The organism is Leptolyngbya sp. ST-U4 (assembly GCF_039962215.1).
Taxonomy (GTDB): Bacteria; Cyanobacteriota; Cyanobacteriia; order Elainellales; family Elainellaceae; genus Leptolyngbya_A.
In genome coordinates this window covers 1-57671 of the sequence record NZ_JAMPKZ010000019.1, presented here as the reverse complement: position 1 = coordinate 57671, position 57671 = coordinate 1, and the positions used below count along the sequence as shown (strand labels likewise).

Sequence of the window (57671 nt, the reverse complement as noted above, 5' to 3'; positions counted from 1 at the left end):
TTCGCCAACGGCTATTTCTTTCTGGGCAATACCGATGCCGTGCTGCGCTTTCCATACCAGCAAGGACAAACTGCGCTCAACGGTCAGGGACAAAAAATCGCCGATTTACCTGCGGATGGCTATAACAACCACTGGACGCGTAATGTTGTCGCTTCGCCCGATGGTAATAAGCTCTTTGTGTCGATCGGCTCTGGGACTAACGTAGACGAAGAGCCTTTACCTCGCGCCTCAGTACAGATCATGAATCTTGACGGCTCCGATCGCCAGACCTTTGCTTCAGGACTGCGAAACCCAGTTGGACTCGACTTTCATCCCACCACAGGCGAACTTTACACCACGGTCAACGAACGCGACGGACTGGGCGATGACCTTGTGCCCGACTACTTGACCCACCTGGAAGCAGGCGATTTTTACGGCTGGCCCTATTCCTATCTTGCCCCTAATAAGCTCGACCCGCGCCGACTGGTGAACGATCGCCCCGCCAAACCCGACCTGATCGGCAGCACCAAAACGCCCGATGTTCTGTTTCAGGCGCATTCTGCCGCGCTGGGACTGCAAATCTATGACGGTGACACCTTCCCCAATCGCTACCAAAACGGTGCATTTGTCGCATTTCGCGGCTCCTGGAACCGCAACCAGGGCACAGGCTACAAAATTGTCTTTGTCCCGTTTGATGCCAGAACAAACCGTCCGGCAGGATACTACGAAGATTTCGTCACCGGGTTTCTGACTCAGCCGACCGTTCCCGCTACCTGGGGTCGTCCGGTAGGAGTGCTGGTGGTAGCGGATGGCAGTCTGCTGTTTACCGATGAAGCAAACGGACGCATTTATCGGGTGCAGTATCAGGGATAATCAATGCAATACAGCAAACCCAATCATGCAAACTAAAGGCTTTCACCACGTTGCCATTATTTGCTCAAACTACGATCGTTCCAAACATTTCTATACGCAAATTCTCGGCTTTCCAATTATTCAGGAAACCTACCGCGCCGCCCGCAATTCCTACAAGCTTGATCTGAAAGTCGGCGAAAGCGATGCGATCGAACTCTTTTCCTTTCCCGATCCGCCCGATCGCCCCAGCCGTCCCGAAGCCTGTGGGCTGCGCCATCTTTCTTTTGCAGTTGAAGATTTAGATCAAGCCGTGGCAGATTTGCGATCGAAAGGCGTAGAACTCGAGCCAATTCGAGTGGATGAACTAACCGGAAAACGGTTTACCTTTTTTCAAGATCCCGATCGACTGCCACTGGAAGTTTATGAGATATAAGCGTTCAATACCTTTTTGGCTTACGCCCTAACGCGACTATAAACAAGGTTCTTATTTCTGTTCAATCCTAGTTCGGTACTTTGGCGGCACTCGAACGTGGTGAGGATCAAGGAAATCAATTAGATCGATGAGCTTACTGTGAATTAATACAAGTCTCTCAGCTTCAACCTTTGACGCATTTCCCATCGTGTCAATATCGTCTCTCAGCTTCGCGAACCAGCCCGCAAACTCCGGATCGCTCATCTTTTTCACAAACGTTGCGTAACCAATGCAATCATATCCAATCGCTTCACTATTAGAACGAGGAACTGTCATGATTTCCCCAATCGCTCGCTGCTTACCGTTATGGAGTTGGAAAGTGCCTCCGGCTTTGTAATGTGCAAAGGCTTGATTGATATTGACCAGTAGTTCACTCAAGGGACGGTTCAGTTCTAGCTCACCCAAGTCCAAAAACTGAATTTCTCGGCGTAAAATTTCTACCCATCCAAGGTACTCCGCCACAACGTACAGGGTGTTGTTAATCGCATAGCTCTGTGAGGATGGCGATCGATGGTAGAAACGCTCCAAAAACCTGTTCTGATGAATGTTGTACAAGCGGCTCTGAAGATCAATCGCTGAGCGCAATAAGGGATCTCGGTACTTAGACATTAAAGCAGCCGTCTGAGCTTCACGCGATTCGGCTTCACGCTGCTTTGTAAGGCGGTCAGTTAATCGGGCAATACGAGTTTGACCGTAAATACTGATGACTGCGCTAATAACGGCAACAATTGCTGCAAGGATTGCAGTAATGACTTCAGGCTTCATCTAGCTTGCTGATATGCTTATTTTCTGAAATTTACTTGCTCTCGATATGAACAGATGGCTTTGAAACTACTACCACTACTTACAACTCAAGCGAGATAACGGCAAAGTTGAGCGGCTGCAGAGATCTTGAACTGAGCACCAAGGGCGAGCGTCCGCTCCAACGACTTGTTAGCCTGCAACTTCACCGATCGCCTCACTCTGCTTGGCTTTCCACAGTTTAGCTCGAAACCACGATCGCCCCAACTAACATCCTTTTGAACGATCGCACCCCTTGCCGATGACCTCAAAATCACGAACCCGAAGACTTCTGGGCGCTCGCACTACCATCGTTACTCTGGAAGTGCCGTAGCCATAGACATTCCTACAGCCAAGTCCGAAATCGCAAATTGGTATTAGATACCTCTGATTCGTCCAGCCAGATTTGCAATCACTGCAATTAATTCAGCAGGTTCAACTGGTTTGGCAACATGGGACTGGAAGCCTGCTAAAAGAGCAGCCCTGCGATCCTGAGTTCTGGCATACGCTGTCAGGGCTATAGCGGGAATTTTTCCTCCGTTTTCTGGTTCCAGTGCTCTGACTCGACGTAACAGAGCATAACCGTCTTCATCCGGCATCCCAATATCACTAATTAATATATCCATCGGCGTCGAAGATGCGGTTAGTGCTGAGATTGCATCGTCTGCTGAAACTGCAGCCATGACTTCTGCCCCACAAACTTCTAGCGTGTAGGTGAGTAAATCCCGAATATCCGCGTCGTCATCCACGATTAGTATCCTCAATCCATCTAGCCGAGGGGAGCAGTCAAACGGGACACTGCCTCCCACCGCTGGATGCACCCGTTCTGGTTCAATTGCTGTCAGTCCAACAGCCATCAGTGGTAGTTTCACTGTAAACGTTGATCCTTGTCCTTCTCCTGGGCTTTCAGCGTGCACCGTTCCGCCATGCAGCTCCACCAATTGGCGGACGATCGCTAAACCCAGCCCTAGCCCACCAAAGGAACGGGTGATGGAACTATCTGCCTGGCGAAAGCGCTCGAAGACGTAGGGGAGGAATTCGGCACTGATGCCTTGACCTGTATCCGCCACAACAATTTCAACATGAGAGTTAATTCGTTGTAGGCAAACCTGAACCCGCCCGTGTTTCGATGTGAACTTGATCGCATTGCTGAGCAGATTCCAGACAATTTGCTGTAGCCGCTCGGAGTCTCCTAAAACAGGACCTGCTGCTGGATCGAGCACCGATTGCAGTCGTATGTTTTTTGCATCAGCGGTAGGTCGCACCGTATCCATCGCTGCCTCAATCACCGGCAATAGCTCAACCGTTTGAACATCGAGGCGAATCTTTCCTGTAATAATGCGTGAGATATCCAGGAGATCATCAACCAACTGCGCCTGAGATCTAGCGTTGCGCCCGATCGTTTCCAGAGCGCGATTCATCGTTGCTTCGTCTACCCTCTTGGTCCGAAGGATCTGAGACCAGCCAAGGATGGCATTGAGGGGGGTCCGCAGTTCATGGGAAACGGTTGAGAGAAATTCATCCTTCAATCGATTAAGATTCTCAGCTTCTGCTCGTGCTTTCTCAGCCTCCGCTCGTGCTTTTTGTTCCTGCACCAGAAGTTGAGCCCGCTCTTCTTCCGCTCGTTTCCGTTGCCGGATCTCTTTTGCCAATTCATCGATCTTCTTGTTAAGTAGGATGAATCGGCTACTGGCAGATTCCCTACTTTTTAAGCGCAATAAAATTAATGCAGGCGATTCGGGTGACCACGGTCGGATGGCTGCCCCTTCAGAGCGACACAAGCAAGTTTCTCCATTGTTGGCACTCAAGGTTAATGATCCAAGCACCATTCCTCGACTGCTGGAGCAATTGCGTAGATACTGTCTGACTTGATCAGGAGGATTGGTTACCAGCTCAAAGAGCATTTTCCCTTGCAGTATCTGGTGGTGTAGCCCCAGCATCTTGGAGAATGACGGGTTGGCAGCCAGGATCTGACCGTTTACCGAAATTAGGAGCACGGGTTCTGGCAAAAGTCTGGCGAATTCGAGAAACTGTTCGGGAGTCACCCCTCATTCTCTCCCCTGAAGTATTCTCTTCCTTGACTTTCTTCTGCCTCTGGAGTGGGTTTCAAATAAACGACCACCTGGCATCCAGGCGCCCCCGTCGCTATCGTCTCTTGCAGTTCCACCTTGGCGTACCCTAAATTGTCCGCTGCAATGGAGCCAAAAACATTTGAGGTCATCATACACATAGCGGGGCGATCGATGACTTTTTCAGCAAACGGGCAAGCACGGTTCCCTAAGACAATCTTTTCATCCGTTTGTTCGATGATATAGAAGTCACCCTGGATTCGCCGCTTCAAATCCACGAAAACATCGGCTACTTGCTCTCGCGTTAGATGGGATACCTCTAGAGCCGCTTTATAGTCCTGGTCTATTTGCCTCCCCATGTTTTGCCCCACTACACTAATAAACCCTGAGGCTTCTTCTAACCCCACTACATCCTGTAAAGTACCTGCTAACTCTCGAATTAAGGTACGTAAAAACACATCCCGCTCCAAAGGAATTCTGAGATCCTTCACAGGTGTTTCGGACTTAAGAGAACTATTCATAGCAATATCTCGTGAATAAAGTTCAGCAAAAATTTACTCAAAACTATAATGCCATCGAGCAGATTGATCCATTACCTTAACTAATACCTTAACTAAAGATGGAGATCGCTGTCTCTATTGTATTGCTTTACACCCGAGCGATCGGCAACGCAAGCAGCTATCGCTATGTAGTTAGGCGCAGGGATATAGGGCGGATGGGTATCATCAGCCAGGAGAGTGATGTATACTGCAAGTGCTTCACCGGGTCTATGCCTTAACCCCCACAGAGCAACGCATCCAGGATCTGAGTCCAGATCGCGTAAGCTCGTTATACGTGTACGGGGGATAGATGATGCGTTACGCAAGGGTTTAGCGAAGCTATGGCAAAGGCCATACGCATTCTACATAGTCGGGCGATCGCGCTTGCTTAAATGATTGATGACCCGACGATTGCCAAACCGTTATCTGAGGTAATGCGAGTCCGACCATGTGAGACAGCGCTTGCCCCTCTGGAAGGAAACCATTGCGAATGTAACATTCACATTTCTCCCAGCAAGAGTGAACTGTCAACCTTAAGCAACTGTCCTATAGATAACCTTGCAGTAACTTGGCTTTGAACACCTACAGACAATTTTTTTGTGCTGCCTCAACCCACGAACAAAGCAGGCTAACGCTTGCAATCACCGGACACTAATGTCTTTTGCAACAAACCAACCAAACTGAATTGTTCCAGTGCATTGCGATTGTTATACAGTGATGCGACGCTCCCATTGATCTCTCGTGATTCGCCACTCTACCTCGCTCCAACCTTGTTCGGACATCCATGTAGAGCCCGCCGGACGGATGGCAACTACTTCCGCTCCGATCCACTCTGCCAACCGAGCAATCCGCACGTTTGCACTTACAGTAGAGCCAGAGATCACCTCTAGTCTTAGTTCCCAAAACCCGAAATCGAGCAGGGCGCGCCCAACCTCGATCGCGTAGGCATATCGTCCCCAATAGTCAGGTGCAAGTTCAATCCCCAATTCCATCTCACCTGCATCACACCCTCTTCCCCGCAGTCCGCAGCAGCCGATAAGCATGCAAGGTTCATGCCGTTGCACAATCGCAAGTTGGTAGTTAAGACGAGGATGCTCAGAAGCCCATGTGCAAAATGTCTTAAACAAACGTATTGAATTTTCGGAACTAGCTTGACCTGGTTCGTAGAAGATTTGACTGCGAGGATCAGCTTGATAGTCTAAGAATGAAGATCGATCTGACTCAACGAAATCACGCAGCAAAAATCTTTTGGTTACGATCTCCATATCAGCAAGCTTAATGTTCAAACTGTATAACGGCGAAGCTGAGCGGTGCCAGAGAGCCTAGGAGTTCAGTAGGCACTTTCATTTCATCCGCTCCAGCGCAGTGTTGGGGTACGCTGCTCACTGGAAATGTGCGATGTGTTTGCCGCATTTTTGACACTCATCATATCCTCGCCACTGTTCTAACTTACATCGGGGACAAATGAGATACTCCGGATCGGTACTTGGGAGTACGACTTCAACATCCTTTGTTTTTTCTATCACAATGGAACGGAATGCTAGAAATAGATAAACCCAAGTCAAACAGGCTAAAGCATTTAGCCACAGCCCTAAAGACATCATTTGCTGGGCTTCCGTAATCAAGATAAAGGACAAGGATAAAAACAATACTGTCCAGAAAATGCTTAACCCCTGTTTCTGAGAGTTCCAGGACAACAGGGGTGCAGAGCCTGGATACTGTCTGAGAATCAGAAAAAGGATGAAAACAATGAACGGAAGGGCAGGCAATGCTGTGACTTGACCTAACCCGATTACCATAGATTGTCCGTCTGTGTGGCTATCAAGCTGACTGACTGCTTCAAAATAAGGGTCGATCAGGTAAAACCAGTTCAACAGCCACAGACTAATTGGAAGAATGTAGAGTGGCAATGCAAACGGGGGAGTAATTACGAGGTTTCTCATTGCAGCATCTGAACCTATGTCCTAGCCATGAGAGCAATTTCTCACAACCAATACTAACTTCACATCAGGCATCTCACCGATCGCTGTCAGGTATAGCCCAAACCGACAACATCAGCAGCCCAACGATTGGGCTAACCGGACGACGATAACCTTTAGGACTTAACTATACAGCTTGCCTCCGTTCCGGTTCAGCGATTTGTTATGCGACTTGAGTATCACGGGTGGAAAGAATTTAGAGCTTCAAGGTTCGTACCCAATTGTGCCAGTAGGCTGCTACTTGCGAGGTTTGCTTTATCACGACATCCGGGGCTGAATCAGCTCACCAGAAAGTCAAAGCATAAAAGTCTACTGGCTCACCCTCTCCATAAGTATCGATCTCTTTTCCGCGATCCATATCACGAGCGCAGTAGCGCACACGATAAATTTCTTGCAGGAGCGGAACATCGCACACATATTCACCCCCCCATTCAGACAAAATCACCTTTTCTGAACTGGGGGCGAAGGAAACTTCCACAATCTCTTCCCAAGTATCATCAAGAGGTGGCGGAGCGTCCAGCACATCAAGGACAAAGCTAACATCGCCGGTGTGCAGACCTGTAAGGAGAAAAAGCATTCCTGGCGAAGCAGCTCCACACAGTCCGTTGTTTTGGCCGCAAAAGGAATCTTCTAAACCAACGCCCCTGCTTTCGAAAGGTTCGATGTAAGCTTGACCATAGTGGATGTGCAACCGCCCATCGAAGATTCGTACCATAAGCTTCTGGTAAATCTAAGGGTTCATCGAGGTAAGGCAGACGCCTAACTCTTAATTATGCCGAACTGATTCGGGCTATTTACCCTGTAGAGGCAATTAGGCTGAATCAATTCCGTCTAATCCCCCAACTCAGACATTAACCCGACAAATTTTCCGTATAATATTCCGATTTCGGCAGTTAACCCGAATTCTTCAGCGTTTCTTCCGTCGGTCTTCGCCTTGCATTCTGCCTAAGATCCCTGTAACGGAATTAGACGGAAGCTAAGATGAGCGGGCTATCTCTGATGCCTACTTACTAAAAGAGGGGATGTAAACTTATCCCTAAACAGAGGTGTATTCTTGGTTCACAACAGTTTGTTAAGAATGACAAAGCTCCACCCCGCATTAAACAGCAAAGGTGTGAGATTTAGGTCTTTTTTAGGTCTTTAGAAAAGGAAGTCTTCTGAAATGTTAGTGAGGCAGGGGTTCTAGAAGAAGAGAAACTGCCCGGAAAACGGTTTACCTTCTTCCAAGATCCCGATCGGCTTCCGTTCGAAGTTTACGAGGTTTGATGAGATCCTTTTCACAGGCTGTTCATCACCAGTTCTCCTGCCGGAACAGGCGGATCTGCCGCTTTTTCAGCCGTAATCAGCATCTTTTCGGGAGGCGCATTCAACGTGACTGCAGGAATTTGCCAGGCTGCATTCGTTTGGTTTGTCGGGTTGCTGTTAAACTCTCCGAAGAAGATGGGCTGGGATTTGCCCGGCTCGATCGCCCAGAGTCGATACACCCGATCCGCAGGCAATTGCGGCAAATTCTGCACCAGCACAATCACAACCTGCTGCCCCGGATTCACCACCAAACTGCCTGAAGCTTGAGTCGCATCCCCTGTTCCCTGAAGGCTAAAGAGCTGCAAATTCGGCTGCTTTAGCGTCGCAACCAGGGCTTTCGCAGTGGCATTTTCCTGGCGCAAGCGATAATTGTCGACCGTCAGTGCCCCAACCACCAGGGCAGCAACGGCTCCTCCTAAACCCACCCAGAAGCGGGGCTGACGAGAACGACGCGAAACCCGATTCGTCTTTGGCTCCGATCGCGCCTGCTGCAAAATCGCCTCGCGTAAATGGGGCGGCGGTTCCTGTTCGGGGAGTCCATAGGGCATGAGTGCCAGTACCTCTTGAAGCTGAGCCATTTCCTGACGTAAATCAGGATGGGTGTCCAGCAGTTGCCTGAGCACCTCCGCTTCTTCGGGACTGAGATCACCCAGAGCATAGCCTGCCAAAAGTTCCTGCCAGTTTTCGGGACGCGAAGATAAAGTCATTGCGGGAAATCGTAGAAGCAAATCACGGCGAGAATGAAAGAAATCAAAAACAAGAAATCAAAAACAGAAAAAATCAAAAACAAAAGAAATCAGATGAAAGAACAAAAGACAGAGCAGCGAATGCTAAAGATAATCCTGTAAAGTTCGGCGCAGTTTCAGCAAGCCCTGGCGCGATCGGCTCTTCACTGTTCCCAGCGGCACTTGCAGGCGATCGGCAATTTCAGACTGGCTCAGACCTTCATAATAGGCAATTTCTAAGACCCGTCGCTCACTGTCCGGCAACTGCGAGAGGGCTTCGCGCACCAGTTCCGATCGCTCCTGCACCGATACCATTTCTAAAGGAGAAGCCGAAACCGCTTCTGTCCGAGTCAACGCCTGCCATCGCTGCAAAAAACGAAACTTTGTACCCCGTGCCCGTAGCTTATCAATCGATCGCGATCGAGTCATTGTAGTGAGAAAGCTGCTCAGTGACCCGCGACTGGGATTGTAGGCACCCTGCCGCCACAGCGTGAGAAACACATCCTGAGTCACATCTTCTGCCTCTTCAGTATTTTCTAAAATTTTGAACGCCAATCCGTAGACCAGACGCGAATAGCGATCGTACAAAGTTCCCAAACATTCGACCTGACCCTGTTTAACCGCATTGAGCAGTTCTAGATCGGTCGGCGGTTCAGAAGCAGTTTTAGACACAGGGTTTGGCATTAGGGGCAGCGTGACGGCATCGGCAGCGCGAAAAACATGGGTCATATTTTTCCGCCATCAAATATATGATTCCTGAAATTAGATACGACGATCGAGGGGAATTGGATTGCGAGATTGATCTGGGATTAAGGCGACAGGCAGCTTTAATCTGGATGGGTGGATTGCCGAACGGCCGAATTCAAAAGGGCAGTGCGCGAATTGCCGTTAAAACATCCACCCGAACGCAAAAAAAATTGATTACCCCTCATCCAATTTCGATCGTCACCCGTATCTCTTTCAGATTTGATTTTGCTCAATCAATTTTATTCAAACTTCCATCCAAGCTTTCATGCAGTTTATTCACTGCGAGGAGTCATCATGCAAAACAATACATCGCACGAATCCGATCGCCGTTTTCGTTCCTTATCACGTCGAAATGTTCTGGTTAGCGGCACGATCGCAGGGTTTGCAGGCGCGCTGGGGCTGGCAACAGTGGGTTCCCGTTCAGGGCAAGCAATGCCGGGACAATCGATGATGCCCCAAAACTCGATGCCAGGTAATTCGATGATGTCGGAAACGATGCCGGGAATGATGAGCGATGCAGCTCATGACGCTGAGATTCTCAACGGCGCGCTCTACTACGAGCATCAGGCGATCTGGGGCTACACTGCGGCTGCCGGAAAACTGAGCAATACCGCAACAGGACAGGCAGTTCTGGCACTGGCAAAGCGCAACCAGGCAGACCACATGGCACACCGCGATACATTAATCAAAGTCATTCGCGATCTGGGCAGCACGCCTGTAACCGCAGAGCAGAGCTACGATTTGTCCTCCTACATCAATCGCCGGGAAGGAAATCTGGATTCTGATGTCAACATTGCCAAACTTGCGCTCGCGCTGGAAACTGACGCAGCGATCGCCTACGTAACCCAGAGTGCCAAGCTCAAAAATCCCGACCTCATTTCAGCTGGGGCTAGCATCGGCGCAACAGAATCTTCCCATGCAACAGCGATTCGAGCCGCATTTGTATCGTTGGGAATGGACATTGAAATTGTCCCATCATCGTTTGTGAATGCCGATAATCGCAGCAAGTGGATTTTAACCGTCTAATCCCCAGCACACCTAAACAAAGCTTTTTGGGGCAGGATGTTTCTTTTCTAACCGAAGAATCGCAAGAATATCACAAGCTATTCTTCTGCCCCTTTCTGATGCTCAAACCGTTCAACATCGGCAGGCGTATTGCAGTTAAACAGCATTTCTGGGTCAGAGGCAGGCAACTCATACACCTTCTGAGAATCCAGCCATCGTTGAAACGATCGCCCCCCCGATTGAATAAAATCATTCACGCTCGATAGACAGTCCCGCCGATAAAAGCCGCACATTGGCTCCCACCAACCTTTGCCATTTCGCACCAGTGCCGCTAGGGTATCTGAACTGAGGCGAGGCAACACCTCCATCCAGCTGGATAAACCTTCCGTGTTCAGTTGCGGCAGATCGCAAGCCAGCAGCAGCACCCACTCCGTTTTGACCTGCTCAAGGCCCTGGGCAAAGCCAACTAGTGGACCGTGCGGATAGACATCTTTCACCACCGCCACCTCCTGCACAAACTTCACTCGGTCGTCCAGAATCGAACGATAGCGATCGTTCCAGCCCGACACCACATACACCCACGGCGTACAGCTAAACGCAACCTCACAAACCCGCGTCAGCATCGGCTGTCCTTCGATCTCAACCAGTGCCTTATCAGTTCCCATCCGCAAACTTTGCCCGCCCGCTAACACAATCGCGCTCAACTGAGACATCGGATTAAACGCCGCGCTCGTAGACTGAAACAAATCATCTGTCATGGGACGGTCGCTGATTGGCATCACCTCAAACCCCGCAGCAGCTAACTTTAAGCAAATAACTCTAAGCAAATAGCCCTAAGCAAATCTCGATCGAGCGATACACTAGAAGCATACTGCTCTGATTGACATAGCATAGAACATGGTTGAAGTTCTCCAAATCTCCCAACTGGGAAATCCTGTTCTCCGTCAAATTGCACAGCCTGTCGAACATCTGCACAGCCTAGAGATGCAGACGCTAATCGATCGCCTGCTGGCAACCCTGGTTCAGTCGAATGGCGTTGGAATTGCCGCCCCGCAGGTTGCTGCCTCAGTCCAGCTACTCATTGTCGCTTCGCGTCCCAATCCGCGCTATCCCACCGCACCCCAGATGGAACCGACCGTCATGGTCAACCCCCGTCTACTGAGCCACAGCGAAGAGCAAATTAAGGACTGGGAAGGGTGCCTCAGTATTCCAGGCATTCGCGGACTCGTCCCCCGCTATCGCGAAATCGAAGTCGAATATTTCGATCGCCACGGCAACCCCCATCGCCAAATCTTCACCAACTTCCCCGCCCGCATCTTTCAGCACGAAGCCGATCACCTCATCGGCAAATTCTTCCTCGATCGCCTCGAATCTGTCCAGGACCTCATCACTGATCAGGAATACCTCACTCGCATCCTTCACCTCTAATCCTCTATCTCCTCAGCTTTCTATCTCCTCACTTCCCCATTCCCTCACAGCTTCCCTGTCAAAAAACTAACCGTCTTCCTCCAAGCATTCTCAGCCGCACTCGCGCTGTAAACCTCCGATCGCGTGTCATTAGAAAAAGCGTGACCCACATTCGGATAGGTGTGCGATTCGATCGAGCCGCCTGCTTGCTGGATTGCGGCTTCCAGCCTACGGATAGCAGCGGGAGGTATAAAATCATCCTAGCTGGCTTTCAGCCCTTGTCCCCTCTCCACTTCTCCCCATGAGTCAGACTGCCTCCGAATCTTCCACCCTCCATGAAAATTCGCCACCCAAAATGGAGAATGGAGTGCGCTTGAGCATCCTGGCTAAAAACCTTAATCTGGTAGGTTTACAGGGATTAGCAGTAATGCAAGATCGGGTAATTGTGCCAACCGTAGACGGTGAAATTGTGACCGTGAGCCCGATCGGGGAAGTGAATGTCCTCACCAATCTTCTCACTGCCCAAATTGGCGTGCCCTTCGGCATTTGCGCGATTACCCCGCCGGGAGAACAGCTTCACACCGATTCAGGTGTCGTTGTCACCGTGTCTGGTTTTGATCCGGTGCATTATCTGGTGCGCGTGAGTCCCGATGGACAGCATGAGACGATCGCCGATATGTCAGAAATTAGCGGAACCTACGGTGCGCCCTTCGGCGTGGCTACCTATAACAGTGGCTTTATCGTTGCCGGAACCACCGATGTGATTGCTGGCGATGGTGCGCTGTTTCAAGTAAGCCGTCAGGGACAAATTACAAACCTTGTCAGCTTAAAGCAGTTTGGTAACGCGCTCGATGTGGTGGTGCAGCAGGGGCAATTCATCACCCTGCATGAAAAAGGCGACTTGCTCAAGATTTCTCCCACGGGCGAAGTCGTAGTTCTGGTCAATCTGATCGAGGCGGGCTTCGGCATTCCGTTTAAACTGGCTGCTCAGGCTGAAAATTTGCTGGTCACGACCAATACCGGACACATCGTGCGCGTTGATCCTGAAGGCAAGCCGACTGCGATCGTCGAGCTATTTAAGCCCATCTACAGCACACCCTTAGGTATTGCCATCCAAGGAAATGATCTGATTGTCAGCACCACAAACGGGTCTTTGCTGCGCCTGCAAATCGATCAAGGTTAATTGCCTACCGTCGCTTTTGCAGCTTTTGCAACAGCCGTTTTGCCTTCAGTTGCAGAATTCTAGATTGAGTCAGTTCTTTGATCGCTTGTGCATCCACCGATCGCCCGTGAGAAGATTGATCAAAAAACTGATTAATTTCAGTGAGAATGAGCCGAAGACGACTGAGGATATTGTCGGTGCGGTATTCTGCCAGGAAAGTGTCGGGCAGCGCGAGGGGCTGGTTCTGCTGAGCGATCGCCAGAATCCGCTGAAGATCATAGTTGAGCGAATGGGCGGCAATCTTATAGCAGTTAAAGCCCGGGTCAAGATAATCTGACAGTCCGCCGTTGATGCTGGAAAAGACCTGACAGCCACAAGCCATCGCTTCGAGCGGCTGAAGCCCAAACCCTTCGCTAACGCCCTGCTGCGCCCAGTATTCAGCAGAGTCATACAGATAAACTTTGGCACGGTTAAATAATTGCGCTAGATCCTCCACATAATGATTCACTACATAGACATTGCAGTGTGATTGCAGAGCTGGAATAAGCTGCTGCATTAAATATTCTGAAGATTTACGCGCCTGTACCAAAACGTCGATGTCACGGTTCTGATTCAGATTCCGAAACTCATTCCCAATTTGATTTGGCAGGTAATACAGCAAAGCATGGGGCGATCGTTGTCCCCAATATCCTAAACTATTGCGGCTGACGGTGACGATCGGCACAGCTGAAGGCAAACGAAATCCGTATCCGGCACTGTGTGCGTGATAAATCGTGTGGTATCTCTGAAGGCGTTTTGCCAGTTTGGGCACATCAAATCCCCAACTCATCACAAAAATCACCTGGCTCAGATTAGTCTGACTCAGATTAGCCTGTTGCAGCACATCATCCAGAAATAGCGTTTCCTTCTCGCGCTGACGATAGGTCACCACCTCTGCATCACAAATCTGCTGCGCCAGAGACAAGGTTTTCAATTCTGCCCACAGCCCGCCACAGGCAAACTTGCCTCCTGTTCCTGGCAGCAGAAAGTACAGTTTTCGCACAGTTGCCCTCCTGACCGATGCCCAGCAAATCTCCTCACCGGATTATTGCCTTTGCCAGACCCTATCCTACCTGAAGTGACGACTCGGCGATCGGCTTCTGCCCGATTCAAAGTCCCCTAAAGTTGGGGGATTTAGAAGGCAATGCAGGATTACTGGGATTGCTCAGATCAGCTCCAAATTGGGGCGTTGTTGAATTGGAGTATGATTATCCCCCCCTAGCCCTAAAAAATGGGGAGAACTGATCCTCAAAGTCCCCCAGCATTGGGGGATTTAGGGGGCGATGCAGGGTCTCAAGTTGTGTCTTTATACTTCGTATTCAGCAACGCCTAGGATTCAACTGAACGATTCCTGAGCGAGCGCCGGAGTCTCTTTCTGCTGAGCCATCTCCACCAGGCGACGAATCCGATCTTCGGTAGCCGGGTGAGTGCGGAACAGTGATTGCAGACCTTTTGCCGAAATTGGATTGATAATCAGCAGCGGTGACATTGCCGGGTTGCCGTGCATAGGCAACTGTTTGCCGATTTCTTCTAACTTTTTCAAGGCACTCACCAGAGCCAGCGGATTGCCCGTAATCTCAGCCGAGCCTTGATCTGCGGCATACTCACGGGTACGAGAAATGGCAAGCTGAATCAGCGAAGCCGACAGCGGAGCCAGAATGATCAAAAACAGCAAGCCAAATGGATTGGTGCCGCGCCGCCCGCTGTAAGTCACCGGACCATAAAGCGCACCAAAGGTGAGGATGCGTCCCAAAAACGTGATTGCGCCCGCCAGCGTTCCGGCAACTGCTTGAGTCAGCGTGTCGCGGTTTTTGACGTGGGTGAGTTCGTGAGCAAGTACGCCTGCCAGTTCCTCACGGGAAAGCAGCTTCATAATGCCTTCAGTGACCGCAACGGCAGCATGATTCGGATCGCGCCCGGTCGCAAACGCATTCGGCGACTCGGTTGGGACGACAAACAGCTTCGGCATTGGAATTTCGGCACGATCGCTTAAACTCTGCACCAGATCATAGATTTCAGGAGCCTGCTCACGGGCGATCGGCTGAGCGCGATAGGCTGCCAGGGCTGCACGATCGGAGTAGTACCAGGAACTAATCGACATAAAAGCTGCAATGAAAAATCCGATGATGAGCCCTTGTTCATTGCCAATCAGGGCATAACTGACCAGAACAATCAAACCACTCAGCAAGCCCAGCAAAGCCGTTGTTTTAAGCTGGTTTATCCCACTCATGTTGTTATCCGCACCTAGAAACTTAAACTGCTCTTGAACATAGCGAATGGAGCGATCGTTTTAGGTCTATCGGACGATCGAAGTTGGGATATGGCTTGAGTATGAAATCCTGGCGCTGTTGAATAATGCGATGAATTCTCCTCTTAACCCTTCACCAGGGCGAAACCTTTCAACGAAACTATCAGATTTGAATCCTCAAATCACAGCTTTTCATCACTTTTCAGCATTGCAAACTTCCTCTTTCCTATCTTCGATTAGATAGGTCGAAATAGCTTCTGCAATTTATTCACTCGTTTAATACCAATTTAAATAGAGGACAAGGCAGATGATGTAGAGTGAGAAGAGCCGTTTCTCCCGACTACTCATGGTTGGCAAGACCAGCATTGAAGTGAAGGAAAGCCTGGATGAACTAGCCCAGCAGTTGCGCCAGGCGAAGACGCCGAATAGCAAGGAACGATTGCAAGTGCTTTACTGGCTCAAGCAGGAGAATGCACCCAGTATTAGTGCGATTGCCAAAGCCGTCGGGAAACATCGAAACACGCTGCAAACGTGGCTATCGCTGTACCAGCAAGGCGGAATCGAAGCGATGCTGGAAATCAAACAATCATCAGGCAGAGTGCGCAAGATACCGCAATGGGCAGAGGAAGCATTAGCCAAGCGGTTACAAGACTGTGACCACGGGTTCGCAAGCTACGGCATGGTGCAGCAGTGGTTGAGCGAGACCCTGGGCATTGAAGCCGAGTACCATGCGGTGTACCAGATGACGCGCTACCGCCTGGGAGCAAAGTTAAAAGTGCCGCGACCTGAGCACATTAAGCAGAACCACGACCAACGCGATGCGTTTAAAAAAACCTTGCCGACGACCTTGCCCTGCTGAAGCAGTACGACTGCTCGACTCGCCAAGAGCAGCGGGAGATCCGCTATTTTGCACAGGATGAGAGCCGGTTTGGACTCAAGACGTTACTGGGACGGTTGATTACTGCCTGCGGCGTTAAACCGATAGGGCAGTGGCAGTGGCAGTTCAAAGCCTTTTGGCTCTATGGTGCCGTTGAACCGGCAACGGGAGAATCCTTCTTTTTGCAATTTTCTCATGTGGATACCGTTTGCTATCAAAGGTTTTTAGATGAGTTTTCCAAAGCGTATCCGAATAGTCTGAACATTCTCCAACTGGATAACGGTCGCTTCCACACTGGTCAAGATTTAGCGGTGCCAGAGAATGTCATTTTGTTGTTTCAACCTCCTTACTGCCCAGAGCTAAATCCAATTGAGCGATTATGGCAACATCTCAAAGTCGATCTCAAGTGGGCTTCCTTTAAGACACTCGATCAACTGCAAGCCAGGGTTGATCAACTCCTCACCCAGTTAACACCCCATATGATTGCTTCCATCACTGGCTATTCTTTCATCCTTGATGCTCTATCTGCCCTGAGCACCGTTTAAATTGGTATAACAAAGCGTTCTCGTTGCTCAGATAAAGACACGAACAGGGCTTCTGTCCTCAAGTTGAGTACCCTGTTCTGATAGTTTCTTAAACTTTCCTTATCGCCTATCGGGTGTAAAGAATCCGCGCATTTAATCCAAAATCGCGAAAATAGCGCGTCCATCGCCTGGCTGCGCCCCGATCGACAAAGGGACCGACCCGCACATGAGGACCGCGTGACGAAGTCGAAGTTTGCACCATTTGGGCAATGCCAAAACCATCACCGAGGCGCATTACCTGATTGCTAATTGCTGTCAGATTATCCGATTTTCCCGGAATCACCACATAGAACGATCGTCGATTTCTCGTGTCGCCTGGAGCTGAATCAGGGGGCAGCAGTGTCTCAGTGGGTGCAGCAGACGGCGCAGGATTCACAAACTGTTCGGGCGCAGACGGCTGACCAAACTCGACTTCCCGCGGTACTGGTGTAACGGGCAGCAAATCGGGCGGAGGAAGCATCGGCGCAGTCACCTGAGGGGCAGCAGGTGGGGCAGACGGGCTGGGAAAAGAGGCAGGGGTCGGCAGCGCAGGCGCAGTCACTTGAGGAGTAGCCATTCTTGATGGAGCAGTCCCCACTGTAGCCCCTCCGCCTCCTGGGAGTGTGACCACCTGTGCCCCAATTCCGCGTCCTGCCAACGCTACAACCTGCTGCTGTGCCCCGCTGATATCGCTAAAAATTCCTGCCTGGATCATGCGGCGACCCTGATAGTGCTGCACAAAAGCTCCTGGCTCGATCGATCGCACCTGATCTAGCATCATTGAGCTGTCGCCATTGATAATGACTGCATATTGCTGGGCGGCAGGAATCGCAGGTGAAGCTGCGCTGGGGACGAAACTTGGCTGAGCGGGAGAAGTACCCTGCCTAAAAGACGGCGGTGGCGGCGGCAGTCCGTTCACAACCTGCTGAGCTAAAAGCAGACGATCGCCCGGTTCCACAGGCTCTGCCAAAACCACCGAACTCGAACAAATCAAGCTGCTGATCACTCCTATACCAATCCAGGGTATTGACGCTGCACTGCTCATAACGGGTTTGCTCAACTAGCACAGATTGGCAGCAAGTCTAGCACAACATCTGGCGTACCAATCAACTTTTAAGGCATTTTTACCGCTAAATCGATTTTCCTTGGAAAGTGACTGCTATCTGACTCAGGACTTTTTGACTTAGAACTTTTTGGCTGAGTGACGATCGTAGAAGAAAAACCCCACAATGGTAAAAGCATCCCTTGCCCCTTTAACCCCTGCCAACGCGATAACAGCAACAGAATCGCTGAAAGCATGAACCCGAATCCAAATGTTAGTCTAGAGGTTGATGAATTTTCTCAGCTTCCTGCCTCAGGGTGCTTGCCCACTGTACTCTTTGTTTTTCTTTTCATTGCAGACTCATGAATAAAGTCGCTGTTGGTCTTTCTGGAGGAGTCGATAGTTCAGTTGCGGCTGCCACGCTTCATCGCCAGGGCTATGAAGTGGTTGGAGTGACGCTATGGCTGATGAAAGGAAAGGGGCAATGCTGCTCTGAAGGCATGGTCGATGCAGCACGGCTATGTGAAGAGCTGAATATTCCCTATCACGTTGTCGATAGCCGGGAAGCGTTTGAAAAGAATATTGTTGATTACTTAGTGAGCGGCTACGGAGCTGGAATCACTCCGCTGCCCTGTTCTCAATGCAACAAAGCGGTCAAGTTTGGTCCAATGCTGGACTATGCTCAGACCGAGTTGGGAATCGATCGCATTGCAACAGGGCACTATGCTCGCATCACCCAGTCCCCTGATGGACGCTATGAGCTGCGCCGTGCAGTTGATTTGAGCAAAGACCAGTCCTATTTTTTGTATGACTTGAGCCAGGACATTCTTGCTCACGTCCTGTTTCCGCTGGGCAACCAGCCCAAAACTGAAACTCGACGCATGGCGGCAGAATTTGGGCTGCACACTGCTGAGAAACCCGAAAGTCAGGATCTTTGCCTGATCGAGGCACACGGCTCAATGCGGACGTTTCTCGACAAGTATCTGGCCCCTCAAAAAGGCGAAATTGTGGATGTTTCAGGTCGAGTGCTGGGTGAGCATGACGGCATTCATCACTATACGATCGGTCAGCGGCGGGGCATTGGGATCGCCCACTCAGAACCGCTTTATGTCGTGGGCATTGATGCGGTCAGGAATCAGGTTGTGGTGGGCGATCGCACTCACGCACAAAATACAGACTGTACGGTACAGCGCGTGAACTGGGTATCGATCGCAGAACCCACGGCTCCGATTCGGGCAGAGGTACAAATTCGCTATCGATCGACGGCTGTGCCCTGTACGGTGATGCCGTTCACGAATTCTCGCGCCAAAATTATCTTTGATGAGCCACAGTTTAGTATCACGCCAGGGCAAGCAGCCGTCTGGTATCAGGGCGATTTGCTCCTGGGCGGTGGTGTGATTGAGCAAATTGAGCAAGAGGCTCCCGCGTCCTAAAAGGTTGTAGCACAAGAGGAAACCGCGATGAACAAATCCGGGACAAGCTACTTGCTGTGGTTAGGTTGGCTGTTTGGCATTTCTGGGCTGCATCGCTTCTACAACGGAAAGCCCATAACAGGCGCGCTATGGTTTTGTACTTGGGGTTTATTTGGAATTGGACAAGTGATCGATTTGTTCCTGATTCCCGATATGGTGGAGTCGCACAATGTCAAAAGCAAAGATCGGCGACTTTCGGAGTTGCTGTCTGCAAGTACCGGAGCGGTTCAGCCCGTAGCTGAGAAGGTTATGGTGCAATCAAACTCAAAGCTGGCTCGACAAGAAGCTCGACTGAAGCTGCTCAAGGCGGCAGTTGCGCGAGGGGGAAAACTATCGGTGACGCAGGGGGTTCTGGATACAGGGCTTGATTTCGATGAAGTGGAAGCTGTCCTGCAGGAAATGGTGAAATCGGGCTATGTGGGGGTCGAAAACCATCCTGCAACAGGTGTTGTTCTCTATCACTTTCTGGAGCTTTAATCGCTTCCACAATTAACTTCCACAATCAATCTTTCAATCTTCAATTCACCAGTTAGTCCAGTTAAACCACCCAGGTAGTAGGTTGAAGAACTAGTGAGTTTGCTTGTCTCGATCGAATGAAACAAAAAGAAAATAAACTGAGCGATCGACTCGAACCAGGATTTCAGACTATTTTAGTCAGACTATTTTAGAAGAATTGCGTTTGGAAGAATCGCGTCGCTCCTAGTAACAGCGCATCGGGTCACACGGAGGATTTTTTGCCTGGAAATCGAGCAGGTCTATAGTTTGCTCACTAAGCTGATTCCCACTGGGGCCGATCGCTTCGAGAAGCTGCTTGGGTTCAGCAACAGATGATACAACAGAACTTAGCAGAAAAACGGTACTTAGGATGAAGCTCATAAATGCTGGTAGACGCAACGTTTGATAGTTAGCATGATGGCTTTTGAGCAAGGTTAGCTCAATCAGGACATCTGCCTAAAGTTGTACTTGCGTCTCTGCCATTATCCGTAATTCTACAGAGAATGACAAATTGAAAGCGTGGGTAGAGGCGTGAGGCGATCGAGAATTTGCTTCAGCACCAAGGCAGTCCAGTCAATATCTGCTTCAGCTGTGAGTCGTCCGAGCGTCAGGCGGATTCCTGATTTTGCAGCGCGATCGTTCAGCCCCATTGCCGACAGTACCGGACTGGGAACCAGTTTGCCGCTATGACAGGCTGACCCGGCACTGATGGCAATTCCCGCAAGATTCATCTGCCGCACCAGCGTCTTGCCGCTTAATCGCTCACCGTCGCCCGACCGCCAGTAAAAGCTGACATGGTGGGGTAGCCGATGCAGCCGATCGCCTGTGGGAGTTAAATCTGCTACCTCTGCAAGCTGGTCAAAGAGCCGATCGCGTAGCCGGATTAGGCGCAGGGATTCTGTCAACAGGTCTGCAGCAGCGAGCTCTGCGGCTAAACCAAAGCCTGCAATGAGCGGCACGGGCTGAGTTCCCGATCGCAGTCGAAACTCCTGTCCGCCACCCGTCAGCAACGGCACCAGATCAATACCAGGACGGACATAGAGCGCGCCCACTCCCTGAGGACCATAAAGCTTGTGGCTGGACACCGAAAGCAAATCAACAGGTAACTGAGCGACCTGAATCGGCAGTCTTCCAGCGACCTGAACGGCGTCAGTATGAAAGATTGCCCCATGAGCGCGGACGATTTCCCCTAAAGCTTCGATCGGCTGAACCGTACCAACTTCACTCTGTCCATAAATAATCGACACGAGAACGGTGTTTGGACGCAGTGCCGCCTGCAAATCAGCCGGATTCACCCGCCCCAGACTATCCACGGGCAACCGAGTGACCTGCCACCCCTGCTGCTCTAACCACTGCACAGGCTCCGAAATGGCAGAATGCTCAACGCTGGAAATGATTAGGTGCTGCGGTTGCCGATACTGACGCGTCACGCCCAGAATGGCGAAATTATTGGATTCAGTGCCGCCGGAAGTAAAGACAATCGACTCTGGAGACGCACCTAGCAGCGCTGCTACTTGCATTCGGGCTTGCTCTAAAACCACTGCCGATCGCTGCCCCCACTGATGCAAACTAGAGGGGTTGCCCCACTGCTCCTGCATCACCTGCTGCATTCGCTCAATAACTTCCGATCGAGGCGGAGTCGTTGCACTGTAGTCGAGATAGATTTGCATGATATTGAGCGGCACTCAGACTGCGAACAGGACAAGCAATTCTGCTCTCCTTTTTTCAGGATAGACTGCCAATTCTCTTTGAACACGGCGCATCGCCAAATTATTTGCAATTTCCGATTGAACTGCTAAGCCACTTAATTATCCGCTGAGAAAAATTGCTTGGGCGTGTCCTGGTTTGTGAATTCTGGATAGGTCTGGGAAGTGATTTCAGTTGGTGCATGAGAAGCATCCTGACCAGAATGGCTGAGGCGAGCCAGCATCGGATTGCGGTTTAGTTCTTCCAGTGCCGACTCGTTCAGACGAATTTGCAGGTTGGGTCCCGATCGCGCTAATCGAATCACGGCTCCATCCATCACAGGAACCTGCGTCACCCGCTTGCCTTCAAAGTAAGTGCCATTAGTGCCTAGGTTGATCATTTCCCATCCTGCTTTAACCCGGTGCAGCTCTACATGATGACGAGAAACCACTGCGCTGTACAAAACAACTTGATTGTCATTAGATCGACCGATGCGAATCACAGATTCCGAGTCTGAAAATGTCCAGACCTGCACCGGGATTTGCTTGACGGGGTGGAGAAGAGACAGAATGATCACACAACTACACAAAGGAGGGTAAGAGCACTTAGAGAAGAAATCATAGCAAATTCAAAATTAAGGTTCCATCCTTGAGGGGCGGCACGAGCAAGAACAGCAGCAGAAAGAAAAAGGAGTTGATTTGCCTTTCATCGTTGCTCGCCTATGAAACCTGAAACAAAAAAGAAACCTTATCTCCTTTTCCTAGCGCAACGCGATCGCCCGATCGGAGCCGATGACGATTGCCTGGGGGCAGGGGCGTATTGTTGATATAAGTGCCATTCGAGCTGCCCACATCCTCAATATAGTAGAGGTCGCCTTCGACGCGAATATCTGCATGAATTCTAGAGACAACTTCAGAATTGGGAAACCCTGAAACATCTACATCCGGCGGGATGCGATCGTTGGGTTTGCCGATGTGGATAACCGTCAGAGCGGGGGAAAGCTCGATCGCAGTATTAGTCTGAACGTGCAGTAAACGGACGGCTTGAGTCTGGAGCTGAGTTTTAGAGCCGATTCCCGCAGCACTTGCAGGGAAAGCCGGGGTCACAAATGGCTCGGTTGCAGCGATCGCAGGCGGTGTTATCGGGGGAGGATTATCAGGCTGAGGTGCAGCTGACTGAGGTGCTGCGGCAGAGGACACCGGAGACACAAGCGGGTCAGGAGACACCAGGGGGTCAAGGACAGACAGATCAGGAATGTCCAGATCAGGCGAAATAGTTGCTGGCACGGCGTCGGGCGGCATTTGCGCTGAACCTACTTCAAGACTAGAGCCACACTGACCACAGAAGCTTGCATCCGTTTGAACAGACGCGCCACAGTTAGGGCAGCTCATCATGGCAGGCAGGGGCGTGTAGCACGCTTCGCACTGAATCGCGGCATCTGGATTCTGGTGGTTGCAGTTCGGACAAACGATCATGCCCTGTCTCCCGGTGGTGACGCTGACTCTATCTTATTTGCTTTGTGCCTTATTTATCCTACGTACTTTATCACTGCCTTTAAGCTTGCGGTAGGTTTGCTCCTGCTGCTTGATCAAGCAACCACCACAGTTCGCCATGCTCAGGATGAATCAGGCTCGATGGATAAGTTTCAGTATCGGGGTCAGGCGCAAAGATTTGGGCAAGGGCAGCCTGCTTGTTTTCACCTGCAACGACGAAAATGATTGCTTTCGATTCGTTAATCACTGGAATGGTCAGGGTAATTCGAGGCTGGCCGTCTTTGTTGCCCACGGTGACGAGCCGATCGCACACTTGCAGCGCATTCGTACGGGGAAACAGAGAAGCGGTGTGTCCATCGTCACCCATGCCCAACAGCATCACGTCAATCTGAGGAAATTGACCCTGCTCGAGCTTTAATAACTGCCGCAGTTCGCGATCGTATCGGGCAGCTGCGTCATTTGGATCGGATTCGTCAGTTGGCATGGGATGAATATTTGCAGCCGGAATCGGAACTTTATCCAGCCATGCCTGTCGTGCCATTAGAGCGTTGCTATCGGGATGGTCGTGGGGTACATATCGCTCATCGCCCCAAAAAATCTGAAGTTTTTCCCAGGGCAAATCCTGTCGGGCAAGAGCTTCGTAAAGTGGTTTCGGCGTGCTGCCCCCTGAGAGGGCGATCGTCGCCGTGTTCCGTTCAGCAATCGCCTGTCGCAGTTTTTCCAGCACGAGCTCGAGCGATCGTTGAATCAATGCTTTTGAGTCTGGCAAAACTTCAATGTGCTTACTCACGTCATCCTCCTCGACACCCTATCGCGATCGGTCATGCAGTCTAAGCCCGGAATGAGCCGCACTGAATGTGCCGAATGATTTTATTTACTCAATAGTGTAGGCAAATTTTTAAAGCAGGAGTGACGATGTACTCAATTCTTTCAGCTCTAACCGCAGTTTTCCTGTAAGCTGATGCGTTTTTTAGACGGCAGGGAAAGCTACACTGAAGAGTCGCTGTTGCTCCACTGTTGCATCCCGATTGCTTTGAAGCCCCTTGCACTCCAGAATGAAGTCCGTTGCCGTCAAACATTACTGAACCATGACTTTGAAACAAGCTCCAAACCAACGCCCCTACTCGGTTCTGGTGTCTCGCGCCCTCAAAATTGTGGGTATTGTAGTCACCCTGGCAGCCCTAATCGATATTCTGATTCTGCCGATTCCTTACCAGATTGCCGATCGCCAATGGCAAATCAATTTTGCGGCTCAAATGGTCGATCGGGGGGTAGTGCCGCTAGTTGGTATCGTGCTTTTTATGGCAGGCTTTTGGGTTGATAGTCTTTCCGGAGCGCTGGCAGAGCGAAAGCGGCTGTGGCAAGATCCTCGCTTTTGGGCTTGTGTTTTGTCGAGCCTTTTGGGTTTGCTGTTTGTGCTGCTGTTTCCCCTGCACCTCAACAATGTGCGGTTAGGCAATACGGAAGTGATTGGGCAGATTGATCAGCAGGCGACTCAGGCGCAAAGTGAGCTAAGCACTCGCCTTCAGACCGAAGTGCAGTCGCAGCGACAGCAGATCCAACAGCTTTTAGGCGCGACAGACGAACAGATCCAGCAGCTTGTTAGTGCCGGACGGCTCAGCCAGGAGCAGGCAAACCTGGTCAAGCAGTTCAAAGCAAACCCTGAATCACTGGATACGTTTCTGCAACAGCGCGAAGGGGAACTTAGAAATCAGCTTCAAACTGAGCTTGGCGTTCGCAAAGAGCAACAGCAAAGCACGATCAAGACCGAAGCTCTCAAGTCAGGCTTGCGCGTGGGCATTAGCAGTCTGCTGCTGGCGATCGGCTTTAGTGCAGTAGGCTGGCTGGGGCTCAGAAATCTGGCACAGCGATAGGCGATCGGCAAGGGGCTAATGCCAATTCGGATTCGGAGTTCGCAATTCCTAGCTACAAACCGCCTCACCAGTCTGCGTCTGAGAGCTTCGACTCGGAGTCGTAACGGAGTGAATTGGGCTAACCCCACTACGCTCATTTAAGCCTGCAAACGAAACTGATAAAACTCCTGAGCCTTACTGAATCGAAATATGAAGAACCCAATTGAGCTCCTGCATCGCCCCTAAATCTCCCAATGCTGGGGAACTTTGAGGATTAGTTTGCCCAATGTTGGGGGCTAGGGGGCGAATCATACTCAAATTCAGCAACGCCAAAACTCCTGCTTCCAGGCTTCACAGTTCCGAATTCTCCATTCCGCATTCTGAATTCATGCAGGGCTATGTTCTCGATTTACATTTTGACCTTCAATGAAGAGATTGATATTGCTGCCTGTATTGAGTCAGCCTTGCTTTCAGATGATGTGATCGTGATTGACTCATGCAGCACTGATCGCACGGTTGAAATTGCCAGCCAGTACCCGGTGAGAGTGGTTCAGCATCCGTTTGAAAGCCACGGCAAGCAGCGCACCTGGATGCTGGAATCGGTTCCGCCCAAGTATGAATGGGTCTACATTTTAGAAGCCGATGAGCGGATGACACCCGAACTGTTTCAGGAATGCCTGAGCGCAATTCAAGACGATCGCTTTGTGGGCTACTACGCTGCCGAGCGGGTCATGTTTATGGGGCGCTGGATTCGTCGCAGCACGCAATACCCCCGCTATCAGCTTCGGCTGCTGCGGCACGGCAAAGTCTGGTTCAGCGACTATGGACACACGGAGCGGGAGGTTTACGAGGGGCAAACGGGATTTTTGCAGCAGACTTACCCGCACTACACATGCAGCAAAGGCTTGAGCCGCTGGATCGAAAAACACAATCGCTATTCTACGGATGAGGCGATCGAAACCCTACACCAGCTTGAGCAAGGCAGCGTCAATTGGCGGGATTTATTTTTGGGAAAAACCGAAGTCGATCGGCGGCGTGCCCTCAAGGATCTATCGCTGCGGCTTCCGTTTCGTCCTTTTATTCGATTTCTGTATATGTATTTGCTGCTGGGCGGGTGGCAAGATGGTCGAGCAGGCTTCGCCTGGTGTACGCTTCAGGCATTTTATGAATATCTGATTGTCCTTAAGGTGTGGGAAATTGGGCAGGCATCCACGAACATAGTTCGCTAGCAAAGAATTGCTCAGGCTCTTGCCTGCAGGACTCTCGCCCGCAATACAGCGCACCAGCAAGACAGCACAGATAACGACAGAATTCATCGGTAGCAGCGATAGCACCAGTTCCGATAAAATCAGTTCACGCTGAAATCCTACTTTAGGGATAAGGCAATTCAGGAATAACCGTCACAAGGATGACCATCACAAGGTACCTCGTACAGGAAGCGCCCAGCAGCTATTTTGAGGGCAATCGTTGCAGGTGAGTCCTCAGGCAAGAAAGCAGGTCTATTGATGTGAAGGTGGAGAACATGAGAAATGGAAACAATTCTTCACAAAATTGCGATTAAATTATATTGATAAATATTGACAATGAAGATCGATGCTAGTGGGCTGCATCCTTCCAGGCGCTCGATCAATAAAAATCAATGGACAAGACCTTTACCGGATAGGATTTAGCTAGGTCAGTTGTTGCGATCGATTGCGGTGGTTTACCCCCAAGGTATTGAAAGGAGCGAAAGTTGTCTGTACTCCAACGATTGAAGCAAGACTTCAAAAATGATCTGATTGCTGGCCTGCTAGTGGTCATTCCGCTGGCAACCACAATCTGGTTAACTTACACTATCGCAACCTGGGTCATCGACTTTTTAACCCGAATTCCCAAACAGCTTGACCCGTTTAATGGGCTAAATCCGCTGCTGGGCGATTTGCTGGATTTTGCGATCGGGTTAACCGTGCCGCTGGCATTTATTCTGCTGATTGGCTTAATGGCGCGCAACATTGCCGGACGCTGGCTACTCGATTTTGGCGAACGCCTGCTGCAAGCAATTCCCCTGGCGGGTTCTGTTTACAAAACGCTAAAGCAACTGCTCGAAACCCTACTGCGGGATACTAATAATAAGTTTCGGCGCGTTGTTTTGGTGGAATATCCGCGCAAAGGGATTTGGGCGATCGCCTTTGTTACCGGGGCAATGAGTCCCCAAATTCAAACCCATTTGCCAGAAACGATGCTGAGCGTTTTTATCCCGACGACGCCTAACCCCACCACCGGATGGTATGCGGTTGTGCCGGAGGACGAAGTGGTCAATCTGTCGCTCTCGATCGAGGATGCGTTCAAGATTGTTGTTTCAGGCGGAATTGTGAGTCCTGGGGCAAATAATCTGCCTGCACTGGGCGGCGAAGAGCAGCAGCGATCGGTTCTCGGATCTTCCGCTTTAGAAAAGAAGCTCCAGCCTGTTCCGGCAATTCCAAGCGAGGACGCCTAAAGAATTTTCTGTGCTGGGTGTAGACCCCGCAGCCCCAATTGGGAAAGGAGTCGTTTCGATCGCAAATCTAACTTTTCAGACTTCGGCTAGAAACGGTTGACAGTCCCAGATTGAGACTTAAATCTCGTTACTCTGGCTCGATCGACTTTCAATCAAGGGGCACAGAACGGGTTGCTTATCCGTCGTGATTGCAATACGATCCAGGCATTGTGTGAGGAAGAACTGTCCATGCGGATTCTGCTCGTCTACCCGAAGTTTCCGAAAACCTTCTGGTCTTACGAAAAAATTCTGGAACTGGTGAATCGCAAGGTGCTGCTGCCTCCGCTGGGCTTAGTCACCGTGGCAGCCATTTTGCCCCAAACCTGGGAGTTTAGGCTGGTCGATCGCAATATTCGATCGGTTACTGAAGAAGAGTGGGCATGGGCAGATATCGTCATCTTATCCGCAATGATTGTGCAAAAAGCGGATTTGCTTGACCAGATTCGGGAGGCAAAACGTCGGGGCAAGCGCGTTGCCGTGGGCGGCCCTTTTCCCACTTCTGTGCCTGAAGAACCGCAGGCAGCCGGAGCGGATTATCTGATTCTGGATGAAGGCGAAATTACGCTGCCGCTCTTTATTGAGGCGATCGAGCGAGGCGATCAGCAGGGAGTCTTTCGATCGAATGGCGAAAAGCCGGATGTTACCGGAACCCCCGTCCCCCGCTTCGACCTGCTGGATTTCTCCGCCTACGATTCGATGTCAATCCAGTTTTCGCGGGGCTGCCCCTTTCAGTGCGAATTCTGCGACATTATTGTCCTCTACGGGCGCAAACCTCGCACCAAAAACCCGGAGCAGTTGCTTAAGGAACTGGATTATCTTTATGAGCTGGGCTGGCGACGCAGCGTGTTTATGGTGGACGACAACTTCATCGGCAACAAGCGCAACGTCAAGCTGCTGCTGAAAGAACTCAAGGTCTGGCAAAAAGAACATGGCTATCCCTTCCGCTTTAACACTGAGGCTTCTGTCGATCTAGCGCAAGACGAAGAGCTGATGGATCTGATGGTGGAATGCTTCTTTGATGCGGTCTTTGTGGGCATTGAAACCCCGGACGAGGATAGCCTGTCGCTCACCAAAAAGTTTCAAAATACCCGCGGCTCACTGGCAGAGTCGATCGAAAAAATTACCAGAGCCGGACTGCGCGTGATGGCTGGCTTTATTATCGGTTTCGACGGGGAGGAAAAGGGTGCAGGCGATCGGATTGTGCGATTTGCGGAGCAGACCACGATTCCCACCACGACGTTTGCCATGCTTCAGGCATTACCCAATACCGCGCTGTGGCATCGCCTGGAAAAAGAAGGACGGCTTCGCTCTGGCAAAGATGGCAACATCAACCAGACTACACTGATGAACTTCATCCCCACCCGTCCGCTCGAAGATATTGCGCGAGAATATGTGGATGCCTTCTGGCAGCTCTATGAGCCAAAGACCTATCTCGATCGCGTTTATCGCCATTTCCTGATTCTGGGTGCGCCCAAGTGCAAGGCTCCTGCCAAACTGCCGAGCTGGATTGATCTGCGGGCGTTGGCGATCGTCTGCTGGCGACAGGGCGTGAAGCGATCGACCCGCTGGGCATTTTGGCATCACCTGTTTGGCATTCTGCGGCAGAACCCCGGCGTATTTGAGCATTACCTCGCGGTTTGCGCCCATAATGAGCATTTCCTGGAATACCGCCAGATCGTAAAAGACGAAATCGAGGTACAGCTCCAGGAATTCTTTGCCGACGAAGCCAGGCTTCAAAGCGGCGTGGAGGCAAACGCGGCAAAGGCACTGGCGCAGTCTGCCTAGTCAATGCCCTGTAAAGGCTCGGCATGATTTCCAGGAAAAACAGGAATCAATGTCCTGTTCCTGCCTGCATGGTAAGCTCATCGAAAATACTCAATCGTTCAACTTCCAATCATAGAGGTGTGAAGCCTGATGCGTGTGCTGCTGCTCTATCCCCTGTTTCCCAAGAGTTTCTGGTCTTTTGAGAAGGCATTGGAACTGGTCGATCGCAAAGCACTGCTCCCACCTTTGGGACTGGCAACGGTAGCGGCAATTTTGCCCCAAACCTGGGAATTTAAGCTGGTCGATCGCAATGTTGGCTCGGTCGCTGAAGAAGACTGGGATTGGGCAGATTTAGTCATTCTGTCTGCCATGATTGTGCAGAAGGAAGACTTTTTAGCGCAGATTCAGGAAGCCAAGCGGCGCGGCAAGCGGGTTGCGGTCGGTGGCCCTTATGCGACTGCCCTTCCTCATGAAGCGGAAACGGCTGGAGCGGATTATCTGATTCTGGACGAGGGCGAAATTACGCTGCCGCTCTTTATTGAGGCGATCGAGCGAGGCGATCAGCAGGGAGTCTTTCGATCGAATGGCGAGAAGCCGGATGTCACCGGAACCCCCGTCCCCCGCTTCGACCTGCTGGATTTCTCCGCCTACGATAATATGTCGGTTCAGTTTTCGCGGGGCTGTCCGTTTCAGTGCGAATTCTGCGACATTATTGTCCTCTACGGGCGCAAACCTCGCACCAAAACTCCGGCTCAGCTCATTGCCGAACTAGAATGCCTTTACGAACTGGGCTGGCGACGCACAATCTTCCTGGTAGACGACAACTTCATTGGCAACAAGCGCAACGTCAAGCTGCTGCTGAAGGAACTTAAGCCCTGGATGGCAGAACATGGCTATCCCTTCGCTTTCAATACCGAAGCTTCCGTCGATCTGGCGCAGGATCAGGAACTCATGGATCTGATGGTTGCCTGCAACTTTAATGCTGTCTTTTTGGGCATTGAAACGCCGGACGAAGACAGCCTTGCCCTGACGCAAAAATTCCAGAACACCCGCGACTCGCTTTCTGATGCTGTCGATGCGATTATTCGATCGGGTCTACGGGTGATGGCAGGCTTTATCATCGGCTTTGACGGCGAAAAACCGGGGGCAGGCGATCGAATTGTGCAGTTTGTCGAAAAGACTGCGATTCCCACTGCTTTCTTCAGTATGCTGCAGGCACTTCCCGATACGGCACTCTGGCATCGTCTGGAAAAAGAAGGACGACTAAGAGGCAGCGGCAATATCAATCAGACTACGCTGATGAACTATGTGCCAACCCGCCCACTAGAGCAGATTGCACAGGAATACATCGACGCTTTTTGGCAGCTTTATGACCCATTGGCGTATCTCAACCGCACCTATCGCCATTTTGAAAAGCTGGGCACACCTGAGCATAAGTCACGCTTGCGGAAAGTAAGCTGGGTCAGTATCCGGGCAATGCTGATCGTTTTCTGGCGACAGGGCATCTTGCGAAAAACTCGCTTTCAGTTCTGGATCAATCTGATCAAAATTTGGCAGACCAATCCCCGTGTTTGGGAGCATTATCTGTCAATTTGCGCGATCAACGAACACTTCCTGGAATATCGCCAGATCGTGAAGGATCAGATCGAGGCGCAGCTAGCCATTTATTTGGCAGAAGAGGCAAAATTGGAAACGGAAAAGCGAGAAGGAGAAAAGGTAATCCAGGGAGCGGTGTAGCCTTTATCTAGCCCTGATCAACTCAATTTCTCTGCAATGGATGTAGAAGATCTCCATGCTTGCAGAGACGGTCAATGAATATGTCTTTAGTGCTGGATAGCCCATTGTCAGCACTGGGAAGCGCCTGCGAAAAGAGAAAAGAGTCGTCTCAAGAGTTTTAGCCGATCGCCTCCCCTGAAAATGGTAAAGTTTTCGCAGGGACGCTAGAGGTATGAAGCGATGAAAGCACAGGTATTTCGCGGAGTGAATCAGCTTTGCTACGAAGAGGTTCCCATTCCTGAAATTGCGCCGGATGAAGTGCTGGTGCAGGTCAATGTGGTGGGGCTGTGTCAGTCGGATATTAAAAAGATTCGCTATCCCCTCTATGAACCGCCGCGTATTTTTGGGCATGAAACGGCAGGGACGATCGCCAAAGTGGGTTCTGAGGTGAAATCCTGGGCGGTCGGTCAGCGGGTGGTGGTGCTGCATCACATTCCCTGTATGCACTGCGCCTATTGTCTGAACGAAAATTTCTCGATGTGCGATGTGTATAAGAACATTTCCACCACGGCTGGCTTTGCACCAAGTGGCGGCGGCTTTGCGGACTATGTGAAAGTGCCGGGGCATATTGTGCGAAATGGTGGACTGATTCAAATCCCGGACAATATTACGTTTGAGCAAGCCAGCTTTGTGGAGCCGACGAATTGCTGCCTGAAAGCCGTCAAAAAAGCGCAAATTCAGCCGGGGCAAACAGTGCTGATCACCGGAGCAGGTCCGATCGGCTTAATGTTTATCATGCTGGTGAATTATTTTGGGGCAAAGGCAATCGCCACCGATCTCATTCCTTCTCGTATTGAGAAAGCTCTAAATGTGGGAGCAACGGCGGCATTCGATGCGCGTGATCCAGACCTGCCCGCCCAGATTCAGGGAATAACCAATGGCATGGGCGTAGACGTGAGTTTGCTGGCGGTTCCGAGCGAAAAAGCCTTTTTCCAGGCGCTTGACTGTACTCGCAAAGGCGGCAAGATTCTCTTTTTTGCAGAATTCCCTGATGAGCTGGAAATCCCGATTAATCCAAATATTTTGTATCGACGCGAGATTGACCTGATGGGCAGCTATAGCTCCTCTTATCGAGTGCAGGCGTTGGCAGCAGATATTGTGTTTAGCCAGCGAATTGATGTGGATGCGCTGGTGAGCGATCGATTCTCGCTCAAGGATTTGTCAGCAGCGGTCGAGAAAGCCGTCTCTCCTACCCCGGAAACCCTGAAGATTTTGATCTACCCGGAAGCAGAATTGGCGAAGAAATAACCGCAAAGAGAAAACAGCTCTGCTGGTAAACTACTGAAGAACAAAGCCGAGGAGATTGCTGTGGCTCTAAGCGAATTTGCCTTACTTGTAGGGGCGGTACTGTCGAGCGTGATCGGTCAGTTTTTGCTGAAAGCAGGTGCCTTAAAGCTGGGCAAAGTGAGTGCAGAAAACGCAATGAGTCATGTTTTGGGAATTGTCACGATTCCTGAGCTGGTCGGTGGCTTAGTGGTTTACGCCCTGGGGGCGATCGCCTACATTTTGCTGCTGACGCGGGTGAATTTGAGTATCGCGGGCCCGGCAATTGCGTTGAGCTATGTGTTTGCAGTCATTATGGGCTATTTTGTGTTTCGTGAAACAATCCCGATCGCCCGTGTGATTGGCGTAGGGCTGATTGTCTGCGGAGTGATTTTGGTGATTTGGCAGAAGCCGCAGGGGTGAAACTCTTATCCTGACGATTTGACTAAAGGCTTGCTCGGATCAGCAAAAGATGCTGTAAAATTTAATGCCTCATCAATTCGTTTGTACTGTTGCAGGAGCAAACTTTGACGCACTTGAAACCGCCGCAAGCCCCGTTGCAGCCTCCTACGCTTCGTCCTTACCAGAACCAGCTGATTAAAGATCTCTATGTAAAGTTGGGGCAGGGACATCGACGGATTGCCATTATTGCCGGAACTGGGGCAGGCAAAACGGTGATTGGCGGCAAAATCTGTGCAGATACGGTCGCTCGCGGGCTGCGACTAATGTTTCTGGTGCACTTGGATGTGCTAGTGGGGCAGACCTACGAGAAGATGCAGGCGTTTGGGCTGCGTTGCGGGTTTATCAAAGCCGGATGGAAAGAAGACCCGGAGGCTCCTATTCAAATCGCTAGCATTCAAACGATGGAGAAGCGATCGTGGTGGCGCGATTGGAAAGCCAACGTCGTGTTTTTTGACGAAGGACACACCACGGTATTTAGCCAAATTGGGCAAGAGATAATTTACCAGACTCACCCGAAAGCCGTGCATCTCGCCATGACTGCAACCCCCTACCGTATTGGGCGAGAGCAGTTGGGCGATCACATGGAAACTTTTGTAGCATCGCCCGTGCCGTCAACGCTTCAGCAAATGGGCTATCTGGCTCCGATGCAGTATTACGGGGTTGCTCCCGATAGCCAAATTAATCTCGATGGCGTAAAAACGATCGCCGGCGACTACGATGAGCGCGATTTGAAGAATGCCTGCGATCGTCCTGAACTCGTTCAAAGAATTGTTGAAGAATGGCAGCGGCTCACACCGGGGAAACGCACAATTGCCTTTTGTGTGGATGTGGAACACGCTCGCCACGTTGCTGAAGCGTTTAAAGCCTCTGGCATTGCTGCTGCTGTGGTGGATGGCAGTACCCCAATCCGAGAACGGCGGCGGCTCTACCGGGCATTGGGCGAAGGAAAACTGCTTGTTTTGACCTCCTGTAATGTGATCAGTATCGGGTTTGATGAACCGAGCGTTGAAGTAGGGCTGTTGCTGCGTCCGACTCAATCGCGTGCGCTCCACTATCAGCAGGTAGGGCGGGTTTTGCGAGTTTCGCCTAAGACAGGCAAAACTGACGGAATTATTCTTGATCAGGCAAATAATCTCAAGCGGCTCGGATTTCCAGAAGACATCAAGGCATATTCCCTACCGACTCAAAAAGAGCCAGGAACCCATGAACCGCAGCCGACCAAGCAATGCCCCGACTGCAACCGCCTGATGTGGGGCTTTGTCATGACCTGTCCCGGATGTGGCCATCGGTGGGAGACCGAAGCCCAGGTTCACATCGAGGAACTGGTCGAAGTTCACAGCGAGGAAGTGTTGCGGCAGGCAGAACTGCGACAGCAAATTGCGTTTTTTCGGCAGCAGCGTCAGAAGGCTTATCGGGAAGGAGCGGCTCCTAACTGGGCAAAGCACGTTTTTTATCGAGAATACGGTTATCTACCAGAACCACACTGGTGTCTCGGCTCAATTTTTGGCATTAACCCCACTCCACAAGAGATGACCGCTTACCGAAACTATCTGGCCCGCATTCAGCAGCAGCAGGGAAAGCCGATCGCCTGGGTGTTTGACGAATTTCAGCAGGAGTTTGGTGACCAGAGCGAACCCGAACTGTTGTGGCGGTAATTCATTTAAAGTTCAATTAGAATTCAAAGTTCGAGATGGGTAATTCGGAATTGCGAACGCTGGAACTGACGATCGGGGCATGGCAAGCAGGGGGTTGGGGTTGATGCAAGGCTCAGGGAAGGTCGGTCTTTTTGCCTGAATCACGCATTAATCTTAATGAAGTTTTGAGACAAGTTTGGAGACAGGCCTATTCGCCTGATCAAGACTCTGGATCAAGGCCAGGAAACCTTTAATTACCCTCAGTTTTGCAATGCCAAATCCCAAATCCCCAGGGACGAATTACCGATCGCACTCTTTCCTTCAGACACCCAAACTGGATACAATACTGCGATAGCAGAATCACCGATCGTCATCCCCAATAATTACCCGATAACTATGAGTGTAGTAACCAAAGTTATTCTCAACGCTGATGAAGAACTCCGTTACCCCAGCAGCGGTGAACTTAACAGTATTCAAGACTTTTTACAAACTGGCGAACAGCGTGTTCGGATTGCTGGCGTTTTAGCAGAAAACGAAAAGCGAATCGTCCAGGAAGCCAGTAAGCAACTCTGGAAGAAACGCCCTGACTTTATCGCTCCTGGCGGCAATGCCTACGGTGACAAGCAGCGTGCCCTCTGTCTGCGCGACTATGGCTGGTATTTGCGCCTGATTACCTACGGAGTCTTGGCAGGCGACAAAGAGCCGATCGAAAAAATTGGTTTAATCGGTGTGCGTGAAATGTACAACTCCCTAGGTGTTCCGGTTCCGGGCATGGCGGAGTCAATTCGCTGCCTGAAGAATGCATCGCTGTCCTTGCTGAGCCAGGAAGATGGCGTAGCCGCAGCTCCCTATTTCGACTACATCATTCAATCCATGTCTTAATTGCCCGCAGCAAATTCAATTCTTCAGTTTAATTATTTTGTGAAAGGGGAGGTGTAATGCCTGCCCTTTTTTTTGAATGCTGGAAATTCAGATGCTGGAAATTTAGATCAAGCAGGAAATCAGCAGGACATTAGCGGACTTCTGGATTGGTGTAAGGGGCAGTATTCGGGTCGATCATCGGCTCTGGACGCGGATCGGTGTAAGGTTCAGTGTTAGGGTCAACCCTCGGTTCAGAGTTGGGGTCGGTGTAGGGGTCAAGATTGGGGTCAATCACCGGAGCCGGATTGGGATTGGTGTAGGGAGAAGTATTTGGATCGATCGCCGGATCAAGGTTCGGAGAGTAAGTCATTTAATTTTTTCCTTTTATGATTTGTCTGTTTGCTCTGATTCTAGATTTGAGCAGTCATCACTTGATTCTGTAAGAAGGAATAGGTATTTCGTTTTTCTTCTTTTTTCCTCCTTCAGGTGGAAGAGATTACTAAAGTACATCGCTCTCCTACAAACGGATATTTCCTGCCTGACGAATGCAGCTCTGATTCATGCAGCCTTGATTGATGCCGCAGGTCTCCTGAAGCTCATGCGCTACGTTACAAAGGCACGTTTAATGCCAGCTTGAGAAGCTAGGATAGATTTTGGCAATCTTTCACTTCACCCTATGTCGATCGTTGTTGCTGCCTTTTATAAATTCGTCAAGCTGCCCGACTATGCTGAGTTTCGATCGCCTTTGCTCGAACTTTGCCTGGCTCAGGGAATTCGCGGCACAATTCTATTGGCAGCCGAAGGAATCAATGGAACGATCGCGGGAACGCGCCAGGGAATTGATGCGGTATTAACAGGTTTACGGTCGGACGATCGCTTTGCCGATTTAGAACAGAAAGAATCGATCGCAGATGAGATGCCGTTCGATCGGCTCAAAGTGCGGCTGAAGCGGGAAATTGTAACGCTAGGAATTCCCGAAGTTGACCCAACTGAGCAGGTGGGAAGGTATGTGGAACCGCAGGACTGGAACGAATTGATTACCAATCCAGAAGTGACGCTGGTGGATACGCGCAATCAGTACGAAGTTGATATCGGCACATTTCAGGGCGCGAAAAACCCTGAGACGGCAACGTTTCGGCAGTTTCCGCAGTACGTTGAGCAGCAGCTTGACCCTGCCCAGCACAAGAAAGTCGCCCTGTTTTGCACGGGGGGAATTCGCTGTGAAAAAGCAACTGCCTACCTGCTGGCACAAGGTTTTGAGGAAGTGTATCACCTGAAGGGCGGCATCCTGAAATACCTGGAAGAAGTGCCCCCAGAGAAGAGCCTGTGGCAGGGCGAATGTTTTGTGTTTGATCAGCGAGTGGCAGTGCAGCAGGGTTTGGAACCGGGAACCCATGAGATGTGTTTGAGCTGCGGTCATCCGATTTCAGAAGCTGACAAAGCCTCTGCTGATTATGAAGCGGGGATTTCTTGCCCGTACTGTATCGATCGCCTCACCCCCGAAAAACGGGCTCGCCAACGGGCAAAACGCCAACAGCGTTAAGTCATCTCACCGAATCAGGAAGGGAAAGAACGTCCGAATTGTGCGGCGCAACCTCAGCAGATTCACCACCCGACGCACCTCCGGCGAAACCGTTGCCAAATTTTCTCGTGCGGCTTCTTCTCTGGCTTGCAGTTCGGCGTATTCCCTTGCCGTCAAGGGCTTTCCGTCCACAGGCGATCGCGCTTCGGTGATCACTTCAGTTCGCAGTACTTCTTCGGGCTGGTCTTCGGGGGGCGGGAGTGCCAGGGCAGGTTGAGCGACAATTGTGCTGGTGAGCAGGAAGGTAGGGAGAAGTTTTAGGAGAGACATGGTGAGGGAATGAAGGGATGAGGAGGTTAGAGTTTCAGCCAGGACTCGATCGCTTCAGTAGATTGGACGCGGTGCATTCCGGCATTGGCAAAGCGTTGGTAGGTAGCATCGGCGGCGTCAGTGAAGTCTATGACATTAGGAACGACGACTGGAGACGAGCAATCTTCAAGCAGATAGACTTTTTGCGCGAGCGCAGGATCAATTGCTTCAATTTCGCTGAGCAAGTCTTCGATCGTCCAGGCGACGCAATGGCTTTTTGCTTGTCCTGCCACAATAAGGGCATCGTAGCGCAGCAGTTTTTGCAGAAAGGCATGGTTGGTTTCGCCGATAGCCTCTTGCTCATGATCATGGGTGACTTCCGGCTTCAGTACCGAGTAATTTTCGGTCAGGGGATGGTTGCCTTTGAGTTCAAAGTAGGTTTGGCTGTCTCGCGCCATCGCGTGAAAAAAACAGGCTTCTTCGACAGCAGAAACGATCGCGTGTCCGATTCCACCCAGCATTGAGTGATAGGGCCAGATAGTCAGCAGGTATTTTTCGTTCTGCTGAAGCTGACGGACATAGTGCAACGCGTAGTTTTGCAAACGATTGAGATTTCCTCCAGCAATGTAATTCAGAATTGCTGGATTAACTTTCCAGACGCCTGTTTCGACATCGCTGAGTGAGATCATGGTCATCGCGGCAGGATGCTCCCCTGCATCATTGATCCAGAATACAGGATGAAAAATCTGCGTTGCCATGTGAGTGTCCATCGTGACAGCAATCTCGCTGATGGCTGCCAGATTGCGATAGATAAATTCACATAGGCGGATGTTGTCTTCTACTGCGCCCAAACCCGATCGCCCACCGACAAATAGTTCAAATTCGGGAATGCAAAAGGTATTCTGCACATCGATCAGCAGCAGCCCCACACGATGACGATCGGACCCGGCAGGCGGAATTCCATGCTGTTTTACCCAGGTTTTTGCCTCAGTTGCCCGCGCTTGATAGGGAACTCGCCAGACTCCATCCACATGACGGCGATCGAAATGGGGAGGGAGGGGGAGTTGGGTTAGCAGGTTCATTCGGTAAACTCCGGGAGTGGCGGGGTTTTATTTATTGTAGGGGTTGGGGCGATTGTAGGGGGTGGGGTGATGGGTGGCTGAGTTGGTGGATAGATGAGTTGGTGGGTGGATGAGAGAAAAGAGGAAAAGTTGAGAAATACAGAAAGTGATGCGATCGTCCCAAGATGCGGTAGAACATAAGTATTTATATTTAAGCAGCAGAATCAGGTTCACAATGCTTAAGTAAGTGGGAGTTAGCGCAGAATCATGATCAAAATGATCAAGAAGGTGCTGGGGGGATTGGCGATCGGGGTGATGGTGCTGGGGGGAACGATGCTTCCGGCAATCTCGCAGACTTGTACGGCAAACTGTCGGGCGAGGCAGATTCAGTTTGTGCCGGGGCAGCGAATTCGCTTGCAAATGGTGAATCAAACTGCCAGCTTGGTTCTGGTGGAGCAGGTTTTTAGAACAAGTCCTGTGCCAATTTTGCCGGGGCAGGAGCTTGAGCTTGACCCCAACTTTGGCACCGAACCAAATATCTCCGTTGTGTTCTGGGATGAAACTTCGTTACCACTTAGCGCGATCCTGTTTCGCCCAACCCCAAATACCCTTAGAATCGAAATTCGTCCGGGGGGTCGTCCTCCAGGCGATCGATCGATTTACATCGAAAATGACGGCAAAGTTTCGATTTTGTAGTTTCAATCGTCGTTCCTCACTACAGCCGAGCAATCATTCCTGTGCCTTCTTCCCGTTCCTCTCGCTATCCGATTCAACGCTGGCAAATTGCAGAAGCCCAGCCCGATCGTGCATCCCGGCTTGGGCAGTCGCTCCAGCTTTCGCCGCTGGTGGCACAAATTCTAATCAATCGCGGTGTTGCTACGCCTGAAGCAGCGCGTGAGTTTCTAGAGCCAGAGCAGCAGTTTTTGCCTTCGCCGCTGGACGATTTTCCCGATTTGACGATCGCGATCGAGATTTTGCTCAATGCGATTTCTGGCAAACAGTTTATTGCGATTTGTGGCGACTATGACGCAGACGGCATGACCAGTACGGCTCTGCTAATGCGGGCACTGCGCTACCTGGGAGCGGTGGTAGACTACGCGATTCCCAGCCGTATGCAGGAAGGCTACGGGATTAATCGCCGCATCATCGAGGAGTTTCACCAGGAAGGGGTGAGCGTGATTCTCACGGTGGACAACGGCATTACTGCTCATGAGCCGATCGCCCTGGCGCGGGAATTGGGCTTAGCAGTGATTGTGACCGATCATCACGATATTCCGCCGACGCTGCCCGATGCGAATGCAATTTTGAATCCGAAACTAATTCGGGAAGATTCGCCGTATCGAGGGGTGGCTGGCGTTGGGGTTGCTTATATTCTGGCGATTTGTCTGGCGCAATGTCTGCAAAAAACGCAGGATCTCACCACGCCGCTGTTGGAACTGTTTACGCTGGGGACGATCGCGGATCTGGCTCCCCTGACGGGAGTGAATCGTCGCTGGGTGAAACGGGGGCTAAGGCTACTGCCGACTTCGCGCAATCCGGGCATTGAGGCGCTTGTTCAGGTCGCAGGTTTGAGCAACGAAAAGGCACTGAAGCCAGAGGCGATCGGTTTTCGCCTGGGTCCAAGGATCAATGCGATCGGGCGGTTGGCTGACCCGCAAATCGTGATCGAGCTGCTGACAACCGAGGAAGACGGACGGGCGTTAGAGCTGGCGATGAAATGTGAGCAGGTGAATCAGCTTCGGCAAAAGCTGTGTGAATTGATCGAGCAGGAAGCGATCGCCTGGTGTGAGCAGACTCGATTTCAGCCGCAAAAGGAGCGGGTTTTGGTGATTGTGCAGCCGAACTGGCATCATGGCGTGATTGGCATTGTCGCGTCGCGGCTGGTAGAGCGGTACGGTGTGCCCGTGTTTATTGGAACTTATGAAGAGGAATCGGAACAGCAGATTCGCGGTTCGGCGCGGAGCATTCCTGAATTTAATGTGTTTGAGGCGTTGCAGTTTTGCGGCGATATTCTCGAAAAGTTTGGCGGGCACCGGGCGGCAGGCGGATTTTCGCTCAAGGCAGCTCACCTGGAAGAAATGCGATCGCGACTGCGCCTATTTGCCCACAATCAGCTTCAACCGCAGCACCTCAAGCCCCTGGTGACGATCGACGTGCAGGCAAACTTCCGCGACCTGAGTCATCACCTCTACGAACAGCTTGATGCTCTGCACCCCTGTGGCATTGAAAACCCCGATCCGGTTTTCTGGACACCCAATGTGCGCGTGATTGAGCAGCAGACGATCGGACGCGATAAAAATCACCTGAAAATGACGCTAGCAGAGGCAGATGATCCGACAATGGGCATTCGAGCCCTGGCTTGGCGATGGGGAGAATTCTACCCGCTTCCAGATCGGGTGGATATTGCTTATCGTTTGCGGTTGAATGATTGGAATGGCGTTCAGTCGATCGAGCTAGAGCTGGTCGGTGTTCGTCCCGTAGAAATGAAGACTGATCCCTTATCGCTGGGTTTAGCCGATGCCTTTGCCCCGAGCGAAACAAAGCTCGATTTATCAGAAAAATCAGAAATACCTGTAGAGGTCGGTTCATCTCAGAAAGCAGGCGTTAAAGCGAACGGTAAACTGAAATCGATCGCGTTATCTGTTAATTCGTTATTGGATCAACCTGTAAACGATTGCGTGAATAAAACTTCTAACACATCAGATAATCAATCTTCTACCCGAAAGGCTGATCAAACCGTTCATCAAAAATACGATTCGGCGAATGACCTGGCAGACGCTTCATTTATTCCGTTTGATTATAATCATCGCCAGTACGTTTGCTGTATTAAGCAATCTCTAACAGGAACAGGACGCGAACTTAAAATTCGCAATGCTGAAGAACAACTGCTCACGATCGACCCCGATCGACAGCAGGGGTGGATGGGCGACAGTCAGGCAACGGGGCAGGCGATTGATTTGGCTCAGGCGTTTTACTTTAACCTGATGCGATCGGCTCTTTGCGCGGTCGAGCTTGCCGAGAAAGACCAGTTGCTTCAGGAAAAGGATCGGCAAATTACTCTGCTGACACAGCAAGTCGAATCGCTGAAGCAAAAGCTAAGTCAGGTTTCTGCGCTATCGCCTGCCGTTTCCGCTCCGGTGATCCGTGTCTCTCCGAGTTCGACTGCTCTCAAGCAGCCTGTCCCAAATTCTGAAGGTCAAATCGCGGCTTTGGCGACGGTGCTCTCTGCTGGAGCGCAGCGCGAAATTATTTCCATCGATCCGGCAGAAGCCTATCAAGCAGACCTGCTTTCAACCAATGCAAAATCGATCGATTTCTCTGCATCCGGGCTACGCCTGTGTGAACTGCTCGAACGCGAAATCGTGCAGCCTTTTTTCGATCGACTTCAGCAATCTTTCCTCGGTCGAAATGGCAGAACTCCGCTCGCATCGATCGTACCCCCTGTAAGCCCCGCAATTCATCACCTGCCTCCCTTTCTAGCGAACGAATGGTCTGTGCTGCGCGAAGAGATTTTGTGTTCTCCTGAATATCCTCAGGAATACTGGTACGACGATGTAATCTCTGATGAAGTGAACGAAGCCGATCGCCAGACAATTCACGCTTTCCTGGCAGAATGGCAAACCCCGATCGCTTTTTGGCTGCTGCATCCCCAAGCCGCTTCGATTCTGAGTCAGATCGATCAGCTTCAAATCATTGCTTTAGATGCTGATGCTTGCCTGTATTCCTGGCAATTTGATTTATTGCGATCGTTTATTTTAGGGGGTGGTTAGCCTAAATGTCTCAGTCTTTGTCCGGGCAGGGACGAGCAGGCAGAATGGGACTGTAGCGGCGAAACTCCGAGAGGTATTGCTCCAGGACAACAAATTGCGGCAGATTCAAGCTGTAGTAGATCCAGCGTCCTTCCTGGCGCGATCGCACTAAGCTTGCATCCTTCAGGGTCTTGAGATGAAACGACAGCTTCGATTGAGCCACATCCAGCAACTCACAGAGGTCACAAACGCAAAGCTCATTCTCCCGCAGCAGCTCCACGATTTTGAGGCGCAATGGTTCTGAGAGTGCATGAAAGCCAGCCACAACCAGTTCAGAAGGAGAAGAGACTGCCTTAACCATTCGGATTCACCGTATCTTATGAAGCTTTATTGATATAGCCTCTATCCTAAAGCATTCATCTTCGTGCTGACAGCTAAGACTACCCGGACACCGTCTCAACGCCACACTCTTAGAACGATTGAAGTATAAAAAATGGGGCACAGCCCCACATCCCCCGTACCTTACGGGAGTGAAAAACGCTGCATTAAAGAAGGTCGATAGGAAGATTAAGATCTTTTAGGTTTCCTTCTGACCTCCTTGTCACCCCTTGAGCTTTTTACCTCCTTATTCACCAGACCTATCTCCGATTGAACTCTGTTGGTCGAAACTCAAGCAGTTTCTTCGCTCAAAAGCGGCTCGCACCGATGAAGCTCTCGACCAAGCAATGACCGAAGCGGTTCAGTTCATTACTGAAGATGATGCCATTGGTTGGTTCAATCACTGCGGTCTATTCACTTGAAATTTGCTGTAAATAAAAATACAGCCATCCTTGATTGGATTGAAACGGGGTGCAGGGGTTATCCCTAATTGGGGGCACAGCCCACACACCCCTTGTTCACAACCTATTTGTCAACGCTTAGAACTCGTAGGAAATGGTTGCACGAACGTTAAAAGGTGCGCCGGGATACACGATTCGAGCCGTTTGGCTAGTTTCATAGTACTCCGTGTCAAATAGATTCTCAAAGTTGAGCTGCGCTCTCCAATTATCTCTTCGATAGTAAAGGGCAGCATCAGTGCGGAAATAGCTGGGTAGCTCAAATCCTGGTGGATCAAACGAAAATCCACTGCGTTCTGAAACATAGAGTAAGCCAAGCCCAAATCCTAAGCCTTGCAGATCACCGCTTTGAATTTCATAGGTTGTCCAGAGGCTAGCAGCGTGTTCTGGCACGTCATCTAAACGGCTGCCGATCTCAATATCGTTGTCTTCTGTGACTTCCGCATCCGTATAGTTATAAGCACCGATGATATTCCAACCGGGAAGAATTTCACCAACAATGTTGAATTCAATTCCCTGGCTGCGCTGTTCACCGACTTGAATTTGGAAATCCGAATCTTCTGGATCGCTCGTCGCCACATTGGCTTTGGTCAGGTAATAGGCAGCAAGGGTTGCAAATAAATCATCTGTGATGTCTGCCTTGATCCCAATCTCATACTGCGTACTCCGCTCTGGCACGAAGGCTTCTCCAGTCCGAGACAGCCCCGTCTGCGGCACAAAAGATTGGCTGTAGCTGGCATAGAGAGACAGCGGCTCGATCGGCTGATACACAATCCCGATTCGAGGACTAAAGGCATTATCGACTTGATCAACTACGCTGCCAAAGGACACTCCTTCTTGATCAAGAATATCAAATCGCCCGCCAACCAGCAGATGTAAATTATCGAGCAAATCAATTTGATCTTGAATGTAAATCCCTAAATTATCAGTGCGAACGTTTTGAGAGAAGCTGGGCTGTAGCTCTGGAACTTCAATATCGTAATTGGGATCGAAGATATTGAGAGAGGGTAAGTCAGTGTCTCTTGAAGTATAAACACTGGTTCTGCGGTTTAGATCTAAACCAACCAGCAGCTGATGCTCGATCGGTCCTGTGGCAAATTCTCCAATGACTTCTGTTTGCAGTCCATAGTCCTGTCGCAGAAAATCATCGTCTACATACTCCATTGGCAGCAAGCCATTCTCTGGCAGACCAGTAGATTCTGTTTTTGTCCCATTTTGCAAATCACTGAAGAAGGAAAAGGCATTACGCACTCGCCAGTCATCATTAAACTGATGCTCAAACGTGTATCCTGCCCGAACTTGCTGTTGCTCATACTCATCAAGTTGGGGGTATCCCAAAAAGCGATCGATCGGCAAAACAAGTGAACCATCGCTCAAAGCCGTGACACCGCGATCGAACACGGGATCATTGTACAGATACTCAAATTCAAAAGTGAGGGATGTATTGTCACTGATATTCCATCGCAGCACAGGGGCAATAAAGAATCGCTCAGTATGCACCTCATCTCGGAAGCTGCCAGAGTTTTGGTATGCCACATTGAGGCGATAGAGCAAGTCGCCATTGTCAGTCAAAGGTCCAGAGAGATCGATCGACGGTCGATAGAAGCTAAATTGCCCTACGGTAAACTCGGCGGCAAAATACGGCTCGCTCAAGGGTTGCTCTGTAACGATATTGACAACACCTCCAGGCTGCGTCTGCCCGAACAACACAGAAGCGGGTCCTCTGAGAACTTCAATGCGTTCAATATTGGCAGTTTCCGAAAGACCGTAGAAATCATTGCTGCGGAAGCCATTTCTGAAGTTGAAATCTTGCGTGAAGCCGCGCAGGATAAATGAGCCTGCTCCCGTACCGCCATAGTTGCCATCGGTTGTAACGCCTACATTCTGTAATGCATCCCGATATTCAACAATATTCTGGTCTTCCAAGACCTGTTGTGGGATCACCTGAATTGAAGCGGGAATATCACGAATGGGAGTATCTGTGCGAGTCGCAGTCGTTGCCTCAGGCGTATAGTAGTCGTCCTCGGTTTCGTCTCCCGTTGCCACCACCTGAATCGCTTCTTGATCTTGAGCAACTTCTGTTGCCGAACCTGTTGTGACACCCAACACTAAATTCTGTGCTTCTGCCCTCACATCAGCTGTAGGGGGTGCATTCAGTCCGGTAATCGCAACACGAATGCTGTTATCTCTGCGGTTGGTTACAGTAACGAGTGCAATGCCTTCGGCAGGATTCACCTGCTGAAATTCGTCGCCATCTGACAAGGACAGCACTGTGTTTGGAATATCAGCAATCAATGCATTGCCAATCACCGAGGTTTCGACGGGTGGCAAGGCTTCTGCTGCTTCCAAGACTAGCTCGAACCCATCTGCTGTTGCATTCAATTGCACGCCTGTTACTTGCACGATCGAGGCTTGCGCGATTTGCTCAACCCAGTCATCAACAGTTGTTGCAGCAGGTGCAATGTCGTTAAGACGAGGAATTGCTGAAGCTGAAGTTGATGTAGTCGAAATCGAAACAGCACGGTTGCCTTCTTCCTCAACACCCTGAGCCAGGGTAGACTGCGCTACGCTGAGCAACATGACACCGACTAACTTGAGAATCAATACCAGTTGAAAATTTTTCACAGTAAAATTCCAAACCTCACAGCCGAAATCAACAAGAAATAAACAATAAAGTTTCTGAAAGCACGCTCTACTGTTGAGCTACTTTCTAGCTATCTAGATAAATCTTTGGTTGGAGCTGTCAGTAATGCTACATCCTATCTGATATTACTTGATAATAGTTCCTAATAAGCAACCAAGTCTAAAAGTATCAGAATTGTGTCAGAACAATTTGGTCGTCTCAGGTTCGATCGGCTTCACGTTCACAGTTGGAGTTGGATAAAGCTGCCTGCTGATCTGTGTCGTGATCTGAAACATTCATTTCTACCATGCGTAATGACTCAACGGCATATCCGCCCATGCCAACCAGCATTAAAGTTACGGATGTGATCACGTACAGTAAAGCCATGCCTGCACCGGAACCTGTCCCGAATATTCCACCAAATGTTTTGGCTAAATAACCACCTGGCATCATTGCAGGTTCAAAGACAAAATCAGCGAGCGGTCCAGCAATTAAAGCAGCGATCGTCGAAATTAGAACGAGCAGCAGCGATCGGGTAGCAAACACGCGCCCTTGGATTTCTGGTTTGATTTTTGCCAACCAAATTGCTTCACTTGAACTGCCCAGTAATGGAAAGTTAAGCGACGAACAAAACTGTGCCGGCAGCCAAATCGACGGCAACTGCCCTAGCCCAAATAGGGTTTTGCTGATCCCTGCACCAATCATGCCTCCGAGAAACCCGTGAATCTTTTGCCGAAAACCACCCCCGATGCTGACAGCGATTGCGCCAATGACACCAGCAACACCCGCCATCGTAGACAAACTGGCTAAGATGGCTGCATTATTATTGCTGCGAGCTAGAATCATGGCTGAGTAAAGCGAACCGCCTAAGTCGTGAGCAAACCAAAACAGCAAACTTATCACGAGTAAAGCGAACAAGCCTGGTCTTGCAAACACATAGCGAAAGCCAGAAGAGATGTCTTGCCAGAGACTTGCCTGGTTCTGAAGCTGGGTTTCAGGAACAACTGGCTGGGGAATTTGAGTTCGCAATACAGTGAAGATTGCAATGCTAAAGGTGAATAGATCAATCCATAGAATGCCAAATAACCCAATGATGTAATAGAGGACACCTGCCAGGGCAGGAGCAAAAATACTGGGTCCATAATGCAGCATTGAAACCATACTGCTGGCACGAGTATAGTGTTGCTTCGGTAACATCAGAGCGATTGACGTAGAATAGGCAAGTTCTTGAATATTGCTGAAGATGCCGTTGATCGCACTTGTTACATAAAAGTGCCAAACCTGAAGATGTCCAGTGAGGTGGAGTAAGAGAATTGCAACAGTAGAGAGGGCTGCAACCGTATCGCTTAAGATGATGAGCTGTTTGCGGCTCCACCGTTGACCAAAGATCGGCCGGAGACCATCAACAATGACTCCAGCAAAAGGAGCAACCAAAAGGCTTGCCGCTTGGTTAAAAAAAACAATCAACGTGAGTGCAGTTGCTTGATCGGTAAGCTGCCATGCCCAGAGCGTGATGGCAAAACTAGTCATATAGCTACCGATCGTCGAAACGAACTGACCAGTCCAAACAATGACGAAAATACGCATCTACCGTGAGCTAACGAGAGATGACATTGAGAGGAGTGGGGCTGATCGAAGTGCAGCAAAAGCAAGAGTCTGATTGCGATCGAGCCTGAAGGATTGGAAGTTGCACCATACAGTCTTAAGTGACGATTCTAACCGGGGGTCAAGTTTTAGAAACCATAAAAGCTTATTGCAAGCAATTTGCAATACTTGAACTACTTATAGCAGGTTCATTGCCTCTGTTCAAGATTTGCTCTTAAATTTCCTGGCTGCACGGCTACTGGTTTTTAATGATCTAATTTTCCAGAATGTTTTTTTAGATCTTTTGCAGTTCGAGTCGGAACGCTGCTAGAAAAATTTCCTAATAGAGCTTGTCAGAAGTAGAGATTTGCCGTAAGGTATCAATGATTTAATGCGAATTAGATGCAATAGGCAGAAGTCACTTCAATAGGAAGACTAGAACAGGAAGGCTAGAACTGCAAAGAGTCCTATGAACCAGTCCCCCACAGACATTTCAGAAATTTTCCACAACCTATCAGGATTCCGATATTGTTTATCCAGTCGCGCCAATCAACTTGAGGGCGAAGGTTTCCTATACGTTACTAATTAGGAGAAATCGCTGTGAGAACTCGACAATGGTGGAATTGGCTTAAACGATCGCTTTTAATCTGCATGACATTTGCGCTGGTCACGGCTTGCCAAAGTTCTGGTCCTCGCAATCTAGCTGTTAATCGTGATCAAGCAAATCAATCAATCGAATCTCCTGCATCCTGTCGGATGGTCTCTCATGAGGTAGGAGAAACTGAAATCTGTGGACAACCTCAGCGAGTCGCCGCGCTCAGTCCCCATATTCTGGATTCTATTCTGGCACTGGGAGTACAGCCTGTGGCTTATGCCGAAGTAACTGCCCTGAACCTGAAGAAATTTGACAATCCAAGTCAACAGATTCCTTATCTGGGCGATCGCGTTACAACACAGCCTGTGAACCTGGGCGATCGAAAAAGTCCATCGCTAGAGAAACTGGCTCTCATCAAACCCGATTTGATTCTTGGTGAGAATTGGTCAATCGAAAGCCAATACAAATTGCTTAATCAAATTGCGCCGACTTTGTTGTTTACAGACATGAAAGACAACAAGCAAGTCTGGTTTAATGACATTCAGCCTATTGCGAAAGCACTAGATCGGGAACAAGAAGCTGAACAGTTATTAGCTGCCCATGCTGAACAATTAGAAACAGTTCGATCGCAGCTAAAACCCGCTGTTAACGCTTATCCTAATGTTTTAATTCTGGCAGTCAATACATTGTTGAATGATGTAGCGATTGCTGCTGATAGTACCGCAGGGCGTTTGCTAGAGGAAATCGGATTTCATCTGGTTTTCCCTAAAGCTGTTCCAGCAGGAGAAACGCGATGGATGCAAACTTCGGTGGAACTCTTGCCTACCCTCAACGCGGATATTGTTTTGGTGATTGCCTGGGATTTTTCAGACCCTTATAATCCCAAAGACCCGCTCAGAACGAAATGGGATCAAAACCCCATACTAAAGAAGATTCCAGCGTCCCAGTTCGGTCGAGTCTTCTTTGTAAATTATCAACTCTGGGGTAGCGTTACCCGTGGACCAATTACAGATGAACTGATTTTAAAGCAGCTACCTGAAATGTTCCTCCCTTTATTATCTAAAAGTTGATAATGTTATCTAAAAATTGATAATACGCCCATGCGATCGAATTCATCCTTATCATCGGCATATTTCTCCGTTGCCCACTTCAAGGTTCTCTTTTCACTGTTGCCAATAGGTTTCGCGGGCGATCGTTTCTGTCGTACCAATCTTGTTGCAGAAACGTTCTTTCACAAATCATCTCTGACTAATGTTCTTTGGCTGATCGGAATACACATCGGCGTTCCTGTGACCGGGTCGGGCACAATGCGGCTCTCTAACCCAAAGACCTCCCGCACCATTGCCCCGGTCATCACTTCAACAGGGGAACCCTGAGCATAGATGTGTCCCTGCTTCATTGCGACCAGATAATCGGCATAGCGACAGGCTTGATTCAGATCATGCAATACCATCACGATCGTCTGTCCCCTGGTTTGATTCAGGTCATACAGTAAATCCAGTACTTCGATTTGATGCGCTAAATCCAAAAACGTGGTGGGTTCATCCAGTAACAAAATGGGTGTATTCTGCGCCAGAGCCATTGCGATCCAGGCACGCTGTCGCTGTCCACCCGAAAGGCTATCAAGCGGGCGATCGCCCAATTCTGTCATCCCGGTCATTGCCAAAGCCTGTTCCATGAACTGCTCATCCTCCTTTGACCACTGCTGAAACCAGCTTTGATGGGGATAGCGTCCCTGCGCCACTAGCTCTCGCACCGTTAAGCCCTCGGGGGCGATCGGACTTTGAGGTAACATGCCTAACTGTTTGGCAACTTCTTTGGTTGCAAGTTGGGCGATCGCAGTTCCATTCAGGTAGACGATGCCGCTTTGGGGCTTTAACAGTCGTGCCAGTCCTTTGAGCAATGTCGATTTACCGCAGCCATTTGCCCCGACCAGAGCCGTAATGCGATGAATCGGAATGTCTACGTTTAACTCCCGGATAATGGCCGTGCGATCGTATGACAGGGTGAGTTTTCGAGTGGTGAATGCTGTTTCCATTGATATTGGTGATATTGGAGGGCTGATTGTAGAAGGACAGAGTGCAGGAGTGGAAAGGTTCTTACGCATTCCGGTTGCGGTAGAGCAGATACAGAAAATAAGGTGCGCCAACTGCAGCTGTCACGACACCACACGGAAGTTCGATCGGCGCAAACAGCGATCGCCCTAAAAAATCCGCCAAGGCGACAATCAAGCCTCCCAGCAGGGCAGCAGTTGGGATCAAGCTTTCGTGCGATGTACCGACTAATTGACGAGCTAAATGGGGAGCCATCAACCCCACAAAGCCGATCGTTCCTGCCGTTGCCACACTTGCCCCTGCTAACGCCACGCTGATGAGCAATAAAAGCCCCCGCTGCCACTCCACTCGGCTCCCCAGCCCCCGTGCAACCTCATCCCCTAAATTGAGGGTGTTTAGCTCACGCGCACTCACCAGAGCGAGGGGAAGCAATACAATCAGCCAGGGAAGCAATGCCTGAATATGCTCCCATGTGCGTCCGTAGACACTTCCAGCTAACCAGACTAACGCCTGACTCACATCGTTTATATTGCCAAAGGTGATCATCAAGCTAGTAAAAGCGGAGGCGATTGCCTCGATGCCCACACCAACCAAAATGAAGCGAATGGGTAAACTTCCGCCATTCCACGACAGCCAATACACTAGCAAAGCGGCAATCAAGGCTCCTGTAAAAGCTACGATCGGTAGGAGAGATACCGGAATCGCAGGAAACAGCACAATGAGCGTCACGGCTGCTAATCCTGCCCCTGCCACAACGCCCACAATTTCAGGGGCTGCTAGAGGATTGCGCGTCAGTCCCTGCAAAATCGTTCCGGCAACGGCCAACGCCATTCCGACTAAAAAGGCAACAATAACTCGCGGCAACCGTAATGTATAAATGACGAAGCCATAATCAGAATTACTTGTATCGAATCCCAGAAGTGTCTTGATGACACTCAGCGGCGAAATTGGATATTCTCCATATCCCAAACTCAAGACCAGCACAGCAAATGAGATCACCGCAAGGGCAAACACGATCGCAGGCACTCTTCGATCAACTCGAATTGACAGCGGTACTTGTTTTGAGCGAAGCACTAACCAGGATGAAGGCATGGATTTAAACCTGTCACTGTTTTACGTTGAGCCGCGCGAGATACATGAAAAATGGCGCACCAATGAGTGCCATCACGATCCCCACGGGCAATTCCTGCGGCTTGATGATGAGTCGTCCTACGAGATCCGCGATCGATAAAAGCACAGCACCCCAGATTGCTGAATAGGGCAGTATCCAGCGATAATCAACCCCCGCCCAAAAGCGAACCACGTGGGGAATGACTAAACCGATAAAGCCGATCGGTCCTGCGAGAGCGACTGCACTGCCACTTAACAAAACAACGATGATAGAGGCGATCGCCTTAACCCATCCGACTCGCAGCCCCAGCCCCTTCGCAACTTCTTCGCCCAACGTGAGTGCCGTGATTTGCTTGCCCATGCCAAAGGCAACCACCAGCCCAATGCAAAGGTACGGTAGAACTTGCAGCAGCACATTGAAGTCTCGCCCAGCGACCGATCCGGCTAGCCAAAAACGAACTTCGTCCAGGGTGCGCTGATTCAAAATCAAGATTCCCGTGGTGAGCGCAGACAGCAGATAAGTTAAAACAGACCCTGCCAGAATCAGCTTTAGCGGCGTTGCCCCGCTTCGTCCCAGTGAACCGAGGGTATAAACTGCAATTGCAGCGATCGCTCCTCCGGCAAAAGCAGCCCAGGTGTAAACCTGGATCGACCCAGTTCCAGCCAGAAAAGTCGTAACCACCACGGCAAGAGTAGCTCCAGCACTGATCCCCAAAATTCCCGGATCTGCCAGCGCGTTGCGCGTTAACCCTTGCATTAGCGCTCCCGCAACTCCCAAAGCGGCTCCGACCACTAGCGCAATTAGGACTCTGGGCAGCCGTACGGTTGTAATAATCAGATGATTTGTTGAACCATCAAATGCGGTGAGTGATTCCCAAACGGTTCCAAAATCAATGTCTGCTGCGCCTAGGGTCACGCTAATCACAAGGCAGCCGACCAGCAGCACAGCGCTAAGCCCCAAACCCAGCAACCGCATGGTCACAAGTTGATTGCCGTTTACCCGTTTATCCATCACTGATCCACGCTTTAAGGACGACGAGCTGAAATGCCTAGCTTTACTCCTTGAACCGATCGCAACTGATCCATCACTGCAATCACCTGTCCATGTTCGACTTTTTCGTCAGCATTAATCACCACTAGTCGCTCTTGATTACCAATTAATGCTTTCACGCGATTGGCTAAATCATTCACCTGAATGGGCTGACGATCGAGAAATACATCTCCCTCACGATCGATCGTGACAGTAAGCTTACTCTGCTGCTGAGATTGAGCCGTTTGTGCTTGCGGTAAATTGACAGGAAGCCCTTCAGAACGACTCAAAAACAACGATGACATGATAAAAAACGTCAGAATTGCAAAGACAACATCGATCATCGGCACGATGTTGATATAAGGCAGATCATCAGGCTCTTCAGGAATATTCATAGCGATTCACTCATTGCTTTCGATGCAGAACCAAATCCTTCATAGCGGCCTAGATGCAAAACTTCAAGCTGGCTGCCAAACTCCTGAATCATGGCAACCTGCCGTCGATAAAATCCTCGAAACAGACTGCTAAAAAATAAGGCAAATAACGCCACGATTAAGCCTGCTGCGGTAGACACTAATGCTTCGCTAATGCCTCCTGTCACTTGCAATGCACTCTCGCTACCTCCTCCACCCAGATCAATCGCACCAAAGGATTGAATCAACCCCAAGACCGTTCCTAACAATCCCAACAGGGGAGCTGCGGTAATAATGAGGTCAAAAATGGAGTTGAATCGTCGCAGGATCGGAAGTTCTGCCTGTGTTGATCCTTCTAAGGTGAGGCGAAAAGCATGGGGAGGAAAATGATCGACTTCCAACGCCTCTAGAAAGATTCGAGCAATGGGCAAATCAGCATTCTGCTTGAGTTTCAACAATGCTGCGTCAAAATCATGCTGGTAAATTCGCAGCACGTCACGCGCAACCTGCCGTTGACGACGAGTAATCCGAAACCAAAAAACAAGACGCTCCACAATGAGGGCGATCGCCACGATCGAAAATGCCAGCAGGGGAAACATCACAATTCCGCCTGCCCAAAACAGTTCAATAATTAGCATTTCAAACTTCCATTGGCTACAGCCAACTCAGAGAGCTGGCAGACTAAGGATTGCTTACTGATAATTAATCTCAAGAAGAGAGTATAGGATGGCGCATCTTATGTCAATACTTCTCAAAATGTACTTACCAATTTACCGGGCGATTTTCTAATCTAAGGCAGTCTTTGAACTGTGCACGATCCTCAAACCGATTAGGTAGTAAGGTCTGCAAAACTGCAAAAAAGTAGCCGAATTAGCGAAATAAATAATTATATTGACAGGAAGACAGCCCAATCTTAGGATGAGCAAGTTGTAGTAAATATTCTCAACAGTCGGTAGGTAGAGCGAATGACGTTTTCAGATACAGTCGCTCAACAGCGCGAAAAGCAAGCAAGAACGCTCAGGCGATTCATTATGGTCAGCCTCGCGGGATCAGTTACCCTGCATAGCGGCGGCTTGTTTCTTAAAATCAGCGATCTTTGGAAGCCAGATAAGCAAGTATCCGAAGAAATAACGATCGTGGTCACTGAAGAGGACGAAACGGAAACCTCGATCGCGCCTGAAGACGAGTCGGGTGGCTCAGGGTTCGCAGCGTCAGAACCCTCCATGCAGTTCAACGAATCTGCCGCTGTTGATCAGCCTGCTGCTCCTGCTCCAGCCATTGAACCACTTCCAGAAGAACCACTCTCAGAAGAACCACTCTCAGAAGAACCTCCAGAAGAACGCATCCCTGTGCCGCTTGCAGAAGACGTGATTCCAGAACCCGCTACACCTGCAGAAGCACCTACCGAAACTGTAGAAGAATCGCCCCCTGCACCTTCACAAACGATCGCTAGCCCAGCCCCCAATCCTCGTAGCTTGAGCGATCTGCTCTCAGAGATACGGCGGGCAAGACAGCAGACAGGCGAATCCGCAACCGCCGCAGGTCAATTCGGTTTGGAAAATGGTTTGGGAAGTGGTACGGGGAACGGTTCTGGAAATGGTTCCGGGAATGGTTCCGGGAATGGTTCCGGGAATGGATCAGCAACTGTTGCTGCACCCCCTCGTCCGGAACCGATCACCCCGCCTGCAACCCAAGGCAGCCGATCGCGTGAAGTTTCCTGTCGCGGCTGTGATTTTGACTATCCGGAAGAAGCAGATGGTGCAGAAGGAACGGCTCAGGTAATTGTGGAAACCGATGACCAAGGGCGCGTTGTTTCTGTAATGCTTTCACGCTCTAGCGGTAATGCTGCGCTGGATCAGGCTGCTTTAGAGCAAGCAAGGCGTCAAGTTCAGCTCAACAACGCTAGAGCCGGAGAGAGCTATCCGATCGATGTTGACTTTGTCCAGCCCAACTCGGAAGCAGCAGAACGAGTTAGAGAACGAGGCGATCGACGCAGTATCACGGTGTCTGATCCTGAACCTGCGATTGAAACACCTGCTCCGACTGCCACGACAGCCCCATCTCCAGAACCCACTTTGTCTAGTGAGCCATCCCCAATTCCAGAGCCGTCTATTAGTCCAGAACCCTCGATCGCTCCTGATGTGGAACTGCGCCCTTCCGATACAGGAAACTCTGAACCCGCAGACAATAATCCTGTCTCTGAACCCGCAGCAGCTTCCGACTCACCTTCAGAAATTTCATCTCCCTCTGAGCCGGTAGACTCCACACTCCCTGCTTCCGAACCTGAACCGATTGCGATTCCTGAGCCTGAACCTGAACCAATCTCAATTCCTGAGCCTGAACCCGAACCAGTTCCGATTCCTGAACCAGCTTCTGAGCCTGAACCAGTTCTCCCCCCTGAAGCGGATGCCCCGCCTGAACCATAATCCGATTTGGTTCATACCCGCTATCCACAGCAATATCAAGTTCTTGACTACTCTGCTGCGATCGAGATTCTTTCGATTTCGGTTTCTGGGACGGCAATCACTCCTCTAGTGCCAGGTCTCAGTAGAAGGCGTAGCGGCAATACTAGCGAACATTGAGCAGAATGATTTGGGCAAAAAATGCCGCCATTTAAGCCGCCATTTAAACAGAGCAGGAGTAAACATCGGAGGGCAGGGAGGAGAGTATAGTCCTGCTTACCTTACCATTCGCTGCTTTTTGCGACACACCTTCTGCTTGATCAAGTAACCCTCCTGCTCATTCTGTCTCGAATGGCTAAAGTAATCCGCAATACAAACTGTGGGTTAGCCCCTCTTTATGATCTTGTAGCTTTGTTTCTGGTTTCGCGAAACAACTATGTCTGATCCCAAAGAGCATTCTCATCACGCATCTCATTGTCCAACCTGTGGTCGTGCTAATTCTCATGCTCATTCCCACACTCCAGCTTCCCCGATCGAGGATGAACCGGAAGACTCCCCTTCTCCCCTTACCGGCTACCTCTCGAAACAGTCCAGACGGGCATTCCTCACATCGCTAGGCGCAGCGACGGCACTGGGGTTGAGCCAGGTCGGCTTTCGTCGTGATCCGGCTGAGGCGAAAGCCGATTTAATGGCAATGGCAGATACGATCCGTGATGCGGGCAACCTGCACATTTTGAAAGCAACCCCACAGAATTGCTTTTGGGGTTACTTCGATCGCGATCAGCCGCCTGTTCTAAGTGTCAACTCCGGAGACATTATTTACATTGAAGCACTGACGCACCATGCCGGAGATGCGCCGGATGTGCTGATGGACGATGGTGTGCGAGCCGTGTATGAGCAAGTCACCGATCGGGGTCCAGGGGTTCACATTATGACCGGACCGATCGAAGTGAAAGGGGCAGAACCGGGCGATACCCTGATGGTTCGCATCCTCAAGACTCAGCCGCGCCTGCCCTACGGCAGCAACATCGCCGCTCACTGGGGCTATTTGTATGATGCATTTCAGAAGGAGCGCATCACGATCTACAAGCTCGACTTTGAGGCAAATCTGGCACGTCCGGATTTTGCGTTCGACTTCAAGGCGCGTCCCAAGTATGATACCCCAGGTTTTATCTCCACGCCTGACCCGGCAGCACGCCAGCCATTCCAGAGCAAAATCGCCATTCCCATGCGTCCGCACTTTGGCGTCATGGGTGTTGCGCCTGGGGAAAGCGGACGGATTAACAGCATTCCGCCCGGAAATTTTGGTGGCAATATTGATAACTGGCGCATCGGTGCAGGCGGCACCATGTATTATCCCGTCTTTAACCAGGGGGCGAAATTCTTTGTGGGCGACCCGCACATGGCGCAGGGCGACGCAGAACTGTCAGGAACGGCGATCGAGGCATCGCTGAACGGCTACTTCCAGGTGTTTGTGCTGAAGGATTTCCCGATTACGAACCCGATTCTGGAAACGGAAAGCCACTGGATTACCCACGGTTTCAACGAAGACCTGAACAAAGCGATGCGTCAGTCCGCAGACCAGATGTTGGATTTTCTGGTGAACAAGCGACGCATGAATCCCGATGAAGCATACACAATGATTTCAGCGGGGGTAGACTTTGGCGTAACACAAGTGGTGGATATGCGTCAGGGCTGTCATGCGGCGGTGCCCAAGAGCCTTTTTATGCCGAGCTAACGGCAAGATCGTGATCCTTGAGAATCGCTGCATCTTCAGGCGAGTGAAACATTGTTTTAGGCAACGGACGATCACTTGAGGAGCAGCGTTCTTATCGCGGGAATAGCCCATGCAACTAAAATGACAAAATTGTCAGAACTGAGTATTCAAATCCCATCTCTTCTTCATAAATATATCTTCTCTCCCTTTTTCTTTGTTAACCAGCTTGAAAGATCGCTTATCGTTCATTAACTCGTTCTATAAATCGTTCTTTTTTCTCCAATAGAAACACTACTTCTGCCATATAGGGAATGGCTAATTAGCTCGCAGAACAAGGGCTTGGACTTGGAGCAGGGCTAGCTAACAATTCGCTTCACTCGCCGCTAGTGGCTTTTCGAACCAGAATATCGAGTGCCATGACATGGGATGCGCCTGAGAGACCCACTCCAAATAATGGAATCAAGGCAATAGGATAAGTCGCAATTGTCTCCATCATAGGAACTTGAAGCAATGCAAAGGTTAAACCTGTGCCAACCGCAGTCACAAAATCTGCTAGACCAAAGAGGTGAAAGCCCCAGTATTTCCAATCACTCTTTGGCAATGCGACTACCACGAGTACCAACAGTCCCGCTGCTAAATCCCCCCAAGCTGCATTTCGCACAAAGGTAGATGGTAACAAATGTTGACTACCGTAATAAAAGAAAATGAGCGCTGCTGGAATGCGCCAAATGTGAAATAGGGTTAGGTAATTGAGATGGAGTCCCTGGATATAGGTTTGGAAGACTGAGTTCCCGTAATAAATTGCTAGAGGCAGAGTGATGCCCATTGCAACGAGCAAGGCAAACCACGGTAGGGGAAATGTGCTAAAGAGTCCGAAATAGCTGCCGACTGCCACACCCAATCCCCAAACGCTAATGATGGAAAGTAACCGTTGCGTGATTTGATTACGTTGATTTAAGGATAGAGAAATCATAGAAGTCTCCAAATTTGATTGAACGATTTGACAGGAATTTTTCAGGAGATTCAGACGAAACAAAGGTTTTTTCAGTGTATATACACTCTTTGTGGAAAAATTTTAGACTCAGCGAATTAGCGCGATCGTCTCAGCTAAATGTGAAAGCAGAGCACTCCATCGCTCTTGCCCAAGCACCTCCTCCACACTATCTTGAGCTTGTTTCCACAACGGCAGTGCCTTTGCTAACGCAGCTTTTCCGTTAGGTGTTAGGCTAACTACCCGAGTTCGCTGGTCTTGCCCAGGCTCAGATTTCAACCATTCCTCGCGTTCAAGCGGTTTGAGATTCCGGGTTAAGGTAGTACGATCCATCACTAGAATCTCCGCCAACTCATTGATCGTTCCCGATTTCGCCAGTGCTACAGCTACAAGAATTGTGAATTGAGTAATGAGCAATCCGCTCGGCTTGAGAATTTCATCAAAGTGTTGCGTGATAACACGAGAAGTTTTTCGGAGATTGAAACAGGCGCAGGTTGATATAGCTTTACGGAAAAACGTTCGGACAATGTTTGAAGGCAGCATCGACACAAACGCGAAAACTGTCAAACTCGTCCCAGCGTTGGCGCATCCAATTCTTGAGCACGAACCAC

At 50.2% G+C, this 57671-nt stretch carries 53 protein-coding genes and 3 pseudogenes (1 of these 56 running past the window's edge); 25 read left to right on the top strand and 31 right to left on the bottom strand.

Annotation, left to right across the window (positions count from 1 at the left end; all coding sequences use genetic code 11):
* Both NDA02_RS21100 and NDA02_RS21095 read left to right on the top strand, forming a co-directional pair.
* A protein-coding gene (locus NDA02_RS21100) for a sorbosone dehydrogenase family protein (RefSeq protein WP_348255780.1) crosses the window boundary here: on the top strand, positions 1 to 852 show its 3' portion. It extends 504 nt beyond the left edge of the window; 852 of the gene's 1356 nt are visible here — the last part of the coding sequence; its start codon lies beyond the left edge, outside the window; the stop codon is at positions 850 to 852.
* Positions 853 to 877: 25 nt separating this feature from the next.
* A complete protein-coding gene (locus NDA02_RS21095; RefSeq protein ID WP_348248207.1) occupies positions 878 to 1264 on the top strand; it encodes a VOC family protein in 387 nt (128 codons plus the stop codon).
* 51 nt (positions 1265 to 1315) lie between these two features.
* Here NDA02_RS21095 and NDA02_RS21090 read toward each other — a convergent pair whose 3' ends face one another.
* From NDA02_RS21090 to NDA02_RS21055, 8 genes are all read right to left on the bottom strand, one after another.
* Positions 1316 to 2068 carry a hypothetical protein gene (locus NDA02_RS21090; protein ID WP_190792147.1) on the bottom strand — a complete coding sequence of 251 codons (753 nt, stop codon included), beginning with the start codon at positions 2066 to 2068 and terminating at the stop codon, positions 1316 to 1318.
* Between the two features lie 392 nt (positions 2069 to 2460).
* Positions 2461 to 4128, bottom strand: a complete 1668-nt coding sequence (locus NDA02_RS21085) for an ATP-binding protein (RefSeq protein ID WP_190792148.1) — start codon at positions 4126 to 4128, stop codon at positions 2461 to 2463.
* On the bottom strand, positions 4125 to 4673 hold the full coding sequence (locus tag NDA02_RS21080) for a methanogen output domain 1-containing protein (RefSeq protein WP_348248210.1): 549 nt from the start codon (positions 4671 to 4673) through the stop codon (positions 4125 to 4127). The genes NDA02_RS21085 and NDA02_RS21080 overlap by 4 nt, the downstream gene beginning before the upstream one ends.
* Before the next feature lie 725 nt (positions 4674 to 5398).
* On the bottom strand, positions 5399 to 5956 hold the full coding sequence (locus NDA02_RS21075; RefSeq protein ID WP_190794019.1) for a GNAT family N-acetyltransferase: 558 nt from the start codon (positions 5954 to 5956) through the stop codon (positions 5399 to 5401).
* Positions 5957 to 6073: 117 nt separating this feature from the next.
* Positions 6074 to 6634 (bottom strand): hypothetical protein, encoded by a 561-nt coding sequence (locus NDA02_RS21070; RefSeq protein WP_190794020.1) that lies wholly within the window; start codon positions 6632 to 6634, stop codon positions 6074 to 6076.
* A 319-nt stretch (positions 6635 to 6953) separates the two neighbouring features.
* Entirely contained in the window at positions 6954 to 7385 is a 432-nt protein-coding gene (locus tag NDA02_RS21065) for a hypothetical protein (RefSeq protein WP_199296795.1), read from the bottom strand.
* 562 nt (positions 7386 to 7947) lie between these two features.
* A complete protein-coding gene (locus NDA02_RS21060; protein ID WP_190794021.1) occupies positions 7948 to 8682 on the bottom strand; it encodes an anti-sigma factor in 735 nt (244 codons plus the stop codon).
* A 123-nt stretch (positions 8683 to 8805) separates the two neighbouring features.
* Positions 8806 to 9429, bottom strand: coding sequence for a sigma-70 family RNA polymerase sigma factor (locus tag NDA02_RS21055; RefSeq protein ID WP_242067544.1), 624 nt, complete (start codon positions 9427 to 9429; stop codon positions 8806 to 8808).
* A 312-nt stretch (positions 9430 to 9741) separates the two neighbouring features.
* Here NDA02_RS21055 and NDA02_RS21050 point away from each other — a divergent pair, with 312 nt between their 5' ends.
* The gene (locus tag NDA02_RS21050; RefSeq protein ID WP_190789705.1) at positions 9742 to 10473 is read left to right on the top strand and encodes a ferritin-like domain-containing protein; all 732 of its coding nucleotides are present in this window, start codon (positions 9742 to 9744) and stop codon (positions 10471 to 10473) included.
* Positions 10474 to 10550: 77 nt separating this feature from the next.
* Here NDA02_RS21050 and NDA02_RS21045 read toward each other — a convergent pair whose 3' ends face one another.
* Positions 10551 to 11231, bottom strand: coding sequence for a molybdenum cofactor guanylyltransferase (locus NDA02_RS21045; RefSeq protein WP_242067096.1), 681 nt, complete (start codon positions 11229 to 11231; stop codon positions 10551 to 10553).
* A 118-nt stretch (positions 11232 to 11349) separates the two neighbouring features.
* Here NDA02_RS21045 and def point away from each other — a divergent pair, with 118 nt between their 5' ends.
* On the top strand, positions 11350 to 11880 hold the full coding sequence (gene def / locus NDA02_RS21040; RefSeq protein WP_190789706.1) for a peptide deformylase: 531 nt from the start codon (positions 11350 to 11352) through the stop codon (positions 11878 to 11880).
* A gap of 44 nt (positions 11881 to 11924) precedes the next feature.
* Here def and NDA02_RS21035 read toward each other — a convergent pair whose 3' ends face one another.
* The gene (locus NDA02_RS21035; RefSeq protein WP_348255786.1) at positions 11925 to 12074 is read right to left on the bottom strand and encodes a dienelactone hydrolase family protein; all 150 of its coding nucleotides are present in this window, start codon (positions 12072 to 12074) and stop codon (positions 11925 to 11927) included.
* Between the two features lie 86 nt (positions 12075 to 12160).
* Between NDA02_RS21035 and NDA02_RS21030 the strand changes: the two genes are divergently transcribed.
* Positions 12161 to 13042 (top strand): hypothetical protein, encoded by an 882-nt coding sequence (locus tag NDA02_RS21030; protein ID WP_190789707.1) that lies wholly within the window; start codon positions 12161 to 12163, stop codon positions 13040 to 13042.
* A 4-nt stretch (positions 13043 to 13046) separates the two neighbouring features.
* Here NDA02_RS21030 and NDA02_RS21025 read toward each other — a convergent pair whose 3' ends face one another.
* Together NDA02_RS21025 and NDA02_RS21020 are read right to left on the bottom strand one after the other, a co-directional pair.
* Entirely contained in the window at positions 13047 to 14063 is a 1017-nt protein-coding gene (locus NDA02_RS21025; RefSeq protein WP_348248219.1) for a glycosyltransferase, read from the bottom strand.
* Positions 14064 to 14396: 333 nt separating this feature from the next.
* Complete coding sequence (locus NDA02_RS21020; RefSeq protein ID WP_190793932.1) at positions 14397 to 15290, bottom strand: M48 family metalloprotease; 894 nt, start codon at positions 15288 to 15290, stop codon at positions 14397 to 14399.
* A 364-nt stretch (positions 15291 to 15654) separates the two neighbouring features.
* Between NDA02_RS21020 and NDA02_RS21015 the strand changes: the two genes are divergently transcribed.
* Entirely contained in the window at positions 15655 to 16167 is a 513-nt protein-coding gene (locus NDA02_RS21015; RefSeq protein WP_348255776.1) for a helix-turn-helix domain-containing protein, read from the top strand.
* The gene (locus NDA02_RS21010; protein WP_348255785.1) at positions 16161 to 16730 is read left to right on the top strand and encodes an IS630 family transposase; all 570 of its coding nucleotides are present in this window, start codon (positions 16161 to 16163) and stop codon (positions 16728 to 16730) included. The genes NDA02_RS21015 and NDA02_RS21010 overlap by 7 nt, the downstream gene beginning before the upstream one ends.
* A gap of 106 nt (positions 16731 to 16836) precedes the next feature.
* Here the strand turns inward: NDA02_RS21010 and NDA02_RS21005 are convergent, their stop codons facing one another.
* Positions 16837 to 17793 carry a hypothetical protein gene (locus tag NDA02_RS21005; RefSeq protein WP_190793931.1) on the bottom strand — a complete coding sequence of 319 codons (957 nt, stop codon included), beginning with the start codon at positions 17791 to 17793 and terminating at the stop codon, positions 16837 to 16839.
* Between the two features lie 359 nt (positions 17794 to 18152).
* On the opposite strand from NDA02_RS21005, the gene mnmA reads away from it, so the two are divergent.
* Together mnmA and NDA02_RS20995 are read left to right on the top strand one after the other, a co-directional pair.
* Positions 18153 to 19223 (top strand): tRNA 2-thiouridine(34) synthase MnmA, encoded by a 1071-nt coding sequence (mnmA, locus tag NDA02_RS21000; RefSeq protein WP_190789931.1) that lies wholly within the window; start codon positions 18153 to 18155, stop codon positions 19221 to 19223.
* Between the two features lie 27 nt (positions 19224 to 19250).
* Positions 19251 to 19739: an NINE protein gene (locus NDA02_RS20995; protein ID WP_190789932.1), complete on the top strand. Its 489-nt coding sequence runs from the start codon at positions 19251 to 19253 to the stop codon at positions 19737 to 19739.
* 512 nt (positions 19740 to 20251) lie between these two features.
* Here the strand turns inward: NDA02_RS20995 and NDA02_RS20990 are convergent.
* The 4 genes from NDA02_RS20990 to pgl all read right to left on the bottom strand — a co-directional run bounded on the left by NDA02_RS20990 (position 20252) and on the right by pgl (position 23726).
* On the bottom strand, positions 20252 to 21427 hold the full coding sequence (locus tag NDA02_RS20990) for a cysteine desulfurase family protein (protein WP_190789933.1): 1176 nt from the start codon (positions 21425 to 21427) through the stop codon (positions 20252 to 20254).
* Positions 21428 to 21561: 134 nt separating this feature from the next.
* Entirely contained in the window at positions 21562 to 22020 is a 459-nt protein-coding gene (locus tag NDA02_RS20985) for an FHA domain-containing protein (protein WP_190789934.1), read from the bottom strand.
* A gap of 142 nt (positions 22021 to 22162) precedes the next feature.
* Positions 22163 to 22918, bottom strand: a complete 756-nt coding sequence (locus NDA02_RS20980; RefSeq protein ID WP_190789935.1) for an FHA domain-containing protein — start codon at positions 22916 to 22918, stop codon at positions 22163 to 22165.
* A gap of 79 nt (positions 22919 to 22997) precedes the next feature.
* Entirely contained in the window at positions 22998 to 23726 is a 729-nt protein-coding gene (gene pgl, locus NDA02_RS20975) for a 6-phosphogluconolactonase (RefSeq protein WP_190789936.1), read from the bottom strand.
* 298 nt (positions 23727 to 24024) lie between these two features.
* Between pgl and NDA02_RS20970 the strand changes: the two genes are divergently transcribed.
* The 9 genes from NDA02_RS20970 to apcD all read left to right on the top strand — a co-directional run bounded on the left by NDA02_RS20970 (position 24025) and on the right by apcD (position 35085).
* Positions 24025 to 24810 (top strand): HpsJ family protein, encoded by a 786-nt coding sequence (locus NDA02_RS20970; RefSeq protein WP_348255774.1) that lies wholly within the window; start codon positions 24025 to 24027, stop codon positions 24808 to 24810.
* A gap of 377 nt (positions 24811 to 25187) precedes the next feature.
* Positions 25188 to 26018 (top strand): glycosyltransferase family 2 protein, encoded by an 831-nt coding sequence (locus NDA02_RS20965; protein WP_190790047.1) that lies wholly within the window; start codon positions 25188 to 25190, stop codon positions 26016 to 26018.
* 503 nt (positions 26019 to 26521) lie between these two features.
* Positions 26522 to 27265, top strand: a complete 744-nt coding sequence (locus NDA02_RS20960) for a DUF502 domain-containing protein (protein WP_190790048.1) — start codon at positions 26522 to 26524, stop codon at positions 27263 to 27265.
* Positions 27266 to 27493: 228 nt separating this feature from the next.
* Positions 27494 to 29089 (top strand): B12-binding domain-containing radical SAM protein, encoded by a 1596-nt coding sequence (locus NDA02_RS20955; RefSeq protein WP_190790049.1) that lies wholly within the window; start codon positions 27494 to 27496, stop codon positions 29087 to 29089.
* Positions 29090 to 29218: 129 nt separating this feature from the next.
* Entirely contained in the window at positions 29219 to 30805 is a 1587-nt protein-coding gene (locus tag NDA02_RS20950) for a B12-binding domain-containing radical SAM protein (protein WP_348255771.1), read from the top strand.
* Between the two features lie 219 nt (positions 30806 to 31024).
* On the top strand, positions 31025 to 32092 hold the full coding sequence (locus tag NDA02_RS20945; protein ID WP_190794683.1) for a zinc-dependent dehydrogenase: 1068 nt from the start codon (positions 31025 to 31027) through the stop codon (positions 32090 to 32092).
* A gap of 60 nt (positions 32093 to 32152) precedes the next feature.
* Positions 32153 to 32530: an EamA family transporter gene (locus NDA02_RS20940; RefSeq protein WP_190794682.1), complete on the top strand. Its 378-nt coding sequence runs from the start codon at positions 32153 to 32155 to the stop codon at positions 32528 to 32530.
* Positions 32531 to 32634: 104 nt separating this feature from the next.
* Positions 32635 to 34224 (top strand): DEAD/DEAH box helicase, encoded by a 1590-nt coding sequence (locus NDA02_RS20935; RefSeq protein ID WP_242067599.1) that lies wholly within the window; start codon positions 32635 to 32637, stop codon positions 34222 to 34224.
* A 375-nt stretch (positions 34225 to 34599) separates the two neighbouring features.
* Positions 34600 to 35085: an allophycocyanin subunit alpha-B gene (gene apcD, locus NDA02_RS20930; RefSeq protein ID WP_190794681.1), complete on the top strand. Its 486-nt coding sequence runs from the start codon at positions 34600 to 34602 to the stop codon at positions 35083 to 35085.
* Positions 35086 to 35215: 130 nt separating this feature from the next.
* On the opposite strand, the gene NDA02_RS20925 is transcribed toward apcD, so the two are convergent.
* A complete protein-coding gene (locus NDA02_RS20925; protein ID WP_190794680.1) occupies positions 35216 to 35434 on the bottom strand; it encodes a hypothetical protein in 219 nt (72 codons plus the stop codon).
* A gap of 306 nt (positions 35435 to 35740) precedes the next feature.
* On the opposite strand from NDA02_RS20925, the gene NDA02_RS20920 reads away from it, so the two are divergent.
* A complete protein-coding gene (locus NDA02_RS20920) occupies positions 35741 to 36607 on the top strand; it encodes a rhodanese-related sulfurtransferase (protein ID WP_190794679.1) in 867 nt (288 codons plus the stop codon).
* Between the two features lie 6 nt (positions 36608 to 36613).
* Here the strand turns inward: NDA02_RS20920 and NDA02_RS20915 are convergent, their stop codons facing one another.
* Positions 36614 to 36916: a hypothetical protein gene (locus NDA02_RS20915; protein WP_190794678.1), complete on the bottom strand. Its 303-nt coding sequence runs from the start codon at positions 36914 to 36916 to the stop codon at positions 36614 to 36616.
* Positions 36917 to 36942: 26 nt separating this feature from the next.
* Entirely contained in the window at positions 36943 to 37977 is a 1035-nt protein-coding gene (locus NDA02_RS20910) for an isochorismatase (RefSeq protein WP_190794677.1), read from the bottom strand.
* Between the two features lie 246 nt (positions 37978 to 38223).
* On the opposite strand from NDA02_RS20910, the gene NDA02_RS20905 reads away from it, so the two are divergent.
* Together NDA02_RS20905 and recJ are read left to right on the top strand one after the other, a co-directional pair.
* The gene (locus tag NDA02_RS20905; protein ID WP_190794676.1) at positions 38224 to 38652 is read left to right on the top strand and encodes a hypothetical protein; all 429 of its coding nucleotides are present in this window, start codon (positions 38224 to 38226) and stop codon (positions 38650 to 38652) included.
* A gap of 32 nt (positions 38653 to 38684) precedes the next feature.
* Positions 38685 to 40430: pseudogene (gene recJ / locus NDA02_RS20900) on the top strand (single-stranded-DNA-specific exonuclease RecJ); the annotation flags it as partial.
* A gap of 1306 nt (positions 40431 to 41736) precedes the next feature.
* Here recJ and NDA02_RS20895 read toward each other — a convergent pair.
* Complete coding sequence (locus NDA02_RS20895; protein WP_190794675.1) at positions 41737 to 42066, bottom strand: metalloregulator ArsR/SmtB family transcription factor; 330 nt, start codon at positions 42064 to 42066, stop codon at positions 41737 to 41739.
* A gap of 247 nt (positions 42067 to 42313) precedes the next feature.
* Between NDA02_RS20895 and NDA02_RS20890 the strand changes: the two are divergent.
* Positions 42314 to 42505: pseudogene (locus tag NDA02_RS20890) on the top strand (transposase); the annotation flags it as partial.
* Between the two features lie 117 nt (positions 42506 to 42622).
* On the opposite strand, the gene NDA02_RS20885 reads toward NDA02_RS20890, so the two are convergent.
* Positions 42623 to 45166, bottom strand: a complete 2544-nt coding sequence (locus NDA02_RS20885; protein ID WP_199296605.1) for a TonB-dependent siderophore receptor — start codon at positions 45164 to 45166, stop codon at positions 42623 to 42625.
* A 217-nt stretch (positions 45167 to 45383) separates the two neighbouring features.
* Positions 45384 to 46751 (bottom strand): MFS transporter, encoded by a 1368-nt coding sequence (locus NDA02_RS20880; protein ID WP_348255769.1) that lies wholly within the window; start codon positions 46749 to 46751, stop codon positions 45384 to 45386.
* A 597-nt stretch (positions 46752 to 47348) separates the two neighbouring features.
* On the opposite strand from NDA02_RS20880, the gene NDA02_RS20875 reads away from it, so the two are divergent.
* On the top strand, positions 47349 to 48413 hold the full coding sequence (locus NDA02_RS20875) for an iron-siderophore ABC transporter substrate-binding protein (RefSeq protein WP_348255768.1): 1065 nt from the start codon (positions 47349 to 47351) through the stop codon (positions 48411 to 48413).
* A gap of 161 nt (positions 48414 to 48574) precedes the next feature.
* Here the strand turns inward: NDA02_RS20875 and NDA02_RS20870 are convergent, their stop codons facing one another.
* The 5 genes from NDA02_RS20870 to NDA02_RS20850 form a co-directional block, all read right to left on the bottom strand.
* Complete coding sequence (locus NDA02_RS20870; protein ID WP_348255766.1) at positions 48575 to 49381, bottom strand: ABC transporter ATP-binding protein; 807 nt, start codon at positions 49379 to 49381, stop codon at positions 48575 to 48577.
* Positions 49382 to 49442: 61 nt separating this feature from the next.
* Positions 49443 to 50489: an iron ABC transporter permease gene (locus NDA02_RS20865; RefSeq protein ID WP_190791149.1), complete on the bottom strand. Its 1047-nt coding sequence runs from the start codon at positions 50487 to 50489 to the stop codon at positions 49443 to 49445.
* A gap of 13 nt (positions 50490 to 50502) precedes the next feature.
* Entirely contained in the window at positions 50503 to 51519 is a 1017-nt protein-coding gene (locus tag NDA02_RS20860; protein WP_190791148.1) for an iron ABC transporter permease, read from the bottom strand.
* A 14-nt stretch (positions 51520 to 51533) separates the two neighbouring features.
* Positions 51534 to 51932 carry a biopolymer transporter ExbD gene (locus NDA02_RS20855; protein ID WP_190791147.1) on the bottom strand — a complete coding sequence of 133 codons (399 nt, stop codon included), beginning with the start codon at positions 51930 to 51932 and terminating at the stop codon, positions 51534 to 51536.
* Positions 51929 to 52588 (bottom strand): MotA/TolQ/ExbB proton channel family protein, encoded by a 660-nt coding sequence (locus NDA02_RS20850; RefSeq protein ID WP_190791146.1) that lies wholly within the window; start codon positions 52586 to 52588, stop codon positions 51929 to 51931. Before NDA02_RS20850 ends, NDA02_RS20855 begins: the two co-directional genes overlap by 4 nt.
* Before the next feature lie 327 nt (positions 52589 to 52915).
* Here NDA02_RS20850 and NDA02_RS20845 point away from each other — a divergent pair, with 327 nt between their 5' ends.
* Complete coding sequence (locus NDA02_RS20845; RefSeq protein WP_348255764.1) at positions 52916 to 54376, top strand: energy transducer TonB; 1461 nt, start codon at positions 52916 to 52918, stop codon at positions 54374 to 54376.
* 412 nt (positions 54377 to 54788) lie between these two features.
* Complete coding sequence (locus NDA02_RS20840) at positions 54789 to 56090, top strand: acetamidase/formamidase family protein (protein WP_199296450.1); 1302 nt, start codon at positions 54789 to 54791, stop codon at positions 56088 to 56090.
* Positions 56091 to 56442: 352 nt separating this feature from the next.
* Here the strand turns inward: NDA02_RS20840 and NDA02_RS20835 are convergent, their stop codons facing one another.
* From NDA02_RS20835 to NDA02_RS20825, 3 genes and pseudogenes are all read right to left on the bottom strand, one after another.
* The gene (locus NDA02_RS20835; RefSeq protein ID WP_190791144.1) at positions 56443 to 57042 is read right to left on the bottom strand and encodes a hypothetical protein; all 600 of its coding nucleotides are present in this window, start codon (positions 57040 to 57042) and stop codon (positions 56443 to 56445) included.
* A gap of 108 nt (positions 57043 to 57150) precedes the next feature.
* Complete coding sequence (locus tag NDA02_RS20830) at positions 57151 to 57603, bottom strand: MarR family winged helix-turn-helix transcriptional regulator (protein WP_348255762.1); 453 nt, start codon at positions 57601 to 57603, stop codon at positions 57151 to 57153.
* Positions 57566 to 57671 (bottom strand): annotated as a pseudogene (locus tag NDA02_RS20825) (IS630 family transposase); the annotation flags it as partial. The gene NDA02_RS20830 and the pseudogene NDA02_RS20825, both read right to left, overlap by 38 nt.

Coding starts and splice junctions, on each gene's coding strand:
- NDA02_RS21095 (WP_348248207.1), top strand. CDS start 878: ATGCAAACTAAAGGCTTTCACCACGTTGCCATTATTTGCTCAAACTAC.
- NDA02_RS21090 (WP_190792147.1), bottom strand. CDS start 2,068: ATGAAGCCTGAAGTCATTACTGCAATCCTTGCAGCAATTGTTGCCGTT.
- NDA02_RS21080 (WP_348248210.1), bottom strand. CDS start 4,673: ATGAATAGTTCTCTTAAGTCCGAAACACCTGTGAAGGATCTCAGAATT.
- NDA02_RS21075 (WP_190794019.1), bottom strand. CDS start 5,956: ATGGAGATCGTAACCAAAAGATTTTTGCTGCGTGATTTCGTTGAGTCA.
- NDA02_RS21070 (WP_190794020.1), bottom strand. CDS start 6,634: ATGAGAAACCTCGTAATTACTCCCCCGTTTGCATTGCCACTCTACATT.
- NDA02_RS21065 (WP_199296795.1), bottom strand. CDS start 7,385: ATGGTACGAATCTTCGATGGGCGGTTGCACATCCACTATGGTCAAGCT.
- NDA02_RS21060 (WP_190794021.1), bottom strand. CDS start 8,682: ATGACTTTATCTTCGCGTCCCGAAAACTGGCAGGAACTTTTGGCAGGC.
- NDA02_RS21055 (WP_242067544.1), bottom strand. CDS start 9,429: ATGACCCATGTTTTTCGCGCTGCCGATGCCGTCACGCTGCCCCTAATG.
- NDA02_RS21050 (WP_190789705.1), top strand. CDS start 9,742: ATGCAAAACAATACATCGCACGAATCCGATCGCCGTTTTCGTTCCTTA.
- NDA02_RS21045 (WP_242067096.1), bottom strand. CDS start 11,231: ATGCCAATCAGCGACCGTCCCATGACAGATGATTTGTTTCAGTCTACG.
- def (WP_190789706.1), top strand. CDS start 11,350: ATGGTTGAAGTTCTCCAAATCTCCCAACTGGGAAATCCTGTTCTCCGT.
- NDA02_RS21030 (WP_190789707.1), top strand. CDS start 12,161: ATGAGTCAGACTGCCTCCGAATCTTCCACCCTCCATGAAAATTCGCCA.
- NDA02_RS21020 (WP_190793932.1), bottom strand. CDS start 15,290: ATGAGTGGGATAAACCAGCTTAAAACAACGGCTTTGCTGGGCTTGCTG.
- NDA02_RS21015 (WP_348255776.1), top strand. CDS start 15,655: ATGGTTGGCAAGACCAGCATTGAAGTGAAGGAAAGCCTGGATGAACTA.
- NDA02_RS21005 (WP_190793931.1), bottom strand. CDS start 17,793: ATGAGCAGTGCAGCGTCAATACCCTGGATTGGTATAGGAGTGATCAGC.
- mnmA (WP_190789931.1), top strand. CDS start 18,153: ATGAATAAAGTCGCTGTTGGTCTTTCTGGAGGAGTCGATAGTTCAGTT.
- NDA02_RS20995 (WP_190789932.1), top strand. CDS start 19,251: ATGAACAAATCCGGGACAAGCTACTTGCTGTGGTTAGGTTGGCTGTTT.
- NDA02_RS20990 (WP_190789933.1), bottom strand. CDS start 21,427: ATGCAAATCTATCTCGACTACAGTGCAACGACTCCGCCTCGATCGGAA.
- NDA02_RS20980 (WP_190789935.1), bottom strand. CDS start 22,918: ATGATCGTTTGTCCGAACTGCAACCACCAGAATCCAGATGCCGCGATT.
- NDA02_RS20970 (WP_348255774.1), top strand. CDS start 24,025: ATGACTTTGAAACAAGCTCCAAACCAACGCCCCTACTCGGTTCTGGTG.
- NDA02_RS20965 (WP_190790047.1), top strand. CDS start 25,188: ATGTTCTCGATTTACATTTTGACCTTCAATGAAGAGATTGATATTGCT.
- NDA02_RS20955 (WP_190790049.1), top strand. CDS start 27,494: ATGCGGATTCTGCTCGTCTACCCGAAGTTTCCGAAAACCTTCTGGTCT.
- NDA02_RS20950 (WP_348255771.1), top strand. CDS start 29,219: ATGCGTGTGCTGCTGCTCTATCCCCTGTTTCCCAAGAGTTTCTGGTCT.
- NDA02_RS20945 (WP_190794683.1), top strand. CDS start 31,025: ATGAAAGCACAGGTATTTCGCGGAGTGAATCAGCTTTGCTACGAAGAG.
- apcD (WP_190794681.1), top strand. CDS start 34,600: ATGAGTGTAGTAACCAAAGTTATTCTCAACGCTGATGAAGAACTCCGT.
- NDA02_RS20925 (WP_190794680.1), bottom strand. CDS start 35,434: ATGACTTACTCTCCGAACCTTGATCCGGCGATCGATCCAAATACTTCT.
- NDA02_RS20920 (WP_190794679.1), top strand. CDS start 35,741: ATGTCGATCGTTGTTGCTGCCTTTTATAAATTCGTCAAGCTGCCCGAC.
- NDA02_RS20915 (WP_190794678.1), bottom strand. CDS start 36,916: ATGTCTCTCCTAAAACTTCTCCCTACCTTCCTGCTCACCAGCACAATT.
- NDA02_RS20910 (WP_190794677.1), bottom strand. CDS start 37,977: ATGAACCTGCTAACCCAACTCCCCCTCCCTCCCCATTTCGATCGCCGT.
- NDA02_RS20905 (WP_190794676.1), top strand. CDS start 38,224: ATGATCAAAATGATCAAGAAGGTGCTGGGGGGATTGGCGATCGGGGTG.
- NDA02_RS20895 (WP_190794675.1), bottom strand. CDS start 42,066: ATGGTTAAGGCAGTCTCTTCTCCTTCTGAACTGGTTGTGGCTGGCTTT.
- NDA02_RS20880 (WP_348255769.1), bottom strand. CDS start 46,751: ATGCGTATTTTCGTCATTGTTTGGACTGGTCAGTTCGTTTCGACGATC.
- NDA02_RS20870 (WP_348255766.1), bottom strand. CDS start 49,381: ATGGAAACAGCATTCACCACTCGAAAACTCACCCTGTCATACGATCGC.
- NDA02_RS20865 (WP_190791149.1), bottom strand. CDS start 50,489: ATGCCTTCATCCTGGTTAGTGCTTCGCTCAAAACAAGTACCGCTGTCA.
- NDA02_RS20860 (WP_190791148.1), bottom strand. CDS start 51,519: ATGGATAAACGGGTAAACGGCAATCAACTTGTGACCATGCGGTTGCTG.
- NDA02_RS20855 (WP_190791147.1), bottom strand. CDS start 51,932: ATGAATATTCCTGAAGAGCCTGATGATCTGCCTTATATCAACATCGTG.
- NDA02_RS20850 (WP_190791146.1), bottom strand. CDS start 52,588: ATGCTAATTATTGAACTGTTTTGGGCAGGCGGAATTGTGATGTTTCCC.
- NDA02_RS20845 (WP_348255764.1), top strand. CDS start 52,916: ATGACGTTTTCAGATACAGTCGCTCAACAGCGCGAAAAGCAAGCAAGA.
- NDA02_RS20840 (WP_199296450.1), top strand. CDS start 54,789: ATGTCTGATCCCAAAGAGCATTCTCATCACGCATCTCATTGTCCAACC.
- NDA02_RS20835 (WP_190791144.1), bottom strand. CDS start 57,042: ATGATTTCTCTATCCTTAAATCAACGTAATCAAATCACGCAACGGTTA.
- NDA02_RS20830 (WP_348255762.1), bottom strand. CDS start 57,603: ATGCTGCCTTCAAACATTGTCCGAACGTTTTTCCGTAAAGCTATATCA.